Source organism: Epilithonimonas xixisoli (assembly GCF_004365655.1).
Lineage (GTDB): Bacteria > Bacteroidota > Bacteroidia > Flavobacteriales > Weeksellaceae > Epilithonimonas > Epilithonimonas xixisoli.
Genome location: NZ_SOEO01000002.1, coordinates 862,850 through 920,520, shown reverse-complemented (window position 1 = coordinate 920,520; position 57,671 = coordinate 862,850). Strand labels below are relative to the sequence as shown.

The 57,671-nt window shown below is 37.1% G+C and carries 55 protein-coding genes and 1 riboswitch (2 of these 56 running past the window's edge); of the genes, 20 read left to right on the top strand and 35 right to left on the bottom strand.

Translation table 11 applies throughout. The features are described 5' to 3' along the window. The 4 genes from B0I22_RS11650 to B0I22_RS11635 all read left to right on the top strand — a co-directional run. On the top strand, window positions 1-262 hold the 3' portion of the coding sequence (locus tag B0I22_RS11650) for an energy transducer TonB (RefSeq protein ID WP_133945000.1). Its footprint begins 497 nt before the window's first position; the window shows 262 of its 759 coding nt (coding positions 498-759); its start codon lies beyond the left edge, outside the window; its stop codon occupies window positions 260-262. 2 nt (window positions 263-264) lie between these two features. After that, the gene (locus B0I22_RS11645; protein ID WP_133944998.1) at window positions 265-618 is read left to right on the top strand and encodes a DUF3817 domain-containing protein; all 354 of its coding nucleotides are present in this window, start codon (window positions 265-267) and stop codon (window positions 616-618) included. 127 nt (window positions 619-745) lie between these two features. Further along, window positions 746-1,744, top strand: coding sequence for a 2-hydroxyacid dehydrogenase (locus B0I22_RS11640; RefSeq protein ID WP_133944996.1), 999 nt, complete (start codon window positions 746-748; stop codon window positions 1,742-1,744). A gap of 301 nt (window positions 1,745-2,045) precedes the next feature. Then, complete coding sequence (locus tag B0I22_RS11635; protein WP_133944994.1) at window positions 2,046-4,295, top strand: TonB-dependent receptor domain-containing protein; 2,250 nt, start codon at window positions 2,046-2,048, stop codon at window positions 4,293-4,295. A gap of 63 nt (window positions 4,296-4,358) precedes the next feature. Here the strand turns inward: B0I22_RS11635 and B0I22_RS11630 are convergent, their stop codons facing one another. From B0I22_RS11630 to B0I22_RS11585, 10 genes are all read right to left on the bottom strand, one after another. Next, window positions 4,359-5,384 carry a hypothetical protein gene (locus B0I22_RS11630; protein ID WP_246022208.1) on the bottom strand — a complete coding sequence of 342 codons (1,026 nt, stop codon included), beginning with the start codon at window positions 5,382-5,384 and terminating at the stop codon, window positions 4,359-4,361. Then, window positions 5,381-6,979, bottom strand: a complete 1,599-nt coding sequence (locus tag B0I22_RS11625; protein WP_246022206.1) for a flavin monoamine oxidase family protein — start codon at window positions 6,977-6,979, stop codon at window positions 5,381-5,383. Before B0I22_RS11625 ends, B0I22_RS11630 begins: the two co-directional genes overlap by 4 nt. 15 nt (window positions 6,980-6,994) lie before the next feature. Next, the gene (locus tag B0I22_RS11620; RefSeq protein WP_133944992.1) at window positions 6,995-8,509 is read right to left on the bottom strand and encodes a polyamine aminopropyltransferase; all 1,515 of its coding nucleotides are present in this window, start codon (window positions 8,507-8,509) and stop codon (window positions 6,995-6,997) included. Continuing rightward, window positions 8,502-8,717 carry a DUF350 domain-containing protein gene (locus tag B0I22_RS11615; RefSeq protein ID WP_034963198.1) on the bottom strand — a complete coding sequence of 72 codons (216 nt, stop codon included), beginning with the start codon at window positions 8,715-8,717 and terminating at the stop codon, window positions 8,502-8,504. The genes B0I22_RS11620 and B0I22_RS11615 overlap by 8 nt, the downstream gene beginning before the upstream one ends. 24 nt (window positions 8,718-8,741) lie before the next feature. Beyond that, on the bottom strand, window positions 8,742-8,936 hold the full coding sequence (locus tag B0I22_RS11610) for a hypothetical protein (RefSeq protein ID WP_228374632.1): 195 nt from the start codon (window positions 8,934-8,936) through the stop codon (window positions 8,742-8,744). Further along, window positions 8,936-10,375 carry a DUF4178 domain-containing protein gene (locus tag B0I22_RS11605; protein WP_246022204.1) on the bottom strand — a complete coding sequence of 480 codons (1,440 nt, stop codon included), beginning with the start codon at window positions 10,373-10,375 and terminating at the stop codon, window positions 8,936-8,938. Before B0I22_RS11605 ends, B0I22_RS11610 begins: the two co-directional genes overlap by 1 nt. Continuing rightward, entirely contained in the window at window positions 10,372-10,734 is a 363-nt protein-coding gene (locus tag B0I22_RS11600; protein ID WP_133944990.1) for an S-adenosylmethionine decarboxylase family protein, read from the bottom strand. Before B0I22_RS11600 ends, B0I22_RS11605 begins: the two co-directional genes overlap by 4 nt. A gap of 94 nt (window positions 10,735-10,828) precedes the next feature. Continuing rightward, window positions 10,829-11,746 (bottom strand): citrulline utilization hydrolase CtlX, encoded by a 918-nt coding sequence (ctlX, locus tag B0I22_RS11595; protein ID WP_133944988.1) that lies wholly within the window; start codon window positions 11,744-11,746, stop codon window positions 10,829-10,831. Window positions 11,747-11,784: 38 nt separating this feature from the next. After that, window positions 11,785-12,699, bottom strand: coding sequence for a dimethylarginine dimethylaminohydrolase family protein (locus B0I22_RS11590; protein WP_133945187.1), 915 nt, complete (start codon window positions 12,697-12,699; stop codon window positions 11,785-11,787). 71 nt (window positions 12,700-12,770) lie between these two features. Next, window positions 12,771-13,790 (bottom strand): helix-turn-helix domain-containing protein, encoded by a 1,020-nt coding sequence (locus tag B0I22_RS11585; protein WP_133944987.1) that lies wholly within the window; start codon window positions 13,788-13,790, stop codon window positions 12,771-12,773. A 309-nt stretch (window positions 13,791-14,099) separates the two neighbouring features. On the opposite strand from B0I22_RS11585, the gene B0I22_RS11580 reads away from it, so the two are divergent. From B0I22_RS11580 to B0I22_RS11570, 3 genes are all read left to right on the top strand, one after another. Continuing rightward, window positions 14,100-14,720: a hypothetical protein gene (locus tag B0I22_RS11580; RefSeq protein ID WP_166668225.1), complete on the top strand. Its 621-nt coding sequence runs from the start codon at window positions 14,100-14,102 to the stop codon at window positions 14,718-14,720. Between the two features lie 176 nt (window positions 14,721-14,896). Next, entirely contained in the window at window positions 14,897-18,478 is a 3,582-nt protein-coding gene (locus B0I22_RS11575) for a discoidin domain-containing protein (protein ID WP_133944983.1), read from the top strand. A 16-nt stretch (window positions 18,479-18,494) separates the two neighbouring features. Further along, window positions 18,495-19,007: a hypothetical protein gene (locus B0I22_RS11570; RefSeq protein WP_133944981.1), complete on the top strand. Its 513-nt coding sequence runs from the start codon at window positions 18,495-18,497 to the stop codon at window positions 19,005-19,007. 191 nt (window positions 19,008-19,198) lie between these two features. On the opposite strand, the gene B0I22_RS11565 is transcribed toward B0I22_RS11570, so the two are convergent. The 3 genes from B0I22_RS11565 to B0I22_RS11555 form a co-directional block, all read right to left on the bottom strand. Beyond that, the gene (locus B0I22_RS11565) at window positions 19,199-20,485 is read right to left on the bottom strand and encodes a citrate synthase (RefSeq protein ID WP_133944979.1); all 1,287 of its coding nucleotides are present in this window, start codon (window positions 20,483-20,485) and stop codon (window positions 19,199-19,201) included. Between the two features lie 220 nt (window positions 20,486-20,705). Then, complete coding sequence (gene eno / locus B0I22_RS11560; RefSeq protein ID WP_133944977.1) at window positions 20,706-21,998, bottom strand: phosphopyruvate hydratase; 1,293 nt, start codon at window positions 21,996-21,998, stop codon at window positions 20,706-20,708. A gap of 123 nt (window positions 21,999-22,121) precedes the next feature. Continuing rightward, the gene (locus B0I22_RS11555; RefSeq protein WP_133944975.1) at window positions 22,122-22,520 is read right to left on the bottom strand and encodes a septal ring lytic transglycosylase RlpA family protein; all 399 of its coding nucleotides are present in this window, start codon (window positions 22,518-22,520) and stop codon (window positions 22,122-22,124) included. 133 nt (window positions 22,521-22,653) lie between these two features. Here B0I22_RS11555 and B0I22_RS11550 point away from each other — a divergent pair, with 133 nt between their 5' ends. From B0I22_RS11550 to B0I22_RS11535, 4 genes are read left to right on the top strand one after another with little or no spacing between them, the layout of a single operon-like run. Continuing rightward, a complete protein-coding gene (locus B0I22_RS11550) occupies window positions 22,654-23,421 on the top strand; it encodes an enoyl-CoA hydratase/isomerase family protein (protein ID WP_133944973.1) in 768 nt (255 codons plus the stop codon). A 9-nt stretch (window positions 23,422-23,430) separates the two neighbouring features. Further along, the gene (locus tag B0I22_RS11545) at window positions 23,431-23,862 is read left to right on the top strand and encodes a deoxycytidylate deaminase (protein ID WP_133944971.1); all 432 of its coding nucleotides are present in this window, start codon (window positions 23,431-23,433) and stop codon (window positions 23,860-23,862) included. Between the two features lie 36 nt (window positions 23,863-23,898). After that, window positions 23,899-24,810 carry a site-specific tyrosine recombinase XerD gene (gene xerD / locus B0I22_RS11540; protein WP_133944969.1) on the top strand — a complete coding sequence of 304 codons (912 nt, stop codon included), beginning with the start codon at window positions 23,899-23,901 and terminating at the stop codon, window positions 24,808-24,810. Between the two features lie 18 nt (window positions 24,811-24,828). After that, a complete protein-coding gene (locus tag B0I22_RS11535; RefSeq protein ID WP_133944967.1) occupies window positions 24,829-25,338 on the top strand; it encodes an NUDIX hydrolase in 510 nt (169 codons plus the stop codon). A 68-nt stretch (window positions 25,339-25,406) separates the two neighbouring features. Here B0I22_RS11535 and B0I22_RS11530 read toward each other — a convergent pair whose 3' ends face one another. Together B0I22_RS11530 and miaA are read right to left on the bottom strand one after the other, a co-directional pair. Then, window positions 25,407-25,964 (bottom strand): thioredoxin family protein, encoded by a 558-nt coding sequence (locus B0I22_RS11530; protein WP_133944965.1) that lies wholly within the window; start codon window positions 25,962-25,964, stop codon window positions 25,407-25,409. A gap of 24 nt (window positions 25,965-25,988) precedes the next feature. Next, complete coding sequence (gene miaA, locus B0I22_RS11525; protein WP_133944963.1) at window positions 25,989-26,888, bottom strand: tRNA (adenosine(37)-N6)-dimethylallyltransferase MiaA; 900 nt, start codon at window positions 26,886-26,888, stop codon at window positions 25,989-25,991. 61 nt (window positions 26,889-26,949) lie between these two features. On the opposite strand from miaA, the gene B0I22_RS11520 reads away from it, so the two are divergent. Next, a complete protein-coding gene (locus B0I22_RS11520; RefSeq protein WP_133944961.1) occupies window positions 26,950-28,107 on the top strand; it encodes a methionine aminotransferase in 1,158 nt (385 codons plus the stop codon). Then, entirely contained in the window at window positions 28,107-28,673 is a 567-nt protein-coding gene (locus B0I22_RS11515; RefSeq protein WP_133944959.1) for a DUF2911 domain-containing protein, read from the top strand. The genes B0I22_RS11520 and B0I22_RS11515 overlap by 1 nt, the downstream gene beginning before the upstream one ends. Window positions 28,674-28,736: 63 nt before the next feature. Here B0I22_RS11515 and B0I22_RS11510 read toward each other — a convergent pair whose 3' ends face one another. The 10 genes from B0I22_RS11510 to B0I22_RS11465 form a co-directional block, all read right to left on the bottom strand. Beyond that, entirely contained in the window at window positions 28,737-29,357 is a 621-nt protein-coding gene (locus tag B0I22_RS11510) for an HAD family hydrolase (protein ID WP_133944957.1), read from the bottom strand. A 4-nt stretch (window positions 29,358-29,361) separates the two neighbouring features. Next, on the bottom strand, window positions 29,362-30,276 hold the full coding sequence (hutG, locus tag B0I22_RS11505) for a formimidoylglutamase (RefSeq protein WP_425459595.1): 915 nt from the start codon (window positions 30,274-30,276) through the stop codon (window positions 29,362-29,364). 3 nt (window positions 30,277-30,279) lie between these two features. Beyond that, window positions 30,280-31,503, bottom strand: a complete 1,224-nt coding sequence (gene hutI / locus B0I22_RS11500) for an imidazolonepropionase (protein ID WP_133944953.1) — start codon at window positions 31,501-31,503, stop codon at window positions 30,280-30,282. A 57-nt stretch (window positions 31,504-31,560) separates the two neighbouring features. Continuing rightward, window positions 31,561-32,517: a methylenetetrahydrofolate reductase [NAD(P)H] gene (gene metF / locus B0I22_RS11495; RefSeq protein ID WP_133944951.1), complete on the bottom strand. Its 957-nt coding sequence runs from the start codon at window positions 32,515-32,517 to the stop codon at window positions 31,561-31,563. Further along, window positions 32,518-32,850, bottom strand: coding sequence for an EF-Tu C-terminal domain-related protein (locus B0I22_RS11490; RefSeq protein WP_133944949.1), 333 nt, complete (start codon window positions 32,848-32,850; stop codon window positions 32,518-32,520). 9 nt (window positions 32,851-32,859) lie between these two features. Further along, window positions 32,860-35,523 carry a methionine synthase gene (gene metH / locus B0I22_RS11485; protein ID WP_133944947.1) on the bottom strand — a complete coding sequence of 888 codons (2,664 nt, stop codon included), beginning with the start codon at window positions 35,521-35,523 and terminating at the stop codon, window positions 32,860-32,862. 76 nt (window positions 35,524-35,599) lie between these two features. Continuing rightward, on the bottom strand, window positions 35,600-36,610 hold the full coding sequence (locus B0I22_RS11480; RefSeq protein WP_133944946.1) for a homocysteine S-methyltransferase family protein: 1,011 nt from the start codon (window positions 36,608-36,610) through the stop codon (window positions 35,600-35,602). A gap of 324 nt (window positions 36,611-36,934) precedes the next feature. Beyond that, window positions 36,935-38,101, bottom strand: coding sequence for an O-succinylhomoserine sulfhydrylase (locus tag B0I22_RS11475; protein ID WP_133944944.1), 1,167 nt, complete (start codon window positions 38,099-38,101; stop codon window positions 36,935-36,937). A gap of 133 nt (window positions 38,102-38,234) precedes the next feature. After that, the gene (locus tag B0I22_RS11470) at window positions 38,235-39,773 is read right to left on the bottom strand and encodes an ACT domain-containing protein (protein ID WP_133944942.1); all 1,539 of its coding nucleotides are present in this window, start codon (window positions 39,771-39,773) and stop codon (window positions 38,235-38,237) included. After that, window positions 39,773-40,720, bottom strand: a complete 948-nt coding sequence (locus B0I22_RS11465; protein WP_133944941.1) for an alpha/beta fold hydrolase — start codon at window positions 40,718-40,720, stop codon at window positions 39,773-39,775. The genes B0I22_RS11470 and B0I22_RS11465 overlap by 1 nt, the downstream gene beginning before the upstream one ends. A gap of 52 nt (window positions 40,721-40,772) precedes the next feature. Beyond that, a riboswitch (SAM riboswitch) is annotated at window positions 40,773-40,880 on the bottom strand. 160 nt (window positions 40,881-41,040) lie between these two features. Between B0I22_RS11465 and B0I22_RS11460 the strand changes: the two genes are divergently transcribed. Both B0I22_RS11460 and B0I22_RS11455 read left to right on the top strand, forming a co-directional pair. Then, window positions 41,041-41,847, top strand: coding sequence for a glucose 1-dehydrogenase (locus B0I22_RS11460; RefSeq protein WP_133944939.1), 807 nt, complete (start codon window positions 41,041-41,043; stop codon window positions 41,845-41,847). 433 nt (window positions 41,848-42,280) lie between these two features. After that, window positions 42,281-44,887, top strand: a complete 2,607-nt coding sequence (locus B0I22_RS11455; protein WP_133944937.1) for an MGH1-like glycoside hydrolase domain-containing protein — start codon at window positions 42,281-42,283, stop codon at window positions 44,885-44,887. Between the two features lie 45 nt (window positions 44,888-44,932). Here the strand turns inward: B0I22_RS11455 and B0I22_RS11450 are convergent, their stop codons facing one another. From B0I22_RS11450 to B0I22_RS11410, 9 genes are all read right to left on the bottom strand, one after another. Further along, window positions 44,933-45,355, bottom strand: a complete 423-nt coding sequence (locus tag B0I22_RS11450; RefSeq protein WP_034973331.1) for an OsmC family protein — start codon at window positions 45,353-45,355, stop codon at window positions 44,933-44,935. A gap of 106 nt (window positions 45,356-45,461) precedes the next feature. Continuing rightward, window positions 45,462-46,784: a DUF58 domain-containing protein gene (locus B0I22_RS11445; RefSeq protein WP_133944935.1), complete on the bottom strand. Its 1,323-nt coding sequence runs from the start codon at window positions 46,782-46,784 to the stop codon at window positions 45,462-45,464. Between the two features lie 7 nt (window positions 46,785-46,791). After that, window positions 46,792-47,160, bottom strand: a complete 369-nt coding sequence (locus tag B0I22_RS11440) for a four helix bundle protein (RefSeq protein ID WP_133944933.1) — start codon at window positions 47,158-47,160, stop codon at window positions 46,792-46,794. Window positions 47,161-47,199: 39 nt separating this feature from the next. After that, a complete protein-coding gene (locus tag B0I22_RS11435; RefSeq protein WP_133944931.1) occupies window positions 47,200-48,195 on the bottom strand; it encodes an AAA family ATPase in 996 nt (331 codons plus the stop codon). A gap of 137 nt (window positions 48,196-48,332) precedes the next feature. Continuing rightward, the gene (locus B0I22_RS11430) at window positions 48,333-48,800 is read right to left on the bottom strand and encodes a transposase (protein WP_133944929.1); all 468 of its coding nucleotides are present in this window, start codon (window positions 48,798-48,800) and stop codon (window positions 48,333-48,335) included. A gap of 271 nt (window positions 48,801-49,071) precedes the next feature. Beyond that, window positions 49,072-50,241, bottom strand: coding sequence for a hypothetical protein (locus tag B0I22_RS11425; protein WP_133944927.1), 1,170 nt, complete (start codon window positions 50,239-50,241; stop codon window positions 49,072-49,074). A 27-nt stretch (window positions 50,242-50,268) separates the two neighbouring features. After that, on the bottom strand, window positions 50,269-51,048 hold the full coding sequence (locus B0I22_RS11420; protein ID WP_133944925.1) for a DUF4129 domain-containing protein: 780 nt from the start codon (window positions 51,046-51,048) through the stop codon (window positions 50,269-50,271). After that, window positions 51,038-52,012: a DUF4013 domain-containing protein gene (locus B0I22_RS11415; RefSeq protein ID WP_133944923.1), complete on the bottom strand. Its 975-nt coding sequence runs from the start codon at window positions 52,010-52,012 to the stop codon at window positions 51,038-51,040. Before B0I22_RS11415 ends, B0I22_RS11420 begins: the two co-directional genes overlap by 11 nt. Next, window positions 51,981-52,973, bottom strand: a complete 993-nt coding sequence (locus tag B0I22_RS11410) for a stage II sporulation protein M (protein WP_133944921.1) — start codon at window positions 52,971-52,973, stop codon at window positions 51,981-51,983. The genes B0I22_RS11415 and B0I22_RS11410 overlap by 32 nt, the downstream gene beginning before the upstream one ends. A gap of 20 nt (window positions 52,974-52,993) precedes the next feature. Here B0I22_RS11410 and B0I22_RS11405 point away from each other — a divergent pair, with 20 nt between their 5' ends. Further along, a complete protein-coding gene (locus B0I22_RS11405) occupies window positions 52,994-53,746 on the top strand; it encodes an RDD family protein (protein WP_133944919.1) in 753 nt (250 codons plus the stop codon). A 69-nt stretch (window positions 53,747-53,815) separates the two neighbouring features. On the opposite strand, the gene B0I22_RS11400 is transcribed toward B0I22_RS11405, so the two are convergent. Next, entirely contained in the window at window positions 53,816-54,292 is a 477-nt protein-coding gene (locus B0I22_RS11400; protein WP_133944917.1) for a hypothetical protein, read from the bottom strand. 110 nt (window positions 54,293-54,402) lie between these two features. On the opposite strand from B0I22_RS11400, the gene B0I22_RS11395 reads away from it, so the two are divergent. The 4 genes from B0I22_RS11395 to B0I22_RS11380 all read left to right on the top strand — a co-directional run. After that, window positions 54,403-54,813 carry an energy transducer TonB gene (locus B0I22_RS11395; RefSeq protein ID WP_133944915.1) on the top strand — a complete coding sequence of 137 codons (411 nt, stop codon included), beginning with the start codon at window positions 54,403-54,405 and terminating at the stop codon, window positions 54,811-54,813. Window positions 54,814-54,992: 179 nt separating this feature from the next. Beyond that, window positions 54,993-56,429 (top strand): tRNA (N6-isopentenyl adenosine(37)-C2)-methylthiotransferase MiaB, encoded by a 1,437-nt coding sequence (gene miaB / locus B0I22_RS11390; RefSeq protein WP_133944913.1) that lies wholly within the window; start codon window positions 54,993-54,995, stop codon window positions 56,427-56,429. A 47-nt stretch (window positions 56,430-56,476) separates the two neighbouring features. After that, on the top strand, window positions 56,477-56,968 hold the full coding sequence (locus tag B0I22_RS11385) for a hypothetical protein (protein ID WP_133944911.1): 492 nt from the start codon (window positions 56,477-56,479) through the stop codon (window positions 56,966-56,968). Further along, window positions 56,940-57,671: the 5' portion of a tetratricopeptide repeat protein gene (locus tag B0I22_RS11380; protein ID WP_133944909.1), read on the top strand. 93 nt of this gene lie beyond the right edge of the window; 732 of the gene's 825 nt are visible here — the first part of the coding sequence; the start codon lies at window positions 56,940-56,942; the stop codon falls past the right edge of the window. The genes B0I22_RS11385 and B0I22_RS11380 overlap by 29 nt, the downstream gene beginning before the upstream one ends.

Sequence of the window (57,671 nt, the reverse complement as noted above, 5' to 3'; positions counted from 1 at the left end):
CTTTAGTTTACCAAAAGACTACGTCATTAGAAAAGCTGAAGATTATTATTCTTATGCGATTGTTGATTTTGTAATTGATAAAAATGGAGAAATGACAGATTTAAGAATCGATATTAAACTTCAAAATCCTAAAAATGAACAATTTAAACCATTGATTGAAAATCAGATCATTAAGACTGTGAGAAAAATTAAATGGTTACCAAATAATTACAAAGGTTTTATTGTTAAAAGTGAATTCAGTCCAACATTAGGTTTACCATAATTATGAACATTATAGAAAAATATTACTCAAAATATCCGGAAGAAAAAGTCACCAAATGGTTCAAGCAGATTTGTGTTGCAGAAGCTATTTCTTGGTTTTTCCTTTTCACAGCGATGGTTTGGATTCGTGTAGAGCCAGAAGATATTTTCGCCATTATTTACATCAGTACTGTGGGAAGTCTCCACGGACTTTTTTTTACGCTTTATCTCATCTTTCTTCCTGCGATTAGAAAAATATTTTCTTGGGATGACGAGGAATCTATCTTCGCATTGATGGGCGCTTTTTTCCCTTTCGCAACTATTTTTGTTGAGAAGAAATTACTCCGTAAAAATCGGGAAACTGAGGAAAATCAATAAAGAATAATCAACATTTAAAACTAAACTCAGTAACTTTAATGTATGAAATCGCATTTAGTAGAGTTAAAAAAATCCATCTCACGATTAGCGATTGCAGATGACCATAGAAAAAAATAGATAACTGCTTATGAAAATCACTTTCTTCTCCACCAAACCTTACGACAAAGAATTCTTTGACAAAGTCAATCAGAATTTCAATTTCGAACTTGATTATTTTGAAACGCATCTTGGTCCGCACATTCTGAATGTGGTAGATCATTCCGATGCTGTTTGTGCTTTTGTGAATGACAAACTGGATGCTTTCGTTCTGCATTCTCTTGCGAAAAAAGGCGTGAAATACATTGCGTTGCGATGCGCAGGTTTCAACAATGTGGATTTGGAAGCGGCGAAACGTCTGGGCTTGAGAGTCTGCAGAGTTCCCGCTTATTCTCCAGAAGCTGTTGCAGAGCACGCAATGGCGATGATTCTGACGCTTAACAGGAAAACTCACAAAGCGTACAATCGCGTTCGTGAGCAGAATTTTGCTTTGAATGGATTGATGGGTTTTAATCTTTATCAAAAAACAATCGGTGTGATTGGAACGGGAAATATCGGAGCGGCTTTTGCGAAGATTGCGAAAGGATTTGGAGCGAGAATCCTGGCTTATGACATTGCAGAAAATCAAGAACTTAAAGCGTTGGGAATCGAATATGTTTCTCAAGAACAATTACTTTCGGAATCTGATATTGTTTCACTTCATTGTCCTTTGATGGATTCTACACGTCATTTGATTAATGCAGATTCCATCAAAAAAATGAAACCTAATGTGATGATTATCAACACCAGCCGAGGTGGATTGATTGACACAAAAGCGGCAATCAAAGGTTTGAAATCCAAACACATCGGCTATCTCGGCATTGATGTCTATGAGCAGGAAGAAAAATTGTTTTTCCGCGATTTGTCGCATACGATTATCGAGGATGACACAATCCAGCGATTAATGAGTTTTCCTAATGTTTTGGTGACGGCGCATCAGGCTTTCTTTACAGCGGAAGCTTTGCATCAAATTGCAACTTCTACGTTGACAAGTCTTTCGCACTTTGAGAAAAATGAAGAATTTGAAAATCCGAATGCTGTTTTGATTTAGAGTTTTCATTAATATAAAAAAATAAATCCCTTAAAATTCAAGTCTGAACTTTCAGATAATTAAGCCTTTGCAAAATTTTGCAAAGGCTTTTTTTAATTTATTACAATCTTGATGTAACAAAATATTGCATCAGATTGTCTTACTTATAAATTTGATGAAAATTTTTTATTACTGATAACCAATACTTTAAAAGCAATAAACATTTTTATTTACTACTTTGTATTGCATAATACTAATTTAATTACATATCTTTGCAATATCAAATAGTAAGAAAAACAAACTACTCTAATCAAAATAAATTATGAAAGCCAAAATACTCATCGCAGCCATCTTTTTCTCCGGAATGATTTCTGCCCAGCAAACCAAAACAGATTCTGCGAATACAAAAAACATTGAAGCAGTTACGATTACAAAACAAGTTTTCAAAAAGCAAAGCGACCGTTTTGTTTATGACGTTGCCAACTCTCCTGTTGCAAAAGGAAACACAACTTTTGAAATTCTGAAACAAACGCCATTATTATCTTCCACAGACGACAAGACTTTGAGAATCGCAGGAAAAAACAATGCTTTGATTTTCATTAATGGAAGAAAAACGAATATGGATGCGGAATCTCTGGCTCAGTTTCTAAAAAATACGCCAGCTGAAAATATTCAGAAAATTGAGGTGATTACAACACCAGGAAGTGAATATCAAGCGGAATCTTCTGACGGAATCATCAACATCATCATGAAGAAAAAAATGACCGACGGAACTAACGGAAACTTGAGAATGTCCAACTCTCAGAACAAATACAACGCAAGTTCTGCAAGTGCCTCTATCAATTATAGAAAAGATAAATTGGGAATATCCGGAAACATATCTACAAGCGATAATATCCAAGCGCAAGAATACACGTTAAAAAACAGAAATGGAGAATATTCCAATGAATCTACCGGAAATATCGACGATCCAAACAAAAATCTTGGAGGCTACATCAACATTGATTATCAATTGAATGACAACAGCAACTTAGCCTTGACTTGGAATTCTTGGGCAAACAGAAGTTATGATTCACGAGTTGATCTTTTCAATATCTCGGAAGGTCCAGATCCAATTTCTGGCTTATTAGAAAAAAAATACAGCATTTCCAGAAACCGCGAAAACGCAAGATCTTATAATAATTCATTAAACCTAAACTATGAATTAAAAACAGATACTTTGGGAAGCAAATTGAATTTGAATGCCGCTTATCTTAATTACAGAAGATTTCAAATCACCGACAACAGAACTATTTTCTCCAATGCTTTCGGAAACGACTTAGGTCTTAGTAAACAAACCATTCAGGATTTGCCACAATACATCAACAATTTCTCGGGAATGGTAGATTACATCAAGAAATTCAAGAAAGATTTCACGGTTTCTGTGGGTGGAAATTATAATAAAACCAAAACGGATAATGATACAAAGAATGATACTTATTTTGTAGATCCATCAAGACCAACTAAAAATGAACCCAACCATTTCATTTATGATGAAAATATCTACGGCGCGTATTTGACTTTGGAAAAGAAACTTTCAGAAAAATTCTCTGGGAAAATCGGAGCGCGATATGAGATTACAAACAGTCTTGGAACATCGGATAATTCTCAGAATCCAGCCTATGCAAGGATCGAAAGAAACTTCAACAATTTCTTGCCTTATCTAAGTTTAAACTACGCTATCAATGATAAAAACAATATTTCCTACGCCTTCTCCAGCAGAATGAGAAGACCGAGTTTTTGGGAAGTCAATCCTGTGAGAAATATTTTGACGGATGACAATTACACTCAGAATGATCCTTTTGTGAAAGCGTCTTCTGTTTATAATCAAGAGATGACTTATATGTTCAAAAACTCTTATTTCTTGGTAGTGAATCACTCATTTGTGAAAGACCAAATCACGCAAGTGCCATTGCAAGGAATCGTACAATATGCCAATGGACAAATGGGAACTAAGAATGAGTTGCGCTACATCAGAACGAACTTTGGTGATAGACACGAACTTTCTGCAATGCTTGGTTTGCAAAAATCATTCTTCAAACAATATTGGAGCACCAATTTCAACATCGGAATCCAATACAACAAAAATAAAGGAAGTCTGAGTATGGATCCAACGACCGGCGACATTTTCCCGACTTACACGAACGACATCAGTTCCACAAGTCTTCTTATTCAGATGAATAACAATATTAGACTAGACAAAAAGAAAACTTGGTTCCTTGGTGTCAACGGATTCTATGTGGACAAACAACAGATTGAATTAGGTTTGCTTAAAGATTTGATGAGCTTAGATCTCAACCTCAAAAAAATCTGGAACAACTGGACATTTGCAGTCGATGTGAGAGATGTATTGAGAACGAATGTTGTAGAAATCGAGGATTATCAAGCGAATGGAAATTACAACTACATCAAAAATGACCAATTCCGAAGAGGCGTAATGGTGAGCTTGACTTACAACTTCGGAAACAACAAAGTGAAGAAAGTGAGAGACATAGAAAGTGCTTCCGACGCTATTAAAAACCGCACCAGATAACTAAATTATATATCACGTTAAATTTTTTTCAAAGGAAACTCCCGAAGCAATTTGGGAGTTTTTTTATTCTTTCTGATTTCTCCAGATGAATCCATCCAGCAAATAATGCGTGAGTTGAGGCACGACCAAAAGTGGAACCAAAAACTGTTGCCAAGTGATGGAAACTTCAAAGCTCTCAATAGAAAAATGTTCCCGCCAAACTAAGATTTCCCACATCATTTCTTCGAAAAAAGCAAAGCCCAGAAGAATCAAAACAAACAAGAAAATCCCGAAGCTGGTTTTGAAGATGGAAAGTTTTTTTAAGCTTAAATCATCTTTCTGCTCAATTTCGCGGATGTAAATCAAAGCGATGTACGGAATGCCGTGAGAAATAACATTGAGTAAGGTAAAAATCAAATCATTATTGAAATAAACAATCCCAAAGTACCAAGACATATATGTTCCGGCAATGATGGCGTTCTTCGGAATGTTATATGATTTTTCATTAATGAAGAGATAAATGGTTTTCAATATCCAAATGGCGAGAATCACAAAATAAATCACCGTGATTGCAGGTAAATAATTCGGAATTGAGCTTGTCCAACTGAACTCATTTTCCACAAACCAATTGAAAGCTCTGGGCGTCTTAATCCAATAAAGCATAGGAAAAATCGTTGCCGAATAAATGGCCAAGCCATCCCAAAATTTTGAAAAACCTTTCGCCTCAAATCTCGCGTACAATCTCATAAAACCATATTGCTGACGCACAAAATGAAACACCGCGACCAAAGCCAAACCTGACCAAAAGAACAAACTCCCAAACTGATAGAAAATCAAACCGAGAATCAAACTGATTGCCGGAATGCCCAAGTACAAAAGTTTCCGCTTTTGGAATTCGTCCTTAATGAAATACGTTTTGAATAATGTTGAGTAAACGTGCGCCACATCTACAAAAACGATGAGAATCAACCAAGTGTAGAACGAATAATGGTTTTCCAGATTTTGAATCTGACTTTGAAACAAAATCACCACCGTCAACACCAAAAATGGCGGAGACAAGATAAAACGCCAATCCGTTTTCGCATTATGAATCCACGGCTGTCCCATCATTTCAGCATTTCTTTTACCGCATTGATACCTTGATGAAAAGCCTCTTCGAAAATGGAAATCCCCGATAAATCTGAGTGAGCAAAGAACACTTTCCCATCGATATTTTTTTTCGCCAAAGCTCTTTCGGCTCCGAAAATAAAATTTGGAATCGGAGAAATCATCCCGTGACCCAACTTATGAAACTGAATATCAAGGATGAAATCTTCAATCTCGGGATGCGCGACTTTCAAATCTGCAAGAATCAGTTTTTTCAAGTCTTCATCTTTTTGATAGTATAATTTTTTTCTAGCTTTTTTGCAGTCGTCCGTAGAAAAACTTCGGTAATAGGTGATGACTTTTTCGCCCACATTTTGACTGAGGTTTTGATGTTGGTCATTAATGTAACCCAAACCTTCCGTCCCAAAAATCACGTTATCCCAAGCCAATTCTTCACCGCCACCAAATTCATTTTTCAGTGTCAAAGTCGCCAATAGCCAAGGCACATAATTGAAATTTTTCAGTTTTCTGTCTTTGAAAATATATTGATTCACTAATTGTGGCGTTGCAAAAAGCACTTTTTCGGCAATAATTTTTTTAGAGATTTTAGTTTGATTATCAAAAACCAAAGCCTCCACATTTTCCGCATTCCAAGAGACATTGTAAACCAAATGTTGTGATAGATTTTTATCTTCCGCAAACTTCGAAAGATGCTTTGCCAATCGCGCATTTCCTTCTGGCCAAGTGAAAACCTGGTCGTGGCGGTTGGTCGCCCAATTGTTTTTTCGTCCCGCAAAATAATGGATTCCCGCCCACGCAGAAACGTATTTCATTCCCAAACCATAGTCGTCTTTGCAGGAATAATCCATCAGCCAAAGCAATTCTTCGGATTCGAAATGGTTGGATTGAAGCCAGCTTTCAAATGTGATTTTATCAAGATTTTTCGCTTCAGTTTCCTGGCTGGATTTGTCCAATGGAATATCAAACCAATACTTTCCAGACGCATCTTTTCTGATCCGGAATTCGTCCATTAATTTGAAAAAACGCTCGAATTCTTTTTTTGTTTTTAATGAAATTCCGTTTTGTGGCGTGAGGTCATTTTGCCATTCATTTTTGAAGAAAAGTCGCTCTTCTTTTGGGAACGTGAGTTGCTCGACATCGAAGGTTGGCAATCCATTTTCGTCATCGCCGAGGTAGATTTTGCATTCCTTCAGAAACTCAATCAAATCCAAATCTTCTTTGTTTGGAATTGGCAAATAATGGGCGCCGAGCGGGAATTTTGAGAACTTGTTTTCGCCATTTGAAGCATTTCCTCCCAAATGATTTTCCATTTCGACCAGAAGAAAATCCGTTTCATCGTTTTTGGTCAAATGTCTGCAAGCCGAAAGTCCGGATATTCCACTGCCGACAATCAGGAATTTGGTTCGGATTTCCTCAGTTGCTTTAGGAAAATCTTTTGCCCAAAGTTGATGTCCTAAAACATAGTTCGTTCCCGTCATCTTCAATAAAATCGACTTTGATTTCTGCTTACAATATTGCAGAAACGGCAACATTGCCCCAGCCCACAACATTGTTGTGAGAAAGGATTTTCGGGAAATTGGATTGCGATTCTGAGACAATTTTAAGGATTTAAATTACTGGATTTTGCCCCATTCTTCATCAAAATATCGAACCAAAATCTGATTGTCTAGTCGATTAACTTCCAGATTTTCAGCTTTCATATCTTTGCTGAAGTAGGACATTTGCTTAAAATTATAATCATAAAATTTCAAATCAGGAATTTTTCTAACGATTTTATTATCAATCGGTTGGAACGATGCGAAACAAAATCCCCATTCTCCAAAACTTGGAACATAAGTGTAATAAGCCGTTGTGAAAGAAAAAATTTGATTGATGGTTTTCTCGATGCACCAGAAAGATTTCGGTGCGAAATATGGCGAAGTGGTTTGCACTACGATTTTGGTGTCAGACGTTGTAACTTTTTCCAATTCCTTGTAAAACTGAACCGAATATAATTTTCCCAAACTGTAATTGGAAGGGTCCGGAAAATCGATGATGATGACGTCGTATTTCTTCTTGTTTTCCTTAATCCAAATGTACGCGTCCTTGTTGATGATTTGTAATTTCGGGTTGGAAAGTGCGCTGTGATTCAGTTTTTTCATCGTTTCGTTGTCTTTGAAAAAATTGGTCATCTGGCCGTCCAAATCTACGAGCGTGATGTTCTTCACGTCTTTATATTTCAAAACTTCTCTCACCGCAAAACCGTCGCCTCCGCCCAAAATCAAAACGTTGGAAATATTTTTGGCCATAGACATTGCGGGATGAACCAAAGCCTCGTGATAGCGGTATTCGTCGGCGGAAGAAAACTGGAGATTGTTGTTGAGATAAAGTCGGAAATCTTTGTCGTTCCGCGTCAAAACAATTCTTTGGTAAGGCGAATTGTTGGCGTAAACGATATTTTCACCGTACAATTTTTCCTCAGAAAACGCCAAAAGTTTATCCGAAAAAATAAATAAAGCGACCAATCCCAAAAAGGCAACAATGGATTTGGCCTTCAAAGCGATTGGGTTTTTCAATTCTTTTTCCAAATAGAAAGAGAGAAAAATGGCAATTGAAATATTAATCAAACCAAAAAAAAGTGGCGTTTTGATAATCCCCAAACTTGGAATCAAAACTAATGGAAAAAGAATTGATGCTAATAACGCTCCGATATAATCAAATGCGAAAACGTTGGAAACCAAATCTTTAAAAGCAACTTTATCCTTCAGGATATTCATCAACAATGGAATTTCCAAGCCGACCAAACATCCCGTCACAAAAACGAAAAGGTACAAAACCGGCTCAAAATGCTGAATCGTATTAAACAAAAAGAACAAAACCACCGAACTGATTCCGCCAATGACGCCGACGAGAATCTCAATCTCAACAAATTTGTTCAGCAAATCCTTGTGAATAAACTTTGCAAAATACGACCCAACGCCCATCGAAAAAAGGTAAACGCCGATAATGAAAGAAAACTGCTTCACAGAATCTCCCAAAAGATAACTCGCCAAAGCGCCCGCCACCAACTCGTAAATCAGTCCGCAAGTCGCAATGACAAACACCGAAAAAAGCAGAAGCAATTCAAAAGAAATGCGTTTTTTATCCATGAATCGCTCCGCTGATAATGATGGAAATCCCGATGATAAAAGCGCCCAGAATAATTGCCAAAGCGGTATTGTTGTTTTTTGAAATCTCGTGCCAGGTTTTTTCCGGCGTCAGTTTTTCGATGATGAGGTAGCAAACCAAGAGAATTGCGACTCCCAAAAAAGCGTATAATATTGAATTGACTATCGGTAAATAATTAAATTCTCCCATTGTTTCTTGTTTTTTTAATCAAAGTTATTTGTGATAATATCTGTAAACGGACGTTCCGTGCGAGCGGTATCTTGAGGTTCCATCCCTGTATTTTTCGGTCTTTGCACAATCGCAAAACTGGTTTCCGGTATAGGTCAAATAGAGAAACCAACCCAGAAAAAACACGCCTGCGAAGACGACAAGTTTATATTTTTTGATGTAATTAATGATTTTTTCCATCAGCTCGTGTAATCGTTAAAAGGTGAATAGTTGCTGTTTTCCCATTTGGTTTTATCAAAAAGATATTTTCCCCAATAATTGAGTCCAACAAGCACAGCCATAATTCCGAGAATGATAAAGTAATTCCAAAAACTAACCGGTTTCCAAAAAGCCTGAATGGCGAAATTGGGATTGGCAGAATCTGTGTCTGGAATATTGGTTGAGAAGTTTGGATTTTTCAGTTTGAAAGCCTTCGCTTGTTCCAATTCTGCAAACGTCGCGGAATCATTTTGTTGAAGATTTTCAAGGCTCACTGCTGTTTTTTCGCCCGATGGAAGAATGACATCTACAAAACCATCGCCTGTGTAAGCGAACGTCTTTTTGCCATCTGGCGCATAGAAAGTTTCGCCTGCCGGTTGTTCAAAACCTTGTTTCTGTGCGCTGATTGAGAAGTGATATTTTCCTGGCGCAACACCACAGAAATTGAATTCTTTTTCTTTACTTCCCTCAGACCAGCTTTCGCCACTTTCGTAGCCGTAATATTGTTCGATATCTTGGGAGGTGTATTCGATTTCGTTGGAATTTTCATTAACCAAACTTAATTCTACATTTGCCCAGGAATTATCGACATTGGAAGCGAGTTTGACATTAAGCGGGGCTGATGCGCCATTCAGGTCAAAAGATTTGGAAATCAATTCTTTACTTCGGACAGAATCGAATCTAATATTATCGCTGAAAACCTCATAATTGCTTCTGGAAACTGTGTTGTAAAGCTGAAACAAACTCATTATCAACGCCACAACGATGAACACATTCAGCAACTGTCTTGGGTTCACATAGTACGGCTGAACAATCCCAATCCCCGAATAATTTGGCATATAAGCAGGTTTGAACGCTTTCTTGATTTCATTTTTTGAGATGTGTTTTCCCCAAAGAAAAGTTTTGTCAGTTCCAACTTGTTCCATAGAAACCATCTCTGTTCCATTGACAAACTCCTTATACGTCGCTAAACTGAACTTGAGTTTATCTTCGAAGAAACCAGTTGCGGACTCAATACTGTTTGGCGTAGATTCGTACCAGCGGTATTTTTTGTCCTCAAACTCTGCGTGGAATTTGAATTCTTTTTTAGGCATTTCCTTTGGGAACATTATCACCCAATGGCCGTTGCTTTCGCTTAGGAATGCGTCATTCAGATTTTTATCTTTAAGGTGATACTCTCGCCAGAAAACAGAACTTCCATATTTCTTGACCACGATGGCAACCACGGTATATTCAGTTCCATCTATTTTTCCTTTTTGACCAACTTCGAGAACCACATTTTCGGTTGGTTTTCTGACATTTTTGATGATTTTCCCCTGCTCACTCAACATCGAGCAAGACTTACAGATAAAACTCTCAACGGTGAAATCGAGGTCTAGGGAAGTTTCTTTTTTGCAACTTGGACAGGTGTAATTCATCATCTTCGGATTTTGTGTTCTTTGATGATGTGTCCAGAGAAATACTCGGTTACGGCTTTGGCAATCGTTTCGGTCTTGTGAGAATTATCTCCGAAATAATTGCACAACAAAATATCGAAAGTCAGTTGTGAAAATTCCGGCCAAGTGTGGATGCACAAATGAGATTCTTTGAGAATGACTGCCGACGTGAAACTGCCGTTTGAGAAGATATGATGCGTTTCTCCAACGACTTCTGTTTCATTTTCCAGCAAGATTTCTTTTACTCTTTTGATGAAGGAATCGTAGTCTAACAGTAGATTTTCTTCGCTTACTTTTAACGTTAATAAGATGTGTAAACCTTCGCTATAAGTTTCTAATTCCATTTGTGCTAAATAATGACAGCAATATCCTATTTTTTTGGAAGATTGACAATAGAAAAATAAAAAAGCTACAAAAATTTGTAGCTTTCATTGAATTTTATTTCTTCGGCAAGAAAATCTCCGCCAACATACAGCGGGCACTTCCGCCACCGTTGGTTTCTATGGTTTCCAAATCGGAGTAGATGATTTCTGAATATTTTTCAATCGCGGATACTTGTTCTGGTTTCAAAGATTTGTATGCACTTTGGCTCATTACCAGGAATTTTTCTCCTGAATTGTTTTGGACTTGAAGCATATTTCCCGCGAAATCCTGCATTTGGTCTTCGGAGATTTCTATCAATTCTTTACCTGAATTTTTGATGGAATCGATGACATTTTGTCTTTCCGTTTCATCATCAATGCAATCCAGACAGATGACAACAAATTTGTCCGCCACGCACATCATTACATTAGTATGATAGATTGGCAATCTTTCTTCGCCAGCAGTCTGATAAGAATGAAAAACGACTGGCGTAAATCCAAACTCACTACAGAATTTCCTAAAAAGTTCCTCATCCAACCTCAACGAAACAGAACCATAAGCAATTTTATTATGGTGGTCGAAAATCATACTTCCAGTTCCTTCCAGATATTTGTCCTCGTTTTCAATCTTGGAATAATCGATGATGTCTGTGACATCAAATTGTTCTTTGATTTGATTAATGATATCCTCACGTCTTTCCAAACGTCTGTTTTTGGCAAACATTGGATACAAAACGATTTTTCCATCAGCGTGAAAACTAACCCAATTATTAGGGAAAATAGAATCCGGCGTTTTTGGTTCAATCGTATCTTTGATGGTAATGACGTTGATGCCTTTCGCTCTCAGTTTGTCAACAAAAGAATGGAATTCCTGCAAGGCTTCTTCCTGCACATTTCCTTCCTGCTGTACTTGGAAATAGTTGTTAACCGCCGTTTGCTCGTTGAATCCGAAAGCAATTGGCTCTACCATTAGAACTGTATCTGTGGTTTGCATTTAAAATTAAATGATTAAAGAATTAAACGATTAAAAAATTACTCTCTAACAAGAGGAAGTGTCGAACATCTCAAAAGTCCGCCCATTTTGGAAATTTCTCTATATGGAATTTCTTCTACAGTAATTCCCCATTCGTTGCGGAAATGGTCATTCATTCTGGTAAAAGCTTTGTCGGAAACTACAACGTCTGGTGCGATTGAGAAGACATTCGGGAACATTTGGAACATCTCTTCGTCATTGACATTGAAGCAATTTTCTTCGCCAAAAATATCGAGAACCAATTGGTAATCATCTTCGTCCACAAATCCGTTTTTGTAAATCACACATTTGTCTTCCCCAATCGGGTTGAAAGTACAATCTAAATGCAAAATGCCTTCGTAAGGTTTGGTGTCACTTTTCTTTAAATCCAAATCGATGATTCTCTTTTTCGGGAAATATTCTTTCAGGATTTCGATGGCGTATTCGTTGGTTCTGGCGGTTTTCAGATTTCTATAATCTGGGCTGTAACTGGTTCCAATGAATAAAAATTCGTCCCAAACAATCACATCGCCACCTTCGATGTGTGCTTTTTCCGGCAGATTGACCACGTTTCTCCAAGACACTTTATCGATAATGTGTCGGTAAGCTTCCTGCTCATCTGCACGGTCTGGGATGATGTTGGAAATAATCATTTTATCCTCGATGACAAAAGCGACGTCGCGTGCAAAAACCTGGTTGTAATCTTTGATGATCTTCGGGCGGAAAACCTCAACATCGTATTTTTTCAGAACTTTCTCGAATTCTGACATTTCGAAGACAATATCCTCCTCTTTTGGATAGATACCGTTTTCGATCGTGTTGTATGACTTTGCGTCGTAGCTTTCTGCAAGCGTAGGAATTGGTCCGTTGGATTTTGGTTGCCCCAGAACCACAGACTTTAGTTTTCCCGTTTCGTTTTTAATATTGAGGTTGATTCCCATAAAAATGTAAGTATCGCAAATATAATCAAACAGCTGACATAAGAAAACTTTTGCAAGAATAAAAGTTAGCTTTGAGTTCGGATGTAATCGGATGGTGTAAAACCGGTATGTTCTTTGAAAATTCGGTTGAAAGTTGATTGCTGAGAAAACCCCGCATTTCTGTAGATATGCTCTATGGTGAATTTGAGATGCATTTTGTTTTTGATTTCGGTTTTCACTTGTTCTATTCTATAATCATTTACCAACTGATTGAATTTTTTGTCCCCAATTTTATTGAGTGCTCTGGAAACATATGTGCTGTTGGAGTCTAATATGACTGCCAGTTTTCGAATATTAAAATCTGGATCCTGATACAGTTTATCATTTTCCAGACTTGAGATAATCCGGTCATAAAGATGCTGATACTTATCTGTATTGATGAAAGAATCGTCTTCTTCCGTCTCGTCATCCTCAAAATTCTCCTCTTCGTCCTCTTGCTCTAATGGACTTTCTTGGGTTTCTTCTTTTATGGTGTTAATTAAGTTTTGCTGAAGCTCGATTTTAAAAAATTCATTTTTATAATAAAGAATAAAGAATGAAAAATAGACGGCTATGAAATGAGCAATGTACTCTTGCAAGACCAAAATATGGGGTCTTTCTCTGTAAAATTCCTTGTCTAGTGCAATACCTAGTTGGGCAGAGATTTCGGAAATAAAATAGGATATGATGAGGAAAAAAAAAGCCGACACCACTGAAGCACGGAAAGAAAAAAGAAGCATTACGGCTAATGTGATTGGGACAAAAATGAAAAATATAGCTTGGGAAATATTGGAAAGCAATAAACTAATATAAATGACAAATACGGCCAGCAAGATTATCAAAATCCGGAAAATAACCAAGAAATCAAATTTCGTCTTAGACATTAGAAATCCTGTGTAAACTGTAAAGAAAAAAGCAAGTGATAAAATCTCTATCGGAACGATTACAATGTCGTCTGTAAAAACGCCCAATAATATGTAAAATAGGAATACCCCAGCTACAGAATAAAAGAAAATTTGGCCAAATTCCCTCTTCTTCTGAATCAATTCATCAGATGTGTGTTTCATATGTGTGTTTTGTTATTTCTTAAAATATTACTTAAAAATACCCGCAAGCCGTTTAATTAATAACGAAATAGTTTTCAAAGTAAAAAAAAAATTTTGAAATATTATGAATGTCTTCGTAAAAAAACAATAAAAAATAAGTTGAATTGCAACAAGATGATTTATAAAAATATAAGCTAATTCGTAAATTTTAAAATCACAACTAATTAATTATCAATACATTAAACTCCCATCACAACCAATTAAGCAATCCACTAATAAGAATTGATTCCTAATTAAATTAAAAATGACAAATTTGCAACCGAAACACAAATGATGATAACTACAAACCATAGATCCCGGATTCCGGTTTCCTATTTACTTACACGTCGGGTAATTTCCCGCGCTGCACTTCTGTGGTTTATGATATCCTATCAGTTTCTATCTGCTTACACTCCTATTGATTCTTTACGCACGGAGGTAAAATCGGATTCACTGATTGCAAAACAATCGTCTAAAGAAGGTAAAATTTTCGTAGTAGAAGGAACTCTGTTTTATGATGTGTCCAAAGAAATCTCCTACGATATTGTAATCGTAAAAAGTTCTGTAGATTCTTCCAAAAAAGCTCAGCCCAAAGAACTTAAGAAAAAAACCTTACCATTAGCGAAAAAAGAAACAGCGAAGAAAAGTATTTCACAAAACAAACCTGTTGATGTAAAAGCAAGACCTTTTTCTGGTTCCGACACTTCGTTTTCATTAATATACATTTCCCATTCTAAGGGATTATCTTCTGGTTCTACAGAATCTTTGTTTGCCAAAATAGACAAGGATTTTTATGAATTTTTGAGTTTTTTTTCCAATAAGATTTCATTTGACACAACTCTGCTTTGCAACCCAAGCAGTCAGCTTACCTTTCTTCATACGGTAAGACCTCCTCCTTTCAATTTTTCTTAAACTATAGAATGATGAGCAGACGACATTTGCCGTCGTATCAAATCATCATCACGACCTAATTTCATTCAATTCTAAAAATTGAATCAGGGAATTCTTGTCTCAAATTTCAAGATTACAAAATTCTTAAAAACACAGAAAAATGAAATTGAAATTTTTCAAATTAAAAAAACACATCAATGAAAAATAAACTATTATTTATCTTCACACTATTGTTCTTCGGTAGCTTGTTTTCGCAAGTTCCGACTTTCATAAGTTCCCAGAAATACTCTGCTGTAGGAACAGGAGCTAGCGGGGTTCCTACAGTTTCATTTAATGTACCAGCTGGCAAAAACCGCCTCATGGTTATTAACGTTTTGGTAGAACGCCACCACAACCCTTTGAGTAGCAATCATCCGACATTACCAGAGGGCACCGCTGGCTTCTACAGATTGAACGCCAATATTGCTGGGAATATCTATGAAATGCCATCACACTCCACAGCTAGAGGACCTGGTATGACTGAAAATCAAGTCAATGAAAGGGTGTTTACTTTCACTCAGTTTACTGGGTTAATTAATTTAGAAACTAACTCGGTTCCTACTGGTCCTACAACTATAACTTTTCCGAATTTAAACCTTCCGGGAGCGGCTTCAGATGAGATGTCGGTTATCATCTCTGTGTATGAGAATATTAAAGAGACAAGAGGTGTCGGAAACTTATTCCCAAGAACAATTGATAATTCAGAAACTAATCTTGGCACATTCACTGGCACTTTTAATACATCATTTATACCTGTCGGAAGAACTTTGGCGGATATAATGTTTGTAACTAATACCGGAATTACCCAAGCTTCTGCTTTAACATTAACACCAGGTTCTAACTGGACATCTACAGCAGCTATGAAGAATATTGTTCCGAATACTGTAGGCTGGCCAGCGGGTGGTAATGTTTTTACAACGAACAACACCCCTATAGGAATCTCATCTGTAACAGCGTATACTAATATTACTTCTGGTCAACCCAGCTATTCATTAACCCGTGCGAATACAGGACCAATAGAAGCAGGAATAGCCTCTATGTATGCATTGATTCCTTTCGCAATGCCATCTGTTACTGGAACTGTATTTCGTGACATAGATGGTCCATCAACCATTGACGGAACAGCAACTAATGCAGGAGGATTGTATGTAAATGTTATCAACAGTACAGGAAATCTTGTTTATTCTGCAACTGTGAATGCATCTGGTGTTTTTACAATCCCTGCAGGTATCTTAACCGAAGGTAATACTTATGATTATCAATTATCAAAAAACACAGGGACTATTGGGGCAATTGCCCCGTTAAAAGAGCTTCCTACGAATTGGTTTACCGTTGGAGAAAGTAGAAATCCTGCTGGAAATGATGGATTGGCTAATGGAACTATTAGCTTCACACTAGGTGCAACAGATGTTTCTGGATTGAAGTTTGGGATCAATGCTACCTGTCTTGTCTCTGCATCCAACCCAGATTCTGACGGAGATGGTATTGCGGACGATTGTGACTTAGACGATGACAATGATGGGATTCTGGATACAGCAGAATGTAGCAATACCATTAATGATATGTTTGCCGTGTATGGCGCAGGTGGTTTGATTGATATTGCACCATCAGATTTTGGTCTAGCATTAGGAGCTAGAAATCAAAATGTAACTGCAGATTTGAGTAGTAAATTTGGTTACCCTGCAAATTCTGGAGCTGTTATCATAAGCATTAACAATGCGTCTGTACATCCAACATCCAACGCATGGTGGACTAAAAATGGGGAGCAACCATCTGTTTGGAATGTCTCCGGTAAAATGAGCGCTTTTGTTCTTATGTCTCAAAATCCTGAATATTATGGACAGGATAGCAAGATCATCCATATCTACGATGGCGCCACTGTAATTCCAATTACTGCTCCCGGGCTCGCAAATCAAACAGCGGTTCCAGGGACTTGGAGCATTACAGAAACGCCTTTTGCCAAAACTTTGACCAATCTGCGAACTGAGCAATTATCGCCAGTTTCTCCTCCGGGCGGAAATTGGAGGTACGCAAATATGAATTTTGGAGCAAAAACTTTTGGCTTTTCTACAACCACTAAATATGCGGATCCTACTTACGCTGTATTGATGTATCTGGAATGTGATACAGATCATGATGGCATCCCGAATCGTTTAGACCTAGATAGCGACAACGATGGTTGCGTAGATACATTAGAAGGAGGAGCAAATTTTTCAACATCTAATTTGGTAAACTCTTCTGGCACAGTAACTGTTGGATTTGGTTCTACTGCTACTAATCAAAACTTAGGAACTACTATAGATGCAAACGGTATTCCTACTGTAGCAAATGGGGGACAAACAGTAGGTGAATCTCAGAATGCTTCTGTAAGAGATTGTCCAACAATTACCTGTACCTCAGAATCTTCAATGCTCAATTCTTCTTCAGTTTCTGCAACTCAAAGCGGAGGAAACGGACAGCAAGCATTCATTATAGATAATGATGTAGCTCAAGCAAATTATTGGCAATCTAGTGCCGCTGGACAATCTTTGACGATTGACTACGGACAATCTTACATATTGAATGGGATGACTTATTATCCAAGTACTACTGGAAGCAAAGTTTTAGGATACACCATCCAAACCAGTACAGATAATGTGACTTTCACAACTGCTGCAACTGGTACTTTCCCAAATTATGGAGGATACAACTTAGCAGAAAAAGGAATTCCAAATACGGTTAGATTTACAAATCCAGTCAACGCAAGATATTTAAGAATGATTGTTGCAGACAGTGGAAAACGAGTAGCAGAGATCGTTCCTTTGGTTTGTGGACTTACGCCAATCGATATGACTTGTGAAAGAGTTCCATTAGTAAGCACCGGAACAAACTCTACAGCTACTGGCAAAAAAGCGGTTAGAAATCTTGACAATAACTGGACTGTGACTCATTTTACAGGAGGAACTGCATCTCCATCAACCAGTACTTTCAATTACAGCAGTATTGCAAATGCGGTTTTTCACCCTGCAATTGTAGTTGGTCGAGCGGTAGTAACAGCAGGAAATCCTAATCAAACTTGGGCAACCAGTCCATTCGGTAATGCAGATTGGATTTCTGCAACACAAAATGGATTTGATGTTGATTCACCAAATACCGGAGCTTCCACATTACCCAATACTTATTTCTTTAAATATAAATTTAATATTGATAATGCTTTCCTTGCAAACAATCTGAAGCTAAGATTAGATTACTATGTAGATAATCAGATTGTGAGAGTTTACATCAATGGTATTAATCAGAACATCAACACAACGGATTTCTTAGGCTATGCCAATGGTCACGAAAAATCGACTTTCTTAAAGAATAATTTCCAAGCAGGAATTAATGAAATTGTTGTACAAATGTATTCCGAGCCACATTACGCAGGTTTATTAGTTCAAGGTATCGAGTCTTGCTATTGTGTGAAAGACCCAATTCCTGGAACACCGCAAGGTTACACCAAAGTGGGAATCACCAATCAAAACAAACAAGACACTTGGCCAAACACCATTCCAAATGGTCACATTGCTTTAGAATCCAGAAATGACGGATTCGTAATCACTAGAGTAAACCACGTGAGCTACGTGCCAGCTCCTCTTACAGATTCTATTGCAGAGCCGAAGGAAGGTATGGTTGTCTATGATATTGTGGACAAATGTGTGAAACTTTTCAACGGAGTCAATTGGACTTGTATCCAAAGAACTTGTAATGATAGTAATTAAAAAAACACTTAGAAAAATGAAAAAAATAATATTAACATTCAGTCTGGGATTGGTTTCTTTTTGTAATGCCCAAGTGGCAATAGGAAAAAGTAATGTCAATGGAGATAGTACCATTTTAGACTTTAAAGACTCTGATAATTGGTTTGGTATCATTCTACCAGCTGTGCAGCAAGCTTCTGAAACGCTTACACCAGCGAATAACGGTACTTTTCTTTTCGACAAAACTGATCAGAAAGTAAAGATGTATGAAAACAACAAATGGGTGATGCTAAGTCACGCAAAAGGGAATGGAACTCCCATTGTAAATAATGCTACAGCAGAAGTGGGTACAGGCGCTATCATTGGTGCCTCTACCACAAGTGCAAAAGGTGTATTGGTGTTGGAATCTGACAACAAAGCGGCGATTCTCCCAAAGATTTTCCGTCCGGACATAAATGTTAGAAGTCCTTATCCTGGAATGATTTGCTATGATACATTTAATAAAATGATTGCCGTTTTTGACGGTAGCGTCTGGAATTTTTGGAAGTAATCTAATTAATTGTAACACATCAATTTGTTCAATTTTAGTAATGGGCAAAAACACAAATTTCATAACTAATTAATTGACTTTTTTAGGTTTTTGAAACCTGTGCCATCATTTTTTATAAATGGTGGCATTTTTATTTACATTAATTACAAGATCAAAAAAAAGCTTCTCAATTGAGAAGCTTTCGGTTTTATTTATCTTTTTGAAATATCTACATAGTCTCTAAGCTGAGCACCTTGGTAGATTTGTCTTGGTCTTCCGATTGGATCGCCTTTCAATCTCATTTCTTTCCACTGAGCAATCCATCCTGGCAATCTTCCCAATGCGAACATTACGGTGAACATTTCCGTAGGGATTCCCAAAGCTCTGTAGATGATTCCAGAATAGAAATCTACGTTTGGATAGAGTTTTCTTTCGATGAAGTATTCGTCTTCAAGAGCTACTTTTTCTAATTGCATTGCAATGTCAAGCGCTTTGTCTTCAATTCCTAACGCCGCCAATAAATCGTCTGCCGCTTTTTTGATGATCTTTGCTCTTGGATCGAAGTTTTTGTAAACTCTGTGTCCGAAGCCCATCAATCTGAAACTGTCGTTCTTGTCTTTCGCTTTAGCAACCCATTTGTTTACGTCACCTCCATCTTTTTCGATCAATTCAAGCATTTCGATCACCGCTTGGTTTGCGCCACCGTGAAGTGGACCCCAAAGTGCAGAAATACCAGCAGAAACTGATGCAAAAAGACCTGTGTGAGCAGAACCAACCATTCTTACAGTAGATGTAGAACAGTTTTGTTCGTGATCTGCGTGAAGGATTAATAATTTATCTAAAGCTTGAGTTACCACAGGATTGATTTCGAAATCTTCATTTGGTAATCTGAACGCCATTTTGTAGAAATTCTCTACATAGTTTAAATTATTATCTCCGTGGTTTAATGGAAGACCTAAAGTTTTTCTGTAAGTCCAAGCAGCAAGATGCGCAAATTTCGCAATCAGCAATTCTGCCGCAAGATCCATTTCTTCTTTAGACTGTACATTAACCGCTTTTGGGTTAAATGCCGTCAAAGCAGAAGTAAGCGTAGATAAAACTCCCATTGGATGCGCAGAACGAGGGAAAGCATCGATGATTTTCTTCATCTCCTCTGCTACGAAGTTATATTTTTTGATGTTACCGTTGAAGGTATTAAACTGATCTGTAGTCGGCAATTCTCCGTGAAGTAAAAGATACATTACTTCTGTAAAATTGGATTTCTCAGCAATCTGTTCAATTGGGTATCCTCTGTAGAACAATTCCCCTTGATCTCCATCTAAGTAAGTAATTTCACTAATTGTAGCACCTGTGTTTTTGTAACCAAGATCCAAAGTGATCAATCCAGTCTGGTCTCTCAATTTGGAAATATCAATTCCTCTGTCTCCGATTGTACTATCTACGATGGGATATTCGAAACTTTTCCCGTCGTAATTCAATATAACTTTGTTATCTGACATATTAAAAAATATTTATGTGTTAAATATAACACTTTACTCGGAAATGGTCAACTGACAAAAGTCATATCAAGCAATTGATTCTATTGATGTTAATAATTGAACAAAAAAATAAATTCATTACGAAAAATTCAAACCATTAAATATCTGATTTACAATTACATAAAAATATAAAGCATTCCTAACATTAGGAATGCTTCAAATTATAAATTTTTGTTAAATCTTATCTTTTGATTTTGAACGCGTCCAATCCTGGGAAAACCGCAGTATCTCCAAGAGCTTCTTCTATTCTCAACAATTGGTTGTACTTCGCCATTCTGTCTGATCTGGAAGCAGAACCAGTTTTGATCTGTCCACAGTTTTGAGCCACTGCAAGATCCGCAATTGTAGAATCTTCTGTTTCTCCAGATCTGTGCGACATTACTGTTGTATATCTGTTATGTTGAGCCATTTGCACAGCTGCCATAGTCTCGGAAAGAGAACCAATTTGGTTTACTTTTACAAGGATTGAGTTAGCTGTATTTTCTGCGATACCTCTAGAAAGTCTTTCAACATTAGTTACGAATAAATCGTCACCAACCAATTGAACTCTGTCTCCGATTTTATCTGTCAATTCTTTCCAACCAGCCCAGTCGTTTTCTTGCATTCCGTCTTCGATAGAGATGATTGGATATTTGTTTGCCAATTCTGCCAAGTAAGAAACTTGCTCACTGCTAGAGAACACTGGAGCATCTGGCGTTTGGAATTTTCTGTAATCGTAAACACCATCTTTGTAGAATTCTGAAGCCGCACAATCCAAAGCGATCATAATATCGTCTCCTGGTTTGTAACCTGCTTTTTCAATAGCTTGCAATAAAGTATCCAAAGCATCTTCAGTTCCTTTGAAAGTTGGTGCAAACCCACCCTCATCTCCAACAGCTGTGGACAATCCTCTTCCGTGAAGAATAGATTTCAAGCTGTGGAAAATCTCAGTTCCTTTTCTCAATGCGTGAGAGAAAGAATCCGCCTTTACCGGCATTACCATAAATTCCTGGAAAGCGATTGGCGCATCTGAATGAGAACCACCGTTGATAACGTTCATCATTGGAACAGGAAGTGTGTTTGCGTTTACACCACCTACATATTTATATAATGGCAATCTAAGTTCATTAGCCGCCGCTTTTGCAACAGCCAAAGAAACACCAAGGATTGCGTTTGCTCCCAATTTCCCTTTGTTAGGCGTTCCATCAAGTTCAATCATTACAGCATCGATCAAATTTTGTTCGAAAACTGGAAGACCAATTAATTCTGGAGCGATGATTTCTTTCACATTTTCCACTGCTTTCAAAACACCTTTTCCAAGATATTCTGGTGCGCCGTCTCTTAGTTCAACCGCCTCGTGCTCACCTGTAGAAGCGCCAGAAGGTACTGCTGCACGTCCCATTGCTCCACTTTCTGTGAAAACATCTACTTCTATTGTTGGATTCCCTCTAGAATCTAATATTTGTCTTGCTTCGATAAATGAAATGTAACTCATTGTCTTGATGTTTATTTTTAAGATTTTAATTTGTTTACTTTTTTAAAAGCATTGCAAATTTAAACAATTTTAAATATTATGTGATGAATCATTTCTTAACATTTATCAGATATTTAAAATAGCCTATCTCAGGATTCTGTATTTTATTTTAATAATGCCTTGACTTAGGTTTCCAATTTTCTTGAAAGCGCCTTGGCTAAGGTCAAATTCTCTAGACGGTTTCAGCGGACCTCTGTCGTTTACGATTACAATCACCGATTTTTCATTTTCAACATTCACGATTTCTACGCGGGTTCCAAATGCGAGAGATTTGTTGGCAGCTGTCATTTTGGAATGTCGATATGTTTCCCCACTCGCCGTCTTCTTTCCATCAAACTTATTGGCATAATAAGATGCTGTTGTGGATTTGAACTTTGAGTTATCATTTGTAGAATTTCTGCTACCACAGGAAACGACCAAAATCCCAAGTAGGAATATGTACGTTTTAAAGGCGTATTCCAAGTATCTGTAAAAACTTTTCATTATAATAATTTACAAAGGTTAATAAATGGGCGATAAAAATGTTAATTATTCATTAATATTTTGTTTATATTGCAGAAGTTTTCTAAATTAGACTTCTAAATCATTTTAGAATTAATCATAATCTTTTTTTGAAATGAATTACGAAAGTATAAAATTAACAATAGATAGAAAAATTGCAGTTGTAACCATCAACAGACCGGAGAGCCTAAACGCTTTGAATGCACAGGTTTTTAATGATTTGGAAAATGTTTTTGACATTTTGAACTCAGATAAAAATGTAAACTGTGTTATCGTTACCGGAAGTGGAGAAAAATCTTTCGTTGCAGGCGCTGATATCAAAGAATTTTCAGCCTTTAGTGCAGAAAAAGCCAAAGAGCTATCAAAAAGGGGACATTTGGTTTTTAATAAAATTGAAAATTGTAGTAAACCCGTGATTGCGGCGATCAATGGTTTTGCATTAGGTGGCGGATTGGAATTAGCAATGGCTTGCCACATCAGATATGCTTCTGAAAATGCAAAATTAGGCTTGCCAGAAGTGACCTTGGGATTGATTCCTGGTTATGGCGGAACACAAAGATTACCAAAATTGGTAGGAAAAGGCTTGGCAAACGAAATGATTTTTTCAGCAAAAATGATTTCTGCTGAGAAAGCCAAATCAATTGGTTTGGTGAATGAAGTCTTTTCTTTGGACGAGTTGCTTTCGAAAACGGAGGAATTGGCTCAGCAAATTGTTAAAAACTCGCCACAAGGGATCGCAAAAGCCATCAAAGTAGTGAATGCGAGTGACAAAGAAAATGGAATGGAGAGCGAGATTGATTCTTTTGGAGAATTGTTCGCAGAAGGAGATTTTAAAGAAGGTGTTGCTGCTTTTCTGGAAAAAAGAAAGCCAGCCTTCAACTAAACTGGAATAATGAATTATAACAAATTCGATATTGCTTATCTTAAGATGGCGTCCGAATGGGCAAATCTGTCTTACTGTAAGAGAAAAAAAGTGGGTGCGCTCATTGTAAAAGACAGAATGATCATCTCTGACGGATACAACGGAACACCTTCTGGCTTCGAAAATAATTGTGAGGACGAGGATGGGAAAACCAATTGGTTCGTTCTCCACGCAGAGGCCAACGCTATCTTGAAAATAGCAAGCAGTACACAATCCTGCAAAGGCGCAACCTTGTACATCACAATGTCGCCGTGCAAAGAGTGTAGCAAATTGATATTGCAATCCGGAATCGAAAAAGTGGTTTATATGACTGGCTATTCGGATGACAGCGGATTAGAATTTTTAAAAAATGCAGGCATTGAGATTTTAAATATCACCGAAAAAGAACTATATATTATATGAGATAATTTATATATTAACAATTAAAAAAACACAAATATGAACTGGTCCGAAAAAATTACAGACTTCTCAAATTTTCTTAAATTTGAGAAAAGCTTCTCCGACAACACACTTGACGCTTACGTGAGAGACATCAAAAAGCTCGAAAGCTTCGCTACAGAAGAACTAGACAACATTTCTCCACAAGACATTTCCTACGAAAACCTACAGGAATTCATCTATCAACTTTCCAAAAAGAAAATTAGCGAGCGCTCTCAAGCTAGAGGAATCTCCTCTATCAAAGCATTTTTCAAATTTCTGTTGGAAGAAGAATACAGGGATGACAATCCTTCTTCATTATTAGAAGGTCCGAAATTAGGATTGTATCTTCCTGACACACTTAGCATGGACGACATCGACAGAATCATCGATAGCGTTGATAAAAAAACCGATATTGGTCAAAGAAATCAATGTATTTTGGAAGTGCTTTATGGCTGCGGTCTGCGCGTTTCGGAATTGGTGGATTTGAAAATTTCTAATATCAACTTCAAAGAAAAATTCATCGTTGTAGAAGGTAAGGGCGAAAAAATGAGACTCGTTCCGCTTGCTAGCTCTACTGCAGAGTATCTCCAAGATTACATCAAAAATGTAAGATCAAAAATCAAAATCAACAAAAAACACGAAGACATTGTTTTCCTAAATACCAGAGGAACCAATATGTCCAGAGTGATTGTTTTTATTATCATCAAGGAATTGACTCAGAAAGCCGGAATCAACAAAAATATTTCTCCGCACACTTTCAGACATTCATTTGCAACGCATCTTCTACAAAACGGAGCTGACCTTAGATTTATCCAGGAAATGCTGGGTCACAGCAGCATTACAACCACTCAGGTTTACACCCACTTGCAGACTGAAGAATTAAGAAATGTAATTTTAAATTTTCATCCAAGAAACAGAAAAACAGCTTAGTTTTCTTAAATTTATCCAATGGAAAATTTAAGATTCTGCCCAAAATGCGGTCAGGAAAAACTAATCTGGAATCAAATTACCAAATGGAGCTGCAGCAATTGTGATTTTGTTTTATTTCACAACACCGCTGCAGCTGTTGCGGTAATCATAAAACATCAAGATGAATTATTTTTTACGGTAAGGAACCAAGAACCAGGCAAAGGAAAACTGGATTTACCAGGCGGTTTTACAGATCCAAAAGAAAGTTCGGAAGAGACTTGCTCTCGTGAATTAAATGAAGAGTTAGGATTGGAAATCAATCCAGAAAGCTTCAAATATCTTGGAAGTCAACCCAATGTTTATCCTTATAAAAATATTGATTATAATACTTTGGATTCCTTCTTCCTTTATGAAGTTGAGAAAAAATTTGAAATCACCTTAGAAGAATCCGAAATATCTGCCGGAATCTGGATCAAAGAATCCGAAATAGATTTTGAGCAGATTGCTTTTGAATCGCAGAAGCGGTTTTTGAAACAATTATTGAAATAATGTCCCCATAAGAACAGTGTTATTTTTAAAAAAAGAAACTCCGGAAACTGCTTTCCGGAGTTTCTTTTTTATCTCCACTTGATATTACAACCCAAACTTGGTCTTTGAAAATCTTCCTGATCCGCACCAGCCAAAAGATTTTCGAATGCGATAATCAAATCTTCGCCCGTCACTTCTTTTTGGTTTCCTGGTCTGGAATCATCCATTTGACCACGATAAATCAAGCTCAAATTTTCATCGAAGAAATAAAAATCTGGCGTGCAAGCTGCGTCGAAAGCTTTTGCAACATCCTGCGATCCATCAAAAAGATAAGGGAATTTGATTGCTTTTTCATCCACAAAATCAATCATCATCTCTGGTGAATCTGCGGGATAACTATTGACATCATTAGAATTGATTCCAATAAATTCGATGCCTTGAGATTTGTAATCCTCGTACAATTCTTCCAATTTATCAATCACATTCAGAACAAAAGGGCAATGGTTGCACATAAAAATTACCAAAGTTCCTTTTTTCCCTTTCAGAGAATCAAGGCTTTGCAATTCATTATTTTTTGACGGATTCGCCAGTTTAAAATCCGGAGCTTTTGTTCCTAAAGCCAACATATTTGAAGGTGTATTTGACATCGTTATAATTTATTAATGTGATGATTAATCTAATTTATTCAGCAAAGATAATGCTTCTTCTAGAGAATTATTATAGTTGACCCAATTTACATTTTCTAATTTTCTGTTCCACGTCGTTTGGCGTTTAGCATAACGTCTAGAATTTTTCTTAATCTCCGAAACAGCGAAATCCAAATCCCATTCTCCATCAAAATATCGAAACAGTTCCGAATAACCAACGGTTTGCAGAGCCACTTTTTCTCTGCTATCAATCAGACTTTTAGCTTCATCAAGCAAACCATTTTCCATCATTTTATCAACTCGAAGATTGATTCTTTCATAGATAATTTCTCTTGGTGCCTCAATTCCGAATCTTATGATTTCAAAATTTCTTTTTGCTTTTGGTGTACTAAGATTTTCGGTGTAGGTTTTTCCGGTTTGCCAAATGATATCAATTGCTCTCAACAATCGTCTTGAGTTATCTTTATCAACAATTGAAAAATATTCTGGGTCAAGTTCTTTGAGAAGTTCTTGTAAAGGTTCAATTCCTTGATTCTCAAAAATATCAATAAGTTTTTTTTGATTCTCTTCGTCTGCTTCTGGCAAATCATTCATTCCTTCCACAACGGCTTTCTCATACATTCCGCTTCCGCCGACCATTATTGCAACGTCTTTTTTTGAAAAAATTTCATCTAACTTTTTCAACGCCTGTTCCTCGTATAATCCTATTGAATAATAATCATTGATACTGATATTTCCTACAAAATGATGTTTTGCTTCGGCTAATTCTTCATCAGTCGGTGTTGCCGTTCCAATTTTCATTTCTTTATAGAACTGACGCGAGTCACAAGAAATAATTTCCGTATCGAGATGTTTTGCCAAATCGATTGCCAATCTGGTTTTCCCGATTCCTGTAGTTCCGACGATAGAAATAAGACGTTTCAAAAAAATATTTTTGCAAATTTACGAAATGGAGATTCAATAATTACCTATTTTTACAATCAGAATGACTTTCAAATTACCAAACTCCAAACTTCCTGATGTGAAAACGACAATTTTCACAGAGATGAGTTTATTGGCTCAGCAGGAAAACGCCGTCAATCTATCGCAAGGATTTCCAGATTATCAAGCCGATGAAAATTTAATCAAATATCTTGGTGAATTTTCGAAACAAGGTTACAATCAATATGCGCCATTGGCAGGAATCAAAGAACTTCGGGAAGAAATTTCGAGAAAATTCAGTCTTCAATATCAAGTTCATTATCATCCGGATTCTGAGATTAATATCACCGCTGGCGCAACTCAAGGGATTTTCACGATTATTTCTGCCTTCGTGGAAAAAAATGATGAAGTGATTATTTTTGAACCGGCTTATGATTGTTATAAACCTGCAATTATTCTGAACGGCGGAATTGTAAAAAACGTCAAAATGCTTTATCCGGATTACGAAATCAATTGGAATGAAGTGAAAAATCTGGTTTCCGAAAAAACCAAGATGATTATCATTAATAATCCAAATAATCCTTCCGGAAAAATTCTGAAACAAAATGATATTGATGAATTAATCAAGATTGTCAAAGACACAAACATCATAATCCTGAGTGATGAAGTGTATGAAAGTATCACTTTTGATGAAAAATCTCATTTGACATTGGCAAAATATCCAGAGCTGAAAGAAAGAACTTTTGTCGTTGGCTCTTTTGGGAAGTTGTTGCACATCACAGGTTGGAAAATTGGTTACGTTTGTGCGCCGTCGGATTTGATGAATGAGTTTAGGAAAGTGCATCAGTTCAATGTTTTTTGCGTAAACACACCCGGGCAATTTGCGATTTCTAAATACTTGCAAAATGTGGACAATTTCAAATCAATCTCAGCATTTTTCCAAACGAAAAGAGATTATCTTAAAAATGCTTTGAAAGAAACGCCTTTTCAATTATTGGATTGTGAAGGAACCTATTTTCTCTCAGCAAATTTTGGCGCAATTTCTGATAAGCAAGACAAGGATTTTTGCTATTGGCTGACGAAAGAATACAAAGTCGCAACTATCCCATTTTCAGCATTTTACAAAGATAAAACCGATGAAAAAGTGATTCGATTCTGTTTCGCAAAGAAACAGGAAACCTTAGACAAATCAATAGAAAACTTAATGAAAATTAAAATATAATGAAAAAATTAATCATTGTAACTTCTTTATTAATAGGAGTTAGCGCATTTTCTCAAGCAAAATTGGACCCAACAAAGCTTAACTACTTTTCTGTAGATGCAAGTCCGCTGGATGTGGTTTATTTTCCTATCCAAGTAACTTCTTCCAAAACCGAGGCTCCAAAAGCAAAAGTGGTTTACTCTCGTCCTCAAAAAAAGAACAGAGTTGTTTTTAATAACCTTGTAAAGTACGGTGAAATCTGGAGATTTGGAGCAAATGAAAACGCTGAAATCAAATTTTACACGCCGGTAAAAATCGGTGGAAAAGAAATTCCTGCGGGAACTTACAGCATTTTTGCCATTCCTTTTGAAAAAGAATGGACTATTGTCTTGAACTCTGAAGTTGACAAATGGGGCGCTTATTTCTATGATAAAAGCAAGGATGTTGTGAGATTCAACGTTCCTGTGGAGAAACCAACATCACCAATTGAAAATTTTTCTGTGACTTTTGTAAAGACAGCATCAGGCGCAGATTTATTCGCTGGTTGGGACAATTCTCAAGTTAAATTCCCTATTGAATTCAAATAATTTAATTTCAAAATTGAATATTAAAAAACCTCATCATTATTTTGATGAGGTTTTTTTACGAATTTAAAACTTCAAAAGATCTTCGAAGCTGTCAATTTTACTTTCATAATTTTCTATCGTTCCAAATCCATAGCTTGCATAAATGAAATCTACACCAGCTTTGTCAGAAGCTTCTTTGTCCCAAATCGTATCGCCAACATAGACCGGATTTTGAAGTTTATTTCTTTCAACAATCAATTTGATGTTTACATCTTTTGGCAAACCAGCATTTCCGTAGCATTCTATATCTTCGAAAAAAGAATTAAAACTAAAAAACTCGAGGAAGTTTTCAATATAACCTTTCATACAATTGCTGACGATGAAAAGTCGATAATTTTCATTTAATTTTTCTAAAGTTTCTTTGACATTCGGAAACAATTCCCCTCCTAATTTCTTAAGATAATCACTTTCTTTTTTAGCATAAATCTTTTCAAATTCCTGTAATTTTTCATTCGGAATAAAACTAAAATACTGAGCAAAAATATCATCCATCTTCATCCCTGAAAAATCTCTCACTTTTTGAGCAGTGATATTAATGTCAAATCCAATTTGCTTTATACTATCATTAAAAGCTTTTGAAACTGTTTCCGACGAGTTCCATAGTGTGCCGTCCAAATCAAAAATAATGCTGTCTCTTTCTTTCATAATTTTAAATCATAAACCATTCATTGACAATACTTGACGCTAATCTCGCCGTTCTTTCTTGAATATCATAAGTTGGATTAACTTCCGCAATATCCAAAGCTTTTATTTTTTCTGAACTTAGAATACGGCGATAAATCTGCATAAAATTTCGGTCTGCAAAAATCCCGTTATAAGCCGACGCACTCACGCCAGGCGCGATGGACGCATTGAAAACATCCATACAAATCGTGACATAAATAATGTCGCAGTCATTCAAAAATTGATTAATCGTGAATAAAAGATTGGGAATATTTTCGGAGTAAATTTCATCAGCCAAAATATATTTCATTCCAAAATCATCTGCGACTTCAAACAACTTTCTTGTATTGCTATTTCGTTGAATTCCAATATGCAAAGAGTGAATATTGCCTTCCTGCGCAATCTGCCAAAATCCAGTTCCGGAACTTGCTAATCCGTTTTCTGGTTCGCGATTATCAAAATGTGCATCAAAGTTGATGATTCCGATTTTTTGATTGGGAAATGCATTTTTAACTCCAGAATAATGGGCAAAAGTCACCTCGTGTCCGCCACCTAAAACTACAGATTTCCCTTGATTTGACAGCGCTTTTGCCACTTTTTTAGCCAACATATTTTGCGCAGATTCTAAATCTTCATTTTCACATTTTACATTTCCAAAATCTTTTAAAGAAAAATCAGAATTGATGACAGGAAAATTGGACATATTTTTTCTAATCAAATCCGGAGCTTCCTTTGCACCAACTCGACCTTTGTTGCGTTTCACACCTTCATCCACAGCAAAACCGTGCAAAACGAAATCTTTCGGTTTGATGATTTCATAATCTGATTCCGTTGTCACTCTTTGAAAAATTCTGTGATAAGATTCCTCGTCGCCATCAAAACGGCCTGTCCATTCAAACATAATTTATATTTTTTCTCCGTTGATGTAAACATTTTTCGGTTTCAAACTTCCTTGATGATAAAGAATATTCTGGAAATTATCCGTGTCATAAGTAATGAAATCTGCTTTTTTCCCTTCTGCAAGAATTCCTCGGTCTTGTAAATCCAAAGCAAAAGCTGAGCGAAAAGTAATCGCAGAGAGAACCTCAGCCGTTGTCAATTTTTGATATGTTGCTAAGATTGAAGCTTGGGTTACGAGATTTCCCATTGGCGCAGAGCCTGGATTCCAATCGGTTGCAATGGCAAGAATTCCACCTTTGTCGAGGATTTTTCTGGCTGGCGAAAATGGCTCGCCCAAACCTAAACTTGCGCCTGGCAAAGCAATCGCAACAGTATTTGAATCGGCTAAAAACTCAATATCTTCATCAATCGTTGCTTCCAAATGGTCGGCAGATTTCGCGCCAACTTCCACGGCAATTCTTGAACTTCCGGCTGTAAATTGATCTGCGTGAACGGTAATTTGAAAGCCTAATTCTTTAGCTTTCAAAAGGAAATTTTTACTTTCCTCTGGCTGAAAAGCTGATTTCTCAATGAAAATATCAACTCGATTTGCGAGGTTTTCTTCTTTTACTCTTGGCAAGATTTCTTTAAAAATATAATTAAGATAATCTTCGGATGAACCTTCAAAGTCTCTTGGTTTCAAGTGAGCAGAAAGGCAAGTCGGAATCAAGGTGGCTTTGGTTTTTGTCTGCGCTTTTTTGATGGCTCGTAGCATTTTTAGTTCTTCGTCAACATTCAATCCGTAACCACTTTTTATTTCGATGGTTGTGATGCCTTGATTTAATAAAATATTGATGCGTTCAAGAATTCCATTAATCAAATCTTCCTCAGAAGCTTTTCTGGTGTGTTGCACAGAACTCCAAATTCCACCGCCAGATTCTGCAATCTCGAGATAAGTTTTTCCTGCATTTCGCATCGCAAAATCATTAGCGCGATTGCCTCCGAAACAAATATGGGTGTGTGCATCTACAAAAGCAGGAAGTGCAATTTGCTCATTTTCAATCAAATCGATTTCTGAATTTGGAAATTTTTGTTTTAATAATTCAAAATCGCAGATTTCTAAAATTTTTCCATTTTCGGTCAGAATTCCGCCATTGGAAATTATTTCTAAAGATTCGTCATTTAATTTTCCTTTGAGTGGAAGATTGTTGAGCGTGACAATTTGTTTGAAAGGACCAGATAATTTCATATTAAAACTTGAATCGTAAAATTAAAAAAAGAGATGCAAACTACATCCCTTTTTGTTTCAAAATACTTCTCTTCCGATTTTCAAAATATTATCGCTCTTTCCCATCGAATAAAAGTGCAGAACCGGAATTCCAAAATCCAGAAGTTCTTTGGACTGATTAATCGCCCATTCAATTCCCACTTCACGAACATCATTGTTGGTTTTGCATTTCAGAACTTCATTGATTAAAGCTTCCGGCAAATCGATTTTGAAAACCTGTGGTAACATTTGCAAATGTGTTTTTGTAGCAATTGGTTTAATTCCAGGAATGATTGGAACATCAATCCCAATTTCTCTGGCTTGTTTTACAAATTCAAAGAATTTTTGATTGTCAAAAAACATTTGAGTGACGATGTAATCTGCACCAGCTTCCACTTTTTTCTTCAGCATTTGAAGGTCGTAATTCATAGATGGTGCTTCGATGTGTTTTTCAGGATAACCTGCAACACCAATGCAGAAACTATTGTCCGTATCCGATTCTATTTTACCGTGAAGATATTCTCCAATTCCCAAATCGTGAATCTGTTTTACCAAATCCGATGCATATTTGTGTCCACCTTTTGATTGTTCAAAATATTTTTCACCTTTCATCGCATCGCCTCGCAAAGCAACAATATTATTGATTCCTAAATACATACAGTCCACCAAAAGATATTCGGTCTCTTCTTTTGTAAATCCACCGCAAAGTACGTGTGGAACCGTATCGACATTATATTTATTCTGAATCGCCGAACAAATTCCCAAAGTTCCAGGACGCATTCTGGTGATTTTTCGCTCCATCAAACCATTTCCTCTTTCAAGAAAAATGTACTCTTCGCGAGACGTTGTTACATCAATAAAAGGTGGATTGAACTCCATCAACGGGTCGATATTTTTGTATAAATCTGCGATTCCGACGCCTTTTTGTGGCGGAACAATTTCAAAAGAGAAAAGTGTTTTTCCGTTGGCGCTTTTTATATGGTCAATAATTTTCATTTAGTTTAAAGTATCTTTCTTTAAGTTTTTGTTTTTTATTTTTAAAATCTCGCCAGTTCCAATAGTTTTTGAACCTTCTTTAAATTTGAATTTCAAGCCCTCATACAATTTATTTTCATAAAATTGTGGTGATAACATAGTGATTTCAGCTTCAATAGTTTCACCTGGACAAACCCATTCCCTACCTAAGAAAATCTGTCTTCCAGAAGTCGTTATTTTTTCAAAATCGAAATAAAGCTCTGGTCTGTAACCAGATTTTGCAGGTGTTGAGCGACCTCCTTCATCAAACGTTCTATATTTCAAGATTGCTATAAAATCAAAATCGTCTTTCATAATATAATATTAATCAGCCAAATTCGGGCTCAGCCATTTTCTCGCATATTCCAAATCGACGTCTTTTCTTTCAGCATAATCTTTCAATTGGTCTTCATCAATTTTTCCAACACCGAAATATTTCGATTTTTCATTTCCGAAATAATAGCCAGAAACCGCTGCGGTTGGCCACATCGCTAAACTTTCGGTTAAAGTCACTCCGATTTTCTCATCAACTTTAAGTAAATCCCAAATCGTCAATTTATCCAAATGGTCGGGACAAGCCGGATAACCTGGAGCGGGACGAATTCCCAGATATTTTTCTTTAATCAAATCGTCATTGGTCAAAGTTTCGTTTTCTGAATAACCCCAATATTCGGTTCTGACTTTTTTGTGAAGATATTCTGCGAAGGCTTCTGCAAAACGGTCAGCCAAAGCTTTTACCATTATTGCATTATAATCATCCATTTTATCTTCATATTCTTTTGCCAATTCATCAGCGCCAAAACCTGTACAAACACAGAAAACACCGATGTAATCTTGCTTATCGGAATTCTCAGGCGCAATAAAATCTGACAAAGCGAAATATTCCTTGCCTTCCGATTTTTTATGTTGTTGCCTCAAAGTTCTGAAAGTTGAAATCACATTTTGATTCTCATCATAAACCAAAATATCATCACGTTCAGTTGCGTTTGCAGGGAAAATCCCGAAAATGCCTTTTGCTTTGAAGCTCTTTTCTTGAAGGATTTTCTTGAGCATTGCTTTGGCTTCATTAAACAAAATTGTCGCTTGTTCACCAACTACATTATCCGTCAAAATATCAGGGAATTTTCCGAATAATTGCCAGCTTCTGAAAAACGGTGACCAGTCGATAAACTCTACCAATTCGTTTAAATCTTGGTCTTCGATAATTGTAATTCCCAATTTATTTGGTTTGTGAATCTCTTCATTTTCCCAATCGATTTTGAATTTCTGTTTTCTCGCTTCATCAATTGTCACGTATTCTTTATCAACTTGACGGTTGAGGAATTTTTCACGGAAATCATCGTAATCCTTTTTCAATTCTAAAGAATAAACGTTGGATTTATCCTTATTTAAAAGCGAACTTACCACACCAACTGCTCTGGAAGCATCATTCACGTGAACAACTGTATTGGCATATTTCGGAGCGATTTTAACAGCTGTGTGCGCTTTGGAAGTTGTTGCGCCACCAATCAATAAAGGGAAACTCAAATTTCGTCTTTCTAATTCTGATGCAAGATGAACCATTTCGTCCAAACTTGGTGTAATCAATCCGCTCAAACCGATGATGTCGACTTTTTCATCAATCGCAGTTTGGATAATTTTATCTGCCGGAACCATCACGCCGAGGTCAACGATGTCGTAATTGTTGCAACCCAAAACCACACTCACAATATTTTTTCCGATATCGTGAACATCGCCTTTTACCGTCGCCATCAATATTTTACCATTTGCAGGTCTTGTTCCGTCTTTTTCAGCCTCGATGAAAGGTTGAAGATAGGCCACCGCTTTTTTCATTACTCTCGCAGATTTCACAACTTGAGGCAAAAACATTTTCCCACTTCCAAAAAGGTCGCCGACAACACCCATTCCTGTCATCAAATTAACTTCGATGACGTGAAGCGGTTTTTCCGATTGCAATCTTGCTTCTTCAGTATCTTCTTCGATAAAACGGTCAAGTCCTTTGACCAATGAATGCGTGATTCTTTCCTGCAAAGGCATTTCGCGCCAAGCCAAATCTTCGGCTTTTTCTTTTTTGGTAGATTTTACTCTTTCGGAATAATCGAGCAATCTTTCGGTTGCATCATCTTTTCTGTCGAGCATTACGTCCTCGACCAATTCCAAAAGCTCTTTCGGAATTTCGTCATAAACTTCCAACATCGTGGGGTTCACGATTCCCATATTCATCCCCGCTTTTATGGCGTGGTAAAGGAAAACGGAATGCATTGCCTCACGCACAGAATCATTGCCTCGGAAAGAAAATGAAACGTTGGAAACCCCACCACTCACGGATGCGTAAGGAAGATTGGTGCGAACCCAGCGCGTCGCTTCGATAAAATCAATGGCGTTTCTGCGGTGTTCTTCCATCCCAGTTGCAACCGGAAAAATATTCAAATCGAAAATAATATCTTCTGCAGGAAAGTCCAGTTGGTTGACCAAAATATCATAAGAACGTTTGGTAATTTCCAGTCTTCTCTCAAAATTATCAGCTTGTCCAACCTCATCGAAAGCCATTACAATCACCGCGGCGCCATAACGTTTGATTGCTCTGGCGTGTTTGATGAACTCTTCTTCGCCTTCCTTTAAACTGATGGAATTGACCACCGCTTTTCCCTGAACAACCTGCAATCCAGCTTCCAAGATTTCCCATTTCGAGGAATCAATCATAATCGGGATTCTGGAAATGTCCGGTTCCGAAGCAATTAAGTTCAAGAATTTTATCATTGATGCTTTTCCGTCAATCAATCCGTCATCGAAATTGACATCCAGGATTTGTGCGCCTCCATCTACCTGATGACGGGCAATATCAAGTGCTTCGGAAAACTTTTCTTCCTTGATTAATCGAAGGAATTTTTTGGAACCAGCCACATTGGTTCTTTCTCCAACATTGATGAAGTTGGATTCCGGCGTTATAATTAGAGGTTCTAGACCTGATAATTTTAAGTATTTCATAAGTTAATTTACCAATGTAATAATCTACCAATGTAACAATCTTGAGTTTGTAACTTATTGGTAAATCTATACATTGTTATGTTGTTACATTGATTCTGCGAGGTTCGTAGTTAATTGCCAAATCAGCAATCGCTTTGATATGTTCCGGCGTTGTTCCACAACAACCACCGATGATATTAATGAGTCCTTTTTCCAGATATTCCTGCACTTGCTCAGCCATTTGACTCGCAGTTTCATCGTACTGACCGAAAGCGTTCGGTAAGCCGGCATTTGGATAAGCGGAAATCCCGAATTCTGACTGAGAAGAAATGGCTTCCAAATATGGCGTCAGTTGTTTTGCACCCAAAGCACAATTGAATCCGACACTCAGCAAGTTAAGATGAGAAACCGAAATAAGGAAAGCTTCGGCGGTTTGTCCGCTCAAAGTTCTTCCGGAAGCGTCGGTAATTGTTCCGGAAACCATAATTGGGATTTCGATTCCTCTTTCTTCCTGAAGTTGGTCGATAGCGAAAAGTGCGGCTTTTGCATTCAGTGTGTCAAAGATGGTTTCTACTAATAGAATATCGGAACCACCATCCAGCAAAGCTTCAGCTTGTTGTTTGTAGGCAATTCTCAATTCGTCGAAAGTGATGGCTCTGTAACCTGGGTCATTTACGTCAGGGCTTAAACTTGCGGTTCTGTTGGTTGGCCCGATTGAACCGGCAACAAATCTCGGTTTGTTTGGATTTTGAGCAGTAAATTCGTCGCAGACTTTGCGGGCGATTTTGGCAGACTCGTAATTGAGTTCGTAAACCAAATCTTCCATATGATAATCGGCCATCGCAATCGTGGTTCCGGAAAATGTGTTGGTTTCGATGATATCTGCGCCGGCTAACAAATATTTTTTGTGTATTTCTGCAATCGCTTCGGGTTGTGTCAAAGATAGCAAATCGTTGTTTCCTTTGAGTGAGGATTCCCAGTCTTTGAACCGCTCACCACGATAATCTTCTTCGGAGAAATTGTAGCGCTGAATCATTGTTCCCATTGCGCCATCTAAGATTAAGATGCGTTCGGAAATGGCTTTATATAATTGTTCTGAATTTTTCATTTTTTCCATAGGTTTTTACCAACGGTTATTAATATTGAACCCTGTCGGGTTCTGATTTCTTTGTTCATATTTACCATAGGTTTCACCTACGGCTACTGATATTGAATCCTTCGGATTCGTTCTTTATTTCTTTTTTATCGTCGATTGAAAGAGAAAACCTCAACATAGCCCCGATGGGAACGGTATCCTTTTTTTGCTTTGACTTAATTTTCTTTTCGATGACCAATCGTCGTAGCAAAAAAAGATATAGTGGACAGCGGGTTGGAATCGTGATTCGAAGCCGAAAACTTGTTGCTCCTTCCTTCGACTCCGCTCAGGATGACACTAATCCAAAGCTTGTTTTAAATCGTTGATAATGTCATCTATATTTTCCAATCCTACCGAGCAACGCACCAATCCGGCTGTGATTCCGACCTCGTTTCGCTCGTCATCCGAAAGCTTGGAATGTGTTGTGGAAGCGGGATGTGTGACAATCGTCCTTGTGTCTCCCAAGTTTGCGGAAAGGGAACACATCTTGATTCGGTTGAGGAAATTGCGTCCGCCCTCGATGCCGTTTTTGACTTCGAAAGCGACGATGTTTCCACCTAATTTCATTTGTTTTTTGGCGATTTCGTAGCTTGGATGAGATTTCAGGAAAGGGTATTTTACTAATTCTACATTCGGATGATTTTCCAGAAACTCAGCCACTTTCAGCGCATTTTCGCAATGTTTCTCGACACGAATTGCCAAAGTTTCCAGACTCTTGCTCAAAACCCACGCGTTGAACGGCGACATCGCCGGACCTGTGTTTCTTGCAAACAAATAAATTTCGCGAATCAAATCTGCTTTTCCAACAGCAACGCCACCGAGAACACGACCTTGACCATCAATCAGTTTCGTTGCGGAATGAACGACAATATCTGCGCCGTATTTAATCGGCTGTTGTAAGTAAGGCGTTGCGAAACAGTTATCTACAACGAAAATTAGGTTATGTTTTTTGGCGATTTTTCCAAAAAAATCTAAATCTAAAATCTCGATTGCCGGATTTGTCGGCGTTTCTAAATATAAAATTTTTGTATTTGGTTGGATGTATTTTTCAATATTCTCGGCATCTTCTGCTTTGAAATAAGTGGTTTCGATATTCCATTTTGGAAAATATTTCGTGAACAATGTGTGCGTGGAACCGAAAACCGACTGACAGCTAACGATGTGGTCGCCAGCGTTGAGCAAAGTCGCAAAAGTGGAATAAATCGAAGCCATTCCCGTCGCGAAAGCGTAACCGGATTCTGCGCCTTCCATTTTCACGATTTTATCTACAAATTCTGTGACGTTCGGGTTGCTAAAACGGCTGTAAAGATTTTTGTCTTTTTCCTCCGCAAAGCTCGCGCGCATATCTTCCGCATCTTCGAAAACAAAGCTCGAAGTGAGGTACAAAGGCGTGGAATGCTCGTCAAACTGAGTTCTTTCGGTTTGGGTTCTGATGGCTAATGTTTCGAAATTTTGATTTTCCATTTTTTAATTTTTCTAATGGTTGGAATTGGTTGTTCCATTTTTGGTTATCGTTGGAATAAATTCCAACGCTGTGACATCGGTCGTTCCTATGGAACTTGAGGACATCCAGCTTCTGACTTCCAACTTCCTGCTTTTACTTTGTTTCGCTCAGTCTTAAAATATCTCCGAAAACACCTCGGGCAGTCACTTTTGCTCCGGCTCCGGCGCCCATAATGACGATTGGATTTTCGCCGTAACTTTCGGTGTAGATTTCGAAGATTGAATCTGAACCTTTCAATTGTCCGAGTGCAGAATTTGCTGGAACAGAGATAAGTTTTACATCCAATTCTCCCTTTTCTTCCTGAAGGTTTCCGTGCAAATCTCCGACGTAGCGCAGAACGTGGTCTGGTTTCTGGTTTTCTTTGATGCTTTGATATTCTAAATCTAATTCTTCCAATCTGGAAATGAACTCGTCTTTGTTGATATCCAGCAGGTTTTGTGGAACTAGATTTTGAATGTTAATATCCTGAAATTCATTAATCAAATCTAGCTCTCTTGCTAAAATCAAGAGTTTTCTCGCCACATCATTTCCGGATAAATCTTCGCGCGGGTCTGGTTCTGTAAAACCTTTTTCCATCGCTTCTCGGATGATTACGGAATATTTGTCATTTCGGAGAGAGAAATTATTGAAAACATAACTTAAGGTTCCGGAAAAAACACCTTTGATTCTGGTGATGTTTTCGCCTGAAAGATGCAGAAGTTTAATCGTATCGATTAATGGTAAACCTGCACCAACATTGGTTTCGTAAAGATATTTCTTTTTATTTTTTTCTAATAATTTTCTGAAATCGCGGTATTCTGAAATTGGTAAAGTGTTGTAGATTTTGTTGGAACCTACGACATCAAAACCATTCTCAACGAAGGTCGGATAATGTTTTACAAAATCTTTGCTTGCTGTATTGTCGACCATCACCAGATTTTCCAAATGATGTTCTTTAGCAAATTCAACTAACTTTTCTATGCTGGATTCTGTTTGGGAAAACTTGATTTTTTGTCTCCAGTCGCTTCCGAAACCGGCTTGGTTGAAAGCAATTTTTTTGGAATTGGCAATTGCAACGATTTTCAAATCCACTCTTTTTCTTTTCAGAATATCGTAAGCTGAATCAAGGATTTGTTCTACCAAAGTTCCGCCGACATTTCCGTGGCCAATCAAAGCGAGATGAACGGTTTTTGGTTTTCCGTAGATTTCGGTTTCGATGATGTTTTTGGTAATTTCGGTTTGGTTTTCAGTTACCACAATATTGACTCTTCCAGCAGACGCGATTTGACTTAATAATAGAGGATAAATCTTGTTGCGCTGAAGTTCCGATAAAATCTTATTGTAATTATCCGAAACAAATCCGATAACACTAAGACTATCAATGCTATAAATATTATTAACGTGACCTTCTTTAGTTTCCTGCTCGAATTCTTTTTTCAGAAATTTGACCGCATCTTCTGCATCCACTTCGTCCACAAGAACAGAAATTCCGTTTTCAATCGCTTGTTGGGAAATAACGCCAACGCTGATTCCGCCTCCATTCAAAGCTTGGAAGATTCGTGAATCCACGCCGATTTGTCCGAGGAAATTTTTCCCTTCGAAGTTGACCAAAGCTTTATTTCTATAAATATTAATTGCGTTCTTGTCTGTCATCAGTTCAAAAATAGAGGTGTTAAAATTGTGTTCAGCTGTTCGTATTCCATTAGGAAAGCGTCGTGTCCGTGGATGGATTTGATTTCGTGATACTGAACGTTTTTGTTTTTATGTCGTAAAAAATCGTAAGTGTTTTTAATTTCAAAAGCCGGATAAAAAAGGTCTGAATCCACCGAAACCAAATGGATTTCTGCATTGATGTTTTCCAGTTCATTTTCCTTTCCGTTGATGTTCATCAAAAGGTGATTGACAAGCTTGTAAGCTTTTAAACTAAATCTTTCGTTTAATCGGTTTCCGTGGAAGTTGAGCCAGTCGTGGGACTTTAAAATCTGCTTTTCGGAATCAGTTTCTCTTTTGAATCTTGAGTTGAGAGATTCTGGTGTTCTGTAGCATAACATTGCGTGAACTCTGGCTTTTTCAAGTGGTTTTTCTTCTGACTCCAAAAGGAATTTCTGAACCAGACATTGAGAATGTAACCAATCCGACGTTTTAAAATCTGTAGCAATTGGAATAAATCTTTCTGCCAAATTATTTTCCAAAGCCAACATTTCCCAACCAATGGAACCACCGACAGAACCACCAACTAAAGCAAATAGTTTGTCAATTTTCAAAAGCTTTAAACCTTCGATGAAAATTTTGGCGATATCTTGAACGATAAAGTTTTCATAATCATCAATGAAATAGCCGTCAAAACCATTTCCTGGAATGTTGAAACAGATGATTGTGAATCGGTTTGTGTCTATTACTTTTCCGTTTCCGACCAGGGTTTTCCACCAGCCGTTTTCTCCTGCAACGTCCGAGTTTCCTGTGAGAGCGTGGTTTATCAGAATGATAGGAGCAGAATACAGTTCTTTTCCAAAAAGCTGATAGCTTAATGGAATATCATAAGCCTTTCCGGCTTGTGTCGTGAAATGTAATGTCTGAAGATGTTGTAACTTATTTTCCAATTTTATCTGATAAAAAATTGAAAATGCTACGGGGAAATGTAGAATAAATGTTTGGTTATCTTTTCCCTAATAATTTGGGATAGAATTTAGCACCTTCTTCGTTTCCGAAGGGTTGCCAAGGTTTCACAGAGTCTAATCTCTCCACCTTTCTCGATAACATTTTCAATATGTAAATGAACAATTCTGACTGCAAATATACTCCACAAAGTTTACTTTTTCCAAATTTCAGTTGAAAATTCTAAAATAATTATTTGTTAAGAATAAATTTTCTCGGAACTTGCGTATAGTATTTGTAGTTAAAATTTCTTTTACAATCAATTATGGAAATCAATCTAAATAAACAAGTCGCCATCGTAACGGGTTCCAGCAGTGGAATCGGGAAAGGAATTGCCATTAGTTTGGCAAAATCCGGCGCAATTACTATTATAAATCACTCATCTGAACATTCTCGACCTGAAGCGGAGGAAACTTTGAAAACCATTGAGGAAAATGGTGGCGAAGGTTTTATTATTCAGTGTGATGTGAGTAAGGAAGACCAAGTTCAGGCAATGTTCAACACGACGATTGAGAAATATGGAACTGTAGATATTCTTATTAATAATGCTGGCTTGCAACAAGATGCGTCTTTCATTGATATGACTTTGGCGCAATGGCAAAAAGTGATTGATGTGAATCTGACGGGACAATTTCTTTGTTCACGAGAAGCCATCAGAGAATTTTTGAAACGCGGGATGAATGACAAATCGAAAGCTTTGGGGAAAATCATTAATATTAGCAGTGTTCACGAGACGATTCCGTGGGCTGGACACGCGAATTATGCTTCCAGCAAAGGTGCGCTGAGAATGCTGATGCAGACTTTGGCTCAGGAATATGGGAAGGATAAAATCCGTGTGAATAATATTTGTCCAGGTGCGATTCAGACGCCAATCAATAAGTCTGCGTGGGATAATGAAAAATCTCTGGATGCGTTGATGACGCTGATTCCGTATGACAGAATCGGGCAACCGGAAGACATTGGAAATTTAGCCGTATTTTTGGCAAGTGATTATTCGGATTACATTACGGGAGCGAGTATTTATGTGGATGGTGGAATGACGACGTTAGAGAGTTTTGCGGATAACGGGTAGCTATGAATGATAAATGATGGGTGATAAATGATTTTTTGCTGAAAATAATTTTTCTGGAATTTAAACGCAAAGATTTTTAAGGGCGAAGGAAATTTTAAGAGAGCAAAGTTTCGATGAATCGATTTTTGAAGCGGATGGTAATTTGGAAAATAAATTTATAATTGATTTTGGGGAATTATCATTTATCGATTATCAATTATCCTTTATGCTTCATCAACTATCATTTATCTGTTGAAAGAAGGGAAATACCTCAACATAGCCCCGATGGGAACGGCATCCTTTTTTTGCTTTTGAGAAAGTTTTCTTTTGGATGACAAATCGTCGTAGCAAAAAAAGATATAGTGGACAGCGGGTTGGAAACGTGGAACAGAAATCGAAACGTGATGCTCCTAAATTAAAAACGAATAATTATCCAAAAAATAATTAGAAAAATATGAACGAGGAAGAAAAATTGAGGAATCCGCGTTGGAAGAAATGGGGACCTTATGTGAGCCATCGCCAATGGGGAAATGTGCGGGAAGATTACAGTACAAACGGCGATGCGTGGGGATTTACAGGCCACGACACAGCAGAAGCCTGGACCTACAGATGGGCCGAGGAAGGCATCGCAGGAATCTCGGATGAGAAGCAACAGATGTGTTTTGCATTCTCATTTTGGAACAAAAAAGATATTAGAATTAAAGAACGTTTTTTCGGTCTGAGCAATCATCAGGGAAATCACGGGGAAGATATAAAGGAGATTTTTTATTATTTGGACAACACGCCGTCTCACAGCTATATGAAGATGGTCTACAAGTATCCAATCAATGAATTTCCGTACGAGGAGCTCATCAATGTGAATGGTCAGCGTTCCAAAAATGAGATGGAATATGAGCTGATTGACACGGGAATCTTTGATAACGATGAATACTTTGATATTTTCATTGAATATGCAAAAGCTGGCGAGGATGATTTTTTAATCAGGATTGATGTTCATAACCGTAGCGATAAACCTGCGCCAATCGTAGTTTTGCCAACAGTTTGGTACAGAAACAATTGGGTTTGGGGCTACAATGATTATAAGGCGAATCTTGGTTTTTCCAAGCAAGGTGAAATTGATATTCATCACGATAGTCTGAGCATCAAGAAGTTATATTCCAGAAACAGAAATGTGGACGCTTTGTTTTGTGAAAATGAAACGAACAGAGCGAGACTTTTCAATCTTCCGAAGACGGAAGGTTTCTTTAAAGATGGAATCAATCAATATATTACGAAAGGATTAGACACGATTAATCCTAAGAAAACGGGAACCAAAGCATCTTTGCATTGCGAGGAAATCGTGGAAGCGCACAGCAACAAGGTTTTCGAATTCAGATTGTCTCCACATATTATGGAGGATGCGTTTTGGGATTTTGATGAAATCATCAACCACAGAAAGCAGGATTCGGATAATTTCTATGCGAACATCCAAAAAGATATTGAAAACGAGGACGAGCGAAATGTCCAAAGACAGGCTTTTGCAGGTTTGCTTTGGAACAAGCAGTTCTACCATTACAATGTTGGAAAATGGCTGAAAGGCGACCCAAATTTCCCGATTCAAAGAAAAGGCTACGTCCGAAACAGCGACTGGGAGCATCTTCACAACAAAGACATCATCTCGATGCCCGACAAATGGGAATATCCTTGGTATGCAACTTGGGATTTGGCTTTCCATTGCGTAAGTTTTTGTGTGATTGATTCGGAATTTGCTAAAGACCAGTTGATTACACTGACCAAAGAATGGTATATGCACCCGAACGGGCAAGTTCCTGCATACGAATGGAACTTCGATGATGTGAATCCGCCTGTTCACGCGTGGGCAACTTTTAGGGTTTTTAAAATTGATGAAAAAAATAATGGAAAGCCGGATTTAGCCTTTCTGGAAAGGGTTTTCCAAAAATTATTGTTGAATTTCACTTGGTGGGTCAACCGGAAAGATTACAACGGAAACAACATTTTTGGTGGCGGATTCTTGGGTCTGGATAACATCGGAGCTTTCGACCGAAATATGGAATTCAATGAAGGCGAACATCTGGAACAAGCCGACGGAACGAGCTGGATGGCGATGTACGCACTGAATATGATGCGTATCTCAATGGAATTGGCAATCCATAATCCGGTTTACGAAGATATGGCCATCAAGTTTTTTGAACATTATCTTTATATCGCAGAAGCGATGGAAAATATCGGTGATGGAAAACAAGGCCTTTGGAACGAGGAAGACGGATTTTTCTACGATGTGCTTCAGCTTTCCAATGGAGACAGTGTGAGTCTGAAACTTCGAAGCATTGTTGGATTGATTCCGATGTTTGCGGTGGAAGTGGTTGAACACAGTATGTTGGAGAAATTGCCACAGTTCAAAAAACGAATGGAATGGATTCTAAAAAACAAACAAGACCTTACAAAACTCGTTTCTCAATGGTATGTGGAAGGCGAAGGAAACAAGCACCTTTTGAGTATTCTCAGAAAAACCAGACTAACGAAAGTTCTAACAAGATTGGTGGATGAATCCGAATTTTTGAGCGATTACGGAATCCGCGCGATGTCCAAAGTTTATGAAGAAAATCCGTTCCGATTTACCGTTCACGACCAAGAGCACGTTGTTTATTACACGCCTGCAGAAAGCGACAGCCGGATGTTTGGCGGGAACAGCAACTGGCGTGGACCGATTTGGTTCCCGATTAACTTCCTGATTGTCGAGAGTTTACAGCGTTTCCATTTCTTTTTCGGAGATGCTTTAACAATTGAATATCCGAAAGGAAGTGGCGTTCAAAAAAATCTGGAAGAAGTTTCCAAAGACATCAGCGACAGACTTTGTGGTATTTTCCTAAAAGACGAAAACGGAAACAGAGCGTTCAACGGTGGTGTTGATAAATTCAATAATGACCCGCATTTCAAGGATTACATTATGTTCTTCGAATATTTCCACGGCGACAATGGCCGAGGTGTTGGAGCTTCCCATCAAACTGGATGGACTTCTACGGTGGCGAAGTTGATTCAGCCGAGGTTGACACACAGATAGAAATTATAAAAAGAAACCTTCTCGATTTGAGAAGGTTTTGTTTTTTTAATCTACAATATTTCCATTGACGTGGACTTCATAAGTGATTTCCACATTTGGTTCCAGCGTTTTGGAAACCGAGCAATATTTTTCAAACGATAATTCTCCAGCTTTCTTTGCTTTTTTCGGGTCAATTTCGCCTTCGAGGAAGAATTTTACTTTGATGGATTTGAAAGGTTTGGCTTCATCCACCTGAACTCTTTCGCCTTCCACTTCCGCTTTAAAATCTGTAATCGTTTGACGCTGTTTTTTTAGAATCGAAACGACATCAATTCCGCTACAACCAGCAACTGCCATTAATAAAGATTGCATTGGCGAAACACCTTTTGCGCCTGGTAAAGTTGTATTGTCTAATAAAATAGAATTTCCTTGTTCATTGGAACATTCGAAAAGGAAATCGTCGTTGATTCTATTGAGTGTGATTTTCATCTGTAAGATTTATTTTTTTTATTTGTCAGATGTAACGCTAAGATGTGAATTATTTTTATTTATCTTTTGACAAAAGCGTTTCATTTTCTTTTAATTAAATTCAAATTTACAAAATTCCCCTCGCTTTTATCTCCAGATATTTATTGATGACATCTATGTTGAGGTTTTCAGGAAGCGTGTAAATGCTGTAAATTCCATATTTCCTGAGTTCCTGAATAATCAGTTTTTTCTCAAATTCAAACTTTTCTGCAATGATTTCGTCATAGATTTCCTGCATATTTTCAGGATTTGTGTTCAGCAAATTATGAACTTCAGAATTCTTGAAAAATATTACGACAAGAAGATGGTTTTTTGCAATTCCTCTCAGATATTTCATTTGTCGATTCAGTCCATCCAGAGTTTCAAAATTCGTGAATAACAAGACTAAACTTCTTTGATTCAAATGAAATTTCGTTTCCTGATAAAGTCTTCCAAAATCACTTTCGAAGAAGTTGGTTTGAACATTGTAAAGTGCTTCCGAAATCTTCTTCAACTGTCCGGATTTGTTGTCTGCAACGACTTTATTTTCAGGTTTTTTGGAAAAAGTCATCATTCCTGCTCGGTCGCCTTTCTTCAAAATAATATGCGACAAAGCCATCGTTGCGTTAATGGAATAATCTAATAAACTCAATCCATTGAAAGGCATTTTCATCGTTCTGCCTTTGTCGATGAGCATTATAATTCGCTGAGATTTTTCATCTTGAAACTGATTGACCATCAATTTGCTGGATTTTGAAGTTGCTTTCCAATTGATACTCCTAATGTCATCGCCCTGAACATAATCCCGAATTTGCTCGAATTCCATCGTATGACCAAGCTTACGGATTTTCTTGATTCCACCCAACATAAATTCATTTTGAAGTGCCATCAATTCATATTTTCTGAGATGGATGAACGACGGATAACTTGCCAATTTCGCATCTTTCTGAAAGGTAAATCTTCTCGAAATCAAACCAATTGGCGAATTGACATAAATAATCAGATTTCCAAAACTGTATTCGCCACGTTCTTTTGGTTCGAGAATATATTCGAAATAGGCGTTGTTTCCACTTTCGATATTTTTCTTAATCAGGAAATCTCGCTTTTGAAACTGAAATGGAATTTCGTCGATAATTCTGGTGTTAATATTAAAATTGTAATTATTTCTAATATCAATTTTTACAGAATTTTCATCGCCGTTAGACAACTTTTCGGGCAAAATTCTTTGTGCGTTGATGCCTTCTTTATTAATGAAAAGAATTAATCCATCAACCGCTGTCAACACTAAAACAAAAATCAATAATGAGTTGGCAATCCACATCATCACCGGAAAGAAAAACGCCAAAACATAGCAGATTCCAACGCCGAAGAGGGCGAAGAAGAATTTGTTATTTAGGTATAAGGATTTCATCAAGGTTTTAGGTTGTAGGGTTTGAGTCTTTTAATGAATTAATTAAACCATTAATCATTTTAGAAATTTCGATAATATTGAAACTAAGGGTTTCGAAAATAGTGTTGTCAATAAATCCCAGGTTTTTAGAAATGATGATTTGAGTTTCTATTTCGCTACAACTTCCTCTAGCTATTCGTAAAAATTGTATATAATCAGCTTTACTTCGTCTAGTGTTTCCTTCTGCAATATTGCTCGGAACAGAAACGGAGGCTCTTCTCAATTGCGAAGTCAACCCATAAATCTCGTTTGAAGGAAATTTCTCAGTAATCCTGTAAATTTCTGTCACTAAATTTATAGACTTTTGCCAAACAATTAATTCTTTAAAATGAGCCATAATTAACGAAACTAAAAACTAATACCTACTACCTAAAATCTATCTAGGAACTTCAATGCTTTCCAAAATTTGTCTGATAATCTCGTCCGCTGTCAAACCTTCCATCTCGCGTTCTGGGGAAACAATGATTCTGTGTCTCAAAACTGCAAATGATGCTTCTTTGATATCTTCCGGCGTTACAAAGTCACGACCTCGGATGGCTGCGAAAGCCTTACTCGCAGTCAATAATGCAAGACTTGCTCTTGGGGAAGCTCCTAAATATAAAAATTGATTTTCCCTCGTATTGACAATGATTTTCGCAATATATTCCAGAAGATTTTGTTCTACGACGATTTCTTTTACCAACTGCTGATATTGCTTTAATTGCTGTCCGGAAATGACTGTTTGAACCACGTCGGTTTTATCTTCTAATCTGTTGTTATGTTGGTTTTTAATGATTTCAATTTCCTGTTCCAGATTTGGGTAACCGACTTCAATTTTGAATAGAAAACGGTCGAGTTGCGCTTCCGGTAATCTATAAGTTCCCTCGTGTTCGATTGGATTTTGAGTCGCAACAACCAAAAATGGTTCTTCCATTTGATATTTTACGCCATCCATCGTGATTTGTTGCTCTTCCATTACTTCGAATAAAGCGGATTGCGTTTTTGCAGGCGAACGGTTGATTTCATCAATCAAAATAAAATTCGAGAAAATCGGACCTTTCTTAAATTTGAAATCCGCTTCTTTTACATTGAAAACGGAAGTTCCCAAAATATCGGAAGGCATCAAATCCGGCGTAAACTGGATTCTGCTGAAGTCCACAGAAATGGTTTTTGCCAATAATTTTGCAGTAATCGTTTTTGCAACTCCGGGAACGCCTTCGATTAAAACGTGTCCGTTGGATAAAAGTGCCACCAACAAATGTTCAATCATATTTTCCTGACCGATGATGACTTTTCCAATTTCTGCTTTTACGCGTTCGAGGTTATTTCGTAAGTCCTTCATATCCAGTCTTGACTGGAATTCAGGCGCTTTGTCTTGGTATTGTTCTTCCATAATTTTAATTTTAATAAGCTCCAGTGGAGCAAAATGTTTGTAGCTATTAGTTTATTTTCTCCGCGAAGCTCCGTAGGAGCGATATGTTTGTAGCATTATTTTGAAGACTCTCAGCAGAGCTCCGTAGGAGCGACACGTTAATTGTCATAAAATTCAAACAAATATTTTTCATCATATTGGATTTCAAATTTATTCAAAAGCTCAAGATATTCTTCTTTAAAACTTTTCTTTTTGTGATGTTCTTCTTGATTATTAATATAATTAATGACTTTATCAATTTGACTTTTCGAATATGAAAATGCACCATAACCTTCTTGCCAATTAAATTTCCCATCAAACCAATTTTCTTCATTGATGAATTTGGATGAATTAGATTTTATATCACGAACTAAATCCGGAATTTTAAAATTCAAACTATTGAATCCCATTAAAAGATGAACGTGGTTAGGATTTGCATAGATTGACAATAGTTTTTGGTTGTTATTTTTAATGATTCCCGCAATATATTTTTGTAACAATTCTCTTTTGGTTGGATGGATGAGATTTTGTCTTCCTTGTACCGCAAAGACAAATTGAATGTAGATTTGGATGTAAGTGTTTGCCATTTTGTGTTTTGTTTGGTGTCGCTCCTACGGAGCTTGGATTTATTATGATTAACTTCTTTCTACAAACATTTTGCTCCTACGGAGCCTAGATAGTTATATTGTGAATTTTTTACAAACATTTCACTCCTATGGAGTTTTGATTTAATTACGATTATCCTTTCTACAAACATTTCGTTCCGCTGGCACTCATCTAGCAAAAGCTCCGTAGGAGCGAAATGTTTGTAGAAAGAATTATCGCCAATGCGAAGCTCCGTAGGAGCGACACTTTTCATCACTTCAAAATATCATCCAACAATTTATTCATCCTTATCAAATCTTCCTTCATCACGCTTGCATACGGATTTTGTCCTTTTTTGATGAGTTCCACAGCTTCTTTTATTAACTCTATTTTCTTTCCTGTTTTCAAATGTAATTTATTGATGAATTGTTCGTCCAGATTCTGTGTGTCAATCAATAAATCCATTCTGATTTTACTCAAAAAATACTGTGCTTTTTTCGCCATCATCTCGTGGAAATCGCCTTCCTGAAGATACAGATTCCCAATACTTCTGATAAAATCGACCGATGTATTTTTCAAAGGTTCTGTGATTGGAACAATGCGCTGTTTCCTTTTTGCATTGAAAATCACAAAAACAATTAGACCAAAGAGCAACAAATACCAAGCATATTGCAGTGGCGGATTGCTGAGAATGAAACGCATCGACGACATCGAGAGAGGCGCATCTGTTTCTACAAACCAAACCGTTTCCCGATCTGGCAAATACGACAAAACGCTTTCTAAATATCTGTTTTTTGAATTCAAAAGATAATAATTCGTCAAAACCAATGGCTCTGAATGGAAATAAAAATGTCCGTCTCCGAAATTGATTTTAATAAAATTAGCTTGGGTAGATGTTTTATTTTTAGACGATTTGTAAAGACTTTTTCCCAAAATTTCCATATCTTTTTGGATGTAGGAAAAACCGTAATTATCTGGCAGTTTATCAATGAATAATCTATTGTTCACTAGTTTTTTATCCGTAAGTTGCAGGTAATAATTATCCTCAAAACTCAGAATTCCGGTTTTGAATCCCAAAGAATCGCCAATTTTTTTAGGAATTTTGTTGCTGAACAGCATCACATCGGAACCGTTGTAAACCTCATTCATCAGAAATTCCCACGAGACATCATCTATTTCTTTTTGGATTATGAGAATATTATGTGGCTTTTTTTGCTCTTTTTTACTGTAATATTCATAAGGTGAAACCCTTGCTTTTTCCAATTTTTGGTGGAACAAACCATTGGATTCTTGGTCGAAAACATAAAGTCCGAAAGGTGTTTTTTTCTCCGTATTAAAATTCTTTCGCCAATCCAGAACGGGTTTTTTATTCATCTCAAACATACCCATCACAATCAGAATGATGATGAAAATGACAGCGTATATTTTGAACGTTTTATTCATAGATTTTCAATTGATAAAAAGCTTTTATCAGAATTTATTAAAATAAGTTTTATAATGTTGATAGTCTGTTTCCTCCGCTTGAAATTCGCCGTACCAAATGTAATCGTAAATATAGATAATGCGTCTGAAGTCTTCCTGCAATTGATTGTTTTTCAATTCTTTGAGATAATCTCGGTTTGTTTTTTCCGGATTCCAATCGATGAGATTTTTATCCGTCAATTTTTTCAAAGCATAAAGAAAATGATAGCGAATCGCCGAACGGTAATCCTGCTGTTTTTCAAACATAAGAATGCTCTGCGGAAAGTTGATCTCGTGGATATTCTCTTCCAAATCCTGAGCGGTAATTTTAATTTTCCTGTTTCTTTTCCCAAACAAGAAATTCCCGTCTTTGGACATCAAATAACGCACTAGAATATACAACAGAAAACCAACAATCAGAATCGCAAAAAACCTTAGAATATTAATCGTGTAATCATTGGCCTTGTTAGGATCTAAATCGCCAAAAATCATCGAAAGCCATTCGGAAATTTTCTTTTTTACCTTGTCCCACACCGATTCTTTGGGTTTCAGAACTTCATAATCGAAATCGTTGTTTTGGTATTTGTTTTTGAAATTGGGATCGATTGTTTTTGGATGAAGCGCATTGTCCGTAGAATAATTCGTCCTCACCAAAGAATCTGCTTTGATGTAATGAAACCCAGACTCATAGGCAGAAGAATCTACAACTTCTTGCACAACTTCGTACTGAGAAAACACAACGTTTCCCAGCAAAGAAAATATCAGTAAAAGAAATTGTCTAAAACTCACTGTTTCCTATGGTATCAATTTCACTCAGGTTGATTGTTCTGTGCAAATCTGTGCGGCTGTCGTAATACTGAAGTCCCGCGTTAACGTACATCACATTGTACAACATAAAACTTACCAGGGTAGAAATGCCGTAAATCACGAAGAAAAAAATGCCCATTCCTCCAGAAAACACTTCTGCAGGATCGCTTTGCGGATTTCCCACTTCTGGAATTGTACTCATTCCCAAACCTAAAAATATGGACGGAATAAATGTAAAAACCATCAAAACAACATAAATAATCATAAAACAAATCACCGTAGAACCCCAATATTTCCAGAATTTCGCCTGCTGAGAATCGAACATTTTTGAAAAATTGACTTTCAGCGCATAACCCAGAGATTCAAAAAAACCTTTGTTGGTATTCAGATAATCGAAAAGTGTAAAATTCATTACATTAATGAAAGCCGGCATCAACAAAATCAATAGAAAAAAACCAATGACAACCACCATTAGAAATGAGGAAATTGCCATCAAAATAAACATCACAGGCGTCATAATAAAAAGCGTTCCGAGAAAGAAAATGATAAACTTTCCGATATTCTTTTTGATGTCACCCAGCATTTGATCCGGCTTTATGTTGCGATCGCCGGTTTCTGCAATCCGCTTCATGTACAAAACTGGAAATGTGTACATAATGATGCTCATTAACAAAAATAAAAGAACAAACACCACAAATCCTAAAATCAATAACAAGTTATTCTCCTGAAAATAAGATTGGAAAAAATAGCTGTTTCCGTTGACATTTGAATTGATCATTTGAAGGAAAAACTCACGGTATCCAAATATGAAAACCACCACAAACAGAAGCATCAAAACGCCGTTGAGAGCGAGATAATTCTTAAAATAATTCTTACCAAATTCTTTGAAAAAGGTAAAGGTATCGCTGATGAGATTACCGAATTTTCGCTCTTGAAATAATTGCATTTTTCTTAAGTTTTTTGATGACAATATGAGGGTAAATAAAATAGTAAAACGCAATCACAGACAAAGTACCAAAGATGATAACAATGTTGAGAACCAACGGCATCACCTGCGCATATCTGGTGACAAAACCTTCTATGATGCCTGCAAAAATAGTGAATGGAACTGTGCTAAGATAGATTTTGAAACTATTTCTAAAACCGAGTTTGAAAGATTCTAAGCGCGACAACGTCTTTGGAAACAAAATGGAGGCGCCCAAAATAAGCCCAGCCATCGCTTCCACCACCATTCCAAAAATCTCAAAAGCACCGTGAAGCCAGATTCCTTTCGCACTTTCCAGCAACACATTTTGGGTTTTGAAGAAAAACTGAAATGCGCCCAACATAATGCTGTTCTGCATCAAGGCATACAACGTTCCAACGCCACCGAAAACGCCGTAGATGTAAAGTTTTGCACCCACAACCAAGTTGTTCACAATGATCATAAGTGATGTGCTCCAATTTGCACCCGAACCATATATGGCGGTAGGATCTCCTTTTTTGATGTTTTCCAATGTTTGGTTCACGTAGCCTTCGCCCAAAATGAGCGTTGCAAAATCTTTGTCATAAATCGAAGAAATGACGCCTATGGCAACAAACAAGATAAAAAAAGCAAATGCATAATGGAGATAGCGGCGATATTCGTACACCGTCATCGGAACTTCTGTGACAAAGAAATGTTTGATTCTGTTTTCCTCGATTCTTTTGGTTTTATAAATTTTCTGAAAAATCTGAGCCGAGAGAAAATTGAGATAAACAGTGGTTTTGCTTTTGGGATAATAAGTTTGGGAAAATGAGAGATCATTAATCAAATTGATGTACAGCGACGAGAGATCATCCGGATTTTTTTTCATTTTTCCGTTGACAACATGTTCTATTTCCAACCATTTTGCTTTATTTTGCTTTATAAAAGCCACTTCTCTCATAATGCTAAAATAATAAAAATATGAATCAGATTGCTATTAATACTTCGCAAAATGTAAATGTAAATTTTACGTTGGCTGGTGTGGGAGAAAGAATCGTTGCTTTTTTCATAGATTGGCTTATCAAGGGATTTTATATTTTTGTTTTATTCTGGCTTCTGCGCTTTCTTCTGGAAGGATCAGATTTTACCAGCGGGATGGACAATTGGTCTCTGGGCGCCTTCATTCTTATCGTTACATTTCCTGTTCATATCTACACTTTGGTACTGGAAAGCCTGATGGAAGGACAAACCTTTGGAAAGAAATTAATGAAAATAAAAGTCGTGAAAATAGACGGCTACCAGGCAAGTTTCGGCGATTATCTCATGCGTTGGATATTCCGGTTGGTAGATATCTACACCAATTCCGGAATCGTGGCGGTCATCAGTATGGTGGTTTCCAAAAATCATCAGCGCGTGGGCGATATTGCGACTGGAACAGCGGTGATTTCTCTCAAAAATAGCGTGAATATTTCGCACACTATTTTGGAACAATTGAAGGAAGATTACACTCCACTTTTTCCACAAGTCATTCTTCTGAGCGACAACGATGTGCGAATCATCAAAGAAAACTACCAGAAAGCTTTGAAATCTGACGATCGCCAAATCATCAATAAACTGACAATCAAAATCGTCGAAATCCTGAAGCTGGAACCCAATTCTATCCAACTGACGCAACGGCAATTCATCAATACGGTAATCAAGGATTATAATTTCTACACCGGAAAGGATTCTTAGACTTAATAAAAAAAACAGGATAGAAAATGATTCTACCCTGAAATTTATTAAAATGAAAATTTACATTTCCTAAAGAATCAACATCTCCGTATCTTTTTGCAACGCCAGCGTAATGGTATCGCGGAAAAGGGTGATGGCTTTCATAAGATTTGACATCACAAATCCACCTTCGCACATAAAGTAATAATTCACAGCAAACGTTTTGGACTCGGCATCAAAATCAAATCTTGACATTGCCACTTCCTTGTTCAGCTTGTTCGTCAGTTCGCTCGCTTTTGTGTAAGTTGTGCCTTCTTTAGATTTGTAGGTTACAGAGAATGTGAGGTAACCTTTGGCTTTGTCATTGTAAATGTTCCAAGTGTAGGTGTTTTTAATTTTCACAAAATCTGTTCCTGTTGAGACCACTACAATTCCTGCGTCGTCCATCAGTTTTTTCAATCCTTCTACGGTGATTTCGTCTGATTTCACCACTTTTTGTGCATTTGTAAAAACGCCGGCGAAAAGCATCATCGCCAAGAATAATTTTAATAATAGTTTGGTTTTCATAACTTTTAGGGTTTATTGTTGAGAGCAAATTTAATACGCTTTTTTTTCAAAACAAATACGTCAGATGCCGTATATTTATCCCATAATAACCTACTCAAATAATTTCAAGAATGTTGAAGCTTTTTTATCTTGCTATCGCTTTGTCGATGAGCAGTTTATCTTATTCCCAAACACAGTCTCAAACCGAAGTCACCGTTGCAAATCAAAAAGCGGAATATCCCGGCGGTCAGGAAGTTTTCCGCAACGAGTTTATGAGAATGGTTTACGCCTACGTCGATCTTACAGCTTATGCGGTAAATGGAAAATTTTCTTTCATCATTACAATTGATAAAAATGGAAAAATGAGCGAGATGAAAATCCATCCCAAAGTAAAATATGACGAAGAGTTCAAACAAGATATGAACTTTGCGATGAAACGGCTCAAGAAAAAATGGAAACCAGCGATTCAAAACGGTGTTCCTGTAAGTTCTAATATTATTTTTGATATTAATTTTTCATCAGAACACGCGGATCACGATTAATTTTATCAAAAAACAGCCAAGATTTCAACTTCTGAATAATTTCAATCCCTGCCATTCTGTCACAATATTTTGTATCTTTGCAAACTAATTAATTTGAAATTCGAGGTTTGAAATTTGAAATTGCTTTTTAGCGGTTTTTGATTTCAAATCTCAAAATTCAAATCTCAAATTTTGATGCAGTGCAAGAAAAATATATAGACGAAACCAAACAGGGCGAAGCTTTTGCCATTCTCGAAAAACCTGAAAACGGTAAAAAACTGTTCTTAGAAAGCTACGGCTGTCAGATGAATTTCTCTGATTCCGAGATTGTTGCATCCATCCTCAACGAACAAGGCTACAACACAACTTTGAACGTGGAAGAGGCAGATTTGATTTTATTGAATACTTGCTCCATCCGTGAAAAAGCTGAGCAAACTGTGAGAATGCGTTTGGCTCAATTCAAAAATTTGAAAAAAGAACGTCCAAATATGACCGTCGGAGTTCTCGGTTGTATGGCGGAACGATTGAAAACTAAATTTCTAGAGGAAGAACAACTCGTCGATTTGGTCGTAGGTCCCGATGCTTACAGAGATTTACCCAATCTTTTGAAAGAAACCGAGGACGGAAGAGATGCCATCAACGTTATCCTTTCGAAAGAAGAAACTTATGCTGACATCAATCCAGTTCGTTTGGGCGGAAATGGCGTTACAGCTTTCGTGACGATCACGAGAGGTTGCGATAATATGTGTACGTTTTGCGTAGTTCCGTTTACCAGAGGTCGTGAGAGAAGTCGTGACCCGCATTCGATTATTGAGGAATGTCAAAGTCTTTGGAACAATGGTTACAAAGAAATTACACTTCTTGGACAAAACGTTGATTCCTACCTTTGGTATGGTGGCGGACCGAAAAAAGACTTTGCCAAAGCATCAGAAATGCAAAAACTGACAGCGATCAATTTTGCTCAATTGCTTGATATGGTTGCCGTTGCAGTTCCGAAAATGAGAATCAGATTCTCAACTTCCAATCCGCACGAGATGACGGAAGAAGTTTTCAGAATGATTGCAAAACACGATAATATCTGTAATTACGTTCACCTTCCCGTTCAAAGTGGAAGCGACAGAATTCTCCAATTGATGAACCGTCAACACACGCGTCAGGAATATTTAGATTTAATTAAAAAAGGAAAAGAAATTGTTCCCGATATTTCTTTTTCCCAAGATATGATTATCGGATTCTGCACCGAAACCGAGGAAGACCATCAACTCACAATGAGCTTGATGCGAGAAGTTGAATACGATTACGGTTATATGTTTTCTTATTCCACAAGACCCGGAACGCCCGCTCACAAGAAATTGGAAGACGACATTCCTGCCGATGTAAAACAACGTCGTCTCGCGGAAGTGATTGCTTTACAAGGTGAACTTTCCCGAAAAAGAATGCAAGGTTACGTGGGCAGAGTTCACGAAATTTTGATTGAAGGCATTTCTAAGAAGAATAAAAACCAATGGAAAGGCAGAAATTCTCAAAACGCAGTTTGTGTATTTGATATGAAGGAAGGTCAAAAATTGGGCGACATTGTGTCTGTTTTTGTCCACGGCAATACGCAGGGAACGCTTTTGGGGGAAACGGTTTTATAAAATTCTAATCATCAAACTTTCTCTTTAGCTGAGGTTTCAATATATCAATGAAGAATATCTCCTGCATACTATTTCTTTTACCAACTCTTTTGTTCTCTCAAAGTTCAAAATGGGATTACATTGGGAACATCAATTTTGATGAGAAAACGGATAGAAAAGATTTCATTTTATGTAATGAGAATCACATTTATCAATATTTTAATGACTCAAAAGGATTTCAATACGAAGGCGAAAAAATAGCAATCGAGGAAGAGTTTCAGAAAAAATATAATTCTGGAAATGTAAAAAAGGAAAATGCTTGGGTTAGAATTCGTTTCATTGTGAATTGTTTTGGGAAATCTGATAGATTCAGGATTTTAACCGCAAACTACGATTACGAGCCAATTGAAATCGATAAAAATATTACAAAGCAACTTTTAGAAATCACAAAAAATCTAAATGGTTGGATTCCAAAACAAGAAAGAGGCGGAAAAATCGACTATTATCAATATTTAATTTTCAAAATAAAAGATGGAAAAATCGACGAAATATTGCCTTAGTTTTCAGCTGATTTTAGTTGCGTTTTTCACTTACGGACAATCTTTGAACTGTAATGTTTTCCGTTTGGAAGGCGATTCCATCAAATTTAAAGCTTGCGAAAAAGCCATTGAAACGGTTTACAACAAAAGACTTTATCAATTCGATCAACGTTTCCACGACGGATTATCCGAAGCCATAAAAATTGACCCAAATTTCGATTATCCTTACAAAGAACAATCGGTTTCTTATCTCAAAAGCGGAGATTTTGTTTCCTGGAAAAAACTGATTGACAAGTCTGTAGAACTTAATCCTAAAGGAAATCTCGGTTACAGAGCTTGGTGCAGATACCAATTTTTCCGAGATTACAAAGGTGCCATCGCAGACATTGAAGCTTTAGAAAAAATTTATCCAACTGGATATTTGGGACATTCCGTCAACGGCGATTATGAATTGCATATTGCAAAAGCCCTTTGTCATTCAGCGATTGGGGAAAAAGAAAAGGCAATTTCTCTCATAGAAAATCAACTTTCCAAGAAGGAGCATAATGTTGGTTTGTACGATTATTATCAGCTTGGCGTAACATATTTCGAAACTGGAAAGCACGAAAAAGCGTTAGAAAACTTCGAGAAACAAAGCAAAGTTTATGATTTTGCGGAGAATATTTATTTTAAAAGTAAAGTTTCGAAAATTAGAAACAAAGATTATTTGGATTTGAAAAATCTT

Excerpts from the sequence above, each read along its gene's own strand:
- B0I22_RS11645 (WP_133944998.1), top strand. The coding sequence starts at position 265 with ATGAACATTATAGAAAAATATTACTCAAAATATCCGGAAGAAAAAGTC.
- B0I22_RS11640 (WP_133944996.1), top strand. The coding sequence starts at position 746 with ATGAAAATCACTTTCTTCTCCACCAAACCTTACGACAAAGAATTCTTT.
- B0I22_RS11635 (WP_133944994.1), top strand. The coding sequence starts at position 2,046 with ATGAAAGCCAAAATACTCATCGCAGCCATCTTTTTCTCCGGAATGATT.
- B0I22_RS11630 (WP_246022208.1), bottom strand. The coding sequence starts at position 5,384 with ATGATGGGACAGCCGTGGATTCATAATGCGAAAACGGATTGGCGTTTT.
- B0I22_RS11620 (WP_133944992.1), bottom strand. The coding sequence starts at position 8,509 with ATGGATAAAAAACGCATTTCTTTTGAATTGCTTCTGCTTTTTTCGGTG.
- B0I22_RS11615 (WP_034963198.1), bottom strand. The coding sequence starts at position 8,717 with ATGGGAGAATTTAATTATTTACCGATAGTCAATTCAATATTATACGCT.
- B0I22_RS11610 (WP_228374632.1), bottom strand. The coding sequence starts at position 8,936 with ATGGAAAAAATCATTAATTACATCAAAAAATATAAACTTGTCGTCTTC.
- B0I22_RS11605 (WP_246022204.1), bottom strand. The coding sequence starts at position 10,375 with ATGATGAATTACACCTGTCCAAGTTGCAAAAAAGAAACTTCCCTAGAC.
- B0I22_RS11600 (WP_133944990.1), bottom strand. The coding sequence starts at position 10,734 with ATGGAATTAGAAACTTATAGCGAAGGTTTACACATCTTATTAACGTTA.
- ctlX (WP_133944988.1), bottom strand. The coding sequence starts at position 11,746 with ATGCAAACCACAGATACAGTTCTAATGGTAGAGCCAATTGCTTTCGGA.
- B0I22_RS11585 (WP_133944987.1), bottom strand. The coding sequence starts at position 13,790 with ATGAAACACACATCTGATGAATTGATTCAGAAGAAGAGGGAATTTGGC.
- B0I22_RS11580 (WP_166668225.1), top strand. The coding sequence starts at position 14,100 with ATGATGATAACTACAAACCATAGATCCCGGATTCCGGTTTCCTATTTA.
- B0I22_RS11575 (WP_133944983.1), top strand. The coding sequence starts at position 14,897 with ATGAAAAATAAACTATTATTTATCTTCACACTATTGTTCTTCGGTAGC.
- B0I22_RS11570 (WP_133944981.1), top strand. The coding sequence starts at position 18,495 with ATGAAAAAAATAATATTAACATTCAGTCTGGGATTGGTTTCTTTTTGT.
- B0I22_RS11565 (WP_133944979.1), bottom strand. The coding sequence starts at position 20,485 with ATGTCAGATAACAAAGTTATATTGAATTACGACGGGAAAAGTTTCGAA.
- eno (WP_133944977.1), bottom strand. The coding sequence starts at position 21,998 with ATGAGTTACATTTCATTTATCGAAGCAAGACAAATATTAGATTCTAGA.
- B0I22_RS11555 (WP_133944975.1), bottom strand. The coding sequence starts at position 22,520 with ATGAAAAGTTTTTACAGATACTTGGAATACGCCTTTAAAACGTACATA.
- B0I22_RS11550 (WP_133944973.1), top strand. The coding sequence starts at position 22,654 with ATGAATTACGAAAGTATAAAATTAACAATAGATAGAAAAATTGCAGTT.
- B0I22_RS11545 (WP_133944971.1), top strand. The coding sequence starts at position 23,431 with ATGAATTATAACAAATTCGATATTGCTTATCTTAAGATGGCGTCCGAA.
- xerD (WP_133944969.1), top strand. The coding sequence starts at position 23,899 with ATGAACTGGTCCGAAAAAATTACAGACTTCTCAAATTTTCTTAAATTT.
- B0I22_RS11535 (WP_133944967.1), top strand. The coding sequence starts at position 24,829 with ATGGAAAATTTAAGATTCTGCCCAAAATGCGGTCAGGAAAAACTAATC.
- B0I22_RS11530 (WP_133944965.1), bottom strand. The coding sequence starts at position 25,964 with ATGTCAAATACACCTTCAAATATGTTGGCTTTAGGAACAAAAGCTCCG.
- B0I22_RS11520 (WP_133944961.1), top strand. The coding sequence starts at position 26,950 with ATGACTTTCAAATTACCAAACTCCAAACTTCCTGATGTGAAAACGACA.
- B0I22_RS11515 (WP_133944959.1), top strand. The coding sequence starts at position 28,107 with ATGAAAAAATTAATCATTGTAACTTCTTTATTAATAGGAGTTAGCGCA.
- B0I22_RS11510 (WP_133944957.1), bottom strand. The coding sequence starts at position 29,357 with ATGAAAGAAAGAGACAGCATTATTTTTGATTTGGACGGCACACTATGG.
- hutG (WP_425459595.1), bottom strand. The coding sequence starts at position 30,276 with ATGTTTGAATGGACAGGCCGTTTTGATGGCGACGAGGAATCTTATCAC.
- hutI (WP_133944953.1), bottom strand. The coding sequence starts at position 31,503 with ATGAAATTATCTGGTCCTTTCAAACAAATTGTCACGCTCAACAATCTT.
- metF (WP_133944951.1), bottom strand. The coding sequence starts at position 32,517 with ATGAAAATTATTGACCATATAAAAAGCGCCAACGGAAAAACACTTTTC.
- B0I22_RS11490 (WP_133944949.1), bottom strand. The coding sequence starts at position 32,850 with ATGAAAGACGATTTTGATTTTATAGCAATCTTGAAATATAGAACGTTT.
- metH (WP_133944947.1), bottom strand. The coding sequence starts at position 35,523 with ATGAAATACTTAAAATTATCAGGTCTAGAACCTCTAATTATAACGCCG.
- B0I22_RS11480 (WP_133944946.1), bottom strand. The coding sequence starts at position 36,610 with ATGAAAAATTCAGAACAATTATATAAAGCCATTTCCGAACGCATCTTA.
- B0I22_RS11475 (WP_133944944.1), bottom strand. The coding sequence starts at position 38,101 with ATGGAAAATCAAAATTTCGAAACATTAGCCATCAGAACCCAAACCGAA.
- B0I22_RS11470 (WP_133944942.1), bottom strand. The coding sequence starts at position 39,773 with ATGACAGACAAGAACGCAATTAATATTTATAGAAATAAAGCTTTGGTC.
- B0I22_RS11460 (WP_133944939.1), top strand. The coding sequence starts at position 41,041 with ATGGAAATCAATCTAAATAAACAAGTCGCCATCGTAACGGGTTCCAGC.
- B0I22_RS11455 (WP_133944937.1), top strand. The coding sequence starts at position 42,281 with ATGAACGAGGAAGAAAAATTGAGGAATCCGCGTTGGAAGAAATGGGGA.
- B0I22_RS11450 (WP_034973331.1), bottom strand. The coding sequence starts at position 45,355 with ATGAAAATCACACTCAATAGAATCAACGACGATTTCCTTTTCGAATGT.
- B0I22_RS11445 (WP_133944935.1), bottom strand. The coding sequence starts at position 46,784 with ATGAAATCCTTATACCTAAATAACAAATTCTTCTTCGCCCTCTTCGGC.
- B0I22_RS11440 (WP_133944933.1), bottom strand. The coding sequence starts at position 47,160 with ATGGCTCATTTTAAAGAATTAATTGTTTGGCAAAAGTCTATAAATTTA.
- B0I22_RS11435 (WP_133944931.1), bottom strand. The coding sequence starts at position 48,195 with ATGGAAGAACAATACCAAGACAAAGCGCCTGAATTCCAGTCAAGACTG.
- B0I22_RS11430 (WP_133944929.1), bottom strand. The coding sequence starts at position 48,800 with ATGGCAAACACTTACATCCAAATCTACATTCAATTTGTCTTTGCGGTA.
- B0I22_RS11425 (WP_133944927.1), bottom strand. The coding sequence starts at position 50,241 with ATGAATAAAACGTTCAAAATATACGCTGTCATTTTCATCATCATTCTG.
- B0I22_RS11415 (WP_133944923.1), bottom strand. The coding sequence starts at position 52,012 with ATGCAATTATTTCAAGAGCGAAAATTCGGTAATCTCATCAGCGATACC.
- B0I22_RS11410 (WP_133944921.1), bottom strand. The coding sequence starts at position 52,973 with ATGAGAGAAGTGGCTTTTATAAAGCAAAATAAAGCAAAATGGTTGGAA.
- B0I22_RS11405 (WP_133944919.1), top strand. The coding sequence starts at position 52,994 with ATGAATCAGATTGCTATTAATACTTCGCAAAATGTAAATGTAAATTTT.
- B0I22_RS11400 (WP_133944917.1), bottom strand. The coding sequence starts at position 54,292 with ATGAAAACCAAACTATTATTAAAATTATTCTTGGCGATGATGCTTTTC.
- B0I22_RS11395 (WP_133944915.1), top strand. The coding sequence starts at position 54,403 with ATGTTGAAGCTTTTTTATCTTGCTATCGCTTTGTCGATGAGCAGTTTA.
- B0I22_RS11385 (WP_133944911.1), top strand. The coding sequence starts at position 56,477 with ATGAAGAATATCTCCTGCATACTATTTCTTTTACCAACTCTTTTGTTC.